Genomic DNA, 53,177 nt, shown 5'->3' on the forward strand with positions numbered 1-53,177 from the left:
GCGCCGCCCTCCCGGCCCTGCCGCACCGCCCGGCCGGGGCCCGCCCCGGCGCGCGGGAGCGGGGCGCCCCGCGGCTATGCTCGACCCGCTCACCGCCGCCCGTCACAGGAGCCCGCATGGCGCCCAAGATCACTGTTATCGGTACCGGCTACCTCGGAGCCACCCACGCCGCCGCCATGGCGGAGCTGGGGTTCGAGGTGCTCGGACTGGACGTGGTCCCCGAGAAGGTGGAACTGCTCGGGCGGGGCGAGATCCCGATGTACGAGCCCGGCCTCGCGGAGCTGCTGCGCCGGCACGTCGCCGGACTCCCCGGCTCCACCGGGCGGCTGCGCTTCACCCTGGACTGGGCGGAGGTGGCGGCTTTCGGCGACGTCCACTTCGTCTGCGTGAACACCCCGCAGAAGCACGGCGAGTACGCCTGCGACATGTCGTACGTCGATGCCGCCGTGGAGAGCCTCGCTGTCCATCTCGACCGCCCCTGCCTGGTGGTGGGCAAGTCCACCGTCCCGGTGGGCAGCGCGGACCGGCTCGCGGCACGGATCGCCGAACTCGCCCCCGCCGGTGAGGAGGCGGCGCTGGCGTGGAACCCGGAGTTCCTCCGCGAGGGGTTCGCCGTCGACGACACCCTCCACCCCGACCGCATCGTCGTCGGCGTGCGCGACCAGCGCCACGAGGCCGTGCTGCGCGAGGTGTACGCCACCCCGATCGCGGAGGGTTCGCCCTTCGTCGTCACCGACTTCGCCACCGCCGAACTGGTGAAGACCTCGGCCAACTCGTTCCTCGCCACCAAGATCTCCTTCATCAACGCCATGGCGGAGGTCTGCGAGGCCGCCGGCGGCGACGTGGTGAAGCTGGCCGAGGCGATCGGCCACGACGACCGCATCGGGAAGAAGTTCCTGCGCGCCGGGATCGGCTTCGGGGGCGGCTGCCTGCCCAAGGACATCCGCGCCTTCATGGCCCGCGCCGGTGAGCTGGGCGCCGACCAGGCGCTCACCTTCCTGCGCGAGGTCGACTCCATCAACATGCGCCGCCGCGGGCACATGGTGGAGCTCACCAAGGACGCGCTGGGCGGTGTCCTGCTCGGGCGCCGGGTCGCCGTGCTGGGGGCGAGCTTCAAGCCCGACTCCGACGACGTGCGCGACTCCCCGGCGCTCAACGTCGCCGGGCAACTGCATCTCCAGGGCGCGCAGGTCACCGTCTACGACCCCAAGGGCAACGAGAACGCCCGCCGGATCTTCCCCACCCTGGGGTACGCCGCCTCGGCCGCGGAGGCCGTCCGCGGCGCCGACGTGGTGCTGCACCTCACGGAATGGGCCGAGTTCCGGGAGCTGGACCCGGCGGTCCTCGGCGAGCAGGTCGGGCGGCGGCACATCCTGGACGGGCGCAACGCGCTCGACCCGGTGGCGTGGCGCAACGCCGGCTGGACCTACCGCGCGCTGGGCCGCCCCACGCTCTGACCCGGGCCGCCGCCGTCCGTGGCCCCGGGCCACCGGAACGGCGCGCGCCCGTCGCCCGTGGTGGCCGGCGGGCGGCGCCCGCCCTCACCCCGCCGCCGACCGCCGCCGGTCGCGGTAGCTGCGCATCTTGGCGCGGCTGCCGCAGACGCTCATCGAGCACCAGCGGCGACGACCCGCCGGGCTGCGGTCGTAGTAGGCCCAGGCGCAGTCCGCGGCGTGGCACGCCTTGAGGCGGCGCCACTCGCCGGAGACCTCGCCCACCGCGACCGCCGCCGCCACCCGCGCCGTGAGCGCGGCGATGCCGCGCGCGCCCGGCGCCGCGGCCAACACGGCCTGTCCGCCCGGCTCCAGCCGCACCACCAGCGGAGCCCGGCCGAGCAGCGTGCCGAGCGTCGCGAGCCCACCGGTCGGCGCCTCCGCCCCGGCGTGGCCGAGCAGCGCTGCGCGCAGCCCTTCGCGCAACTCGACGAGCTCCGCCGTGGCGACCCCGGAGAGGTCCAGTCCGTGGGTGGCGGCGAAGGCGGCCGGCCCTCCGGTCGCGGCCAGCTCGTCCCTGCCGGTCTCCACGTCGAGGGTGTTCACCAGCCGTTGGACCAGCCCCAGCTCCCCGGGGGCGTCGCTCTCACTCACGCCGTTACCGTAACCCGCGTCAGGTGTTACCGCTCAACGGCTTTCAGCGGTAACGTCTGGGTTACCTGCTCCACTCGAAAGGCGGTAACGGCGCGGCGCCGTCCTGCCCGCGGCCACGCCGGAACCCGCCCCCGACCGAACGGAGATCCCCATGGCGGTAGCCACCCTCGGCCCCGTTGTCCTGGACTGCCCCGACCCCCGCGCGCTGGCTGCGTTCTACACCGCCCTCCTCGGCTGGCCGGTCGACCCGGGCAGTGACGACGACTGGGTCGAGATCGTCGGCCCCCACGACCGCCGGCTCGGTTTCCAGCGCGCCGCGGACCACCGGCCGCCCCGCTGGCCCGACCCGGCCCACCCGCAGCAGCTCCACCTGGACCTGGAGATCCCGAAGGGGACGGAGGACGACGCGGAGCGTCAGGTGCTGGAGCTGGGCGCCGTCCTGCTCGCCGGCAACGCCACCCCCACCAGCAACTTCCGGGTCTACGCCGACCCCGCCGGCCATCCCTTCTGCCTCTGCGCCTGCTGACGACCGCCCGACCGGGGCGCCCTCCCGCCGCGGTTCCGGCGTGCGTCCGCCCCGGTGCCCGAGTGGGCACGTCCGCGCCGTCCCGGCCGCGCCGCCGCTGACCTGCGACCGTCACCGCCCGACTGCCCGAAGTCCGGCCGGACCCGGACCCGTCGGGCCCGGCCGGTGCCCACTCGGTCACTTCGGCAACGAATCGGTCTCGGGGTGCAACCGCCGCGGCCCCAGTCGTGTCTTAGGCCGTGAGTGGGGGAACGCAGGAGGGGATCGAAGGGCCCGTGAACCGGGCCCTTCGGTGTTTCCCGGGGTCGCAGCCGCCCGGTCTGCGCCGAGCCGTCGGGCCCCGGCCGCCTCGGCCGGGACGGCCGCCCCTCCCGCCCTGTCGGTCACCCCCGCTACCGTCGTCACATGTCACGCGCGGTCGTCGAAGCGGTCCTGGAGCGGATCACCTACGCCAACGAGGAGAACGGCTGGACGGTCGCCCGGGTCGACACCGGCCGGGGCGGCGACCTCCTGACGGTCGTGGGTGCCCTCCTCGGGGCCCAGGTGGGGGAGTCCCTCCGCATGGAGGGCAGTTGGGGATCACACCCCACCTACGGCAGGCAGTTCGTCGTCGAGAACTACACCACCGTGCTCCCCGCCACCGTGCAGGGCATCCGGCGCTACCTCGGCTCCGGCCTCATCAAGGGCATCGGCCCGAAGACCGCCGAGCGCATCGTGGACCACTTCGGGACCGACACCCTCGACGTCATCGAGCAGGACGCGAAGCAGCTGATCGCCGTCCCCGGGCTCGGCCCCAAGCGCACCGCCCGCATCGCCGAGGCATGGGTGGAGCAGAAGGCGATCAAGGAGGTGATGGTCTTCCTCCAGAGCGTCGAGGTCTCCACCTCCATCGCGGTGCGCATCTACAAGAAGTACGGCGACGACTCGATCTCGGTGGTGCGCGAGCGCCCCTACCAGCTGGCGGCCGACGTCTGGGGCATCGGCTTCCTCACCGCCGACCGCATCGCCCGCGCCGTCGGCATCCCGCACGACAGCCCCGAACGGGTCAAGGCCGGGCTGAGCCACGCCCTGTCGCAATCCACGGACCAGGGCCACTGCTTCCTCCCCGAGGAGCGGCTGATCGCCGACGCGGTCAAGCTGCTCCAGGTCGACACGGGCCTGGTCATCGAGTGTCTCGGCGAACTGGCGGCCGAGGGCGAGGCCGTGGTCCGTGAGAAGGTGCCGCACCCCGAGGACCCGGCCGACGAGCTGACGGTGGTGTACCTGACGCCGTTCCACCGCGCCGAGGTCTCCCTCGCCGCGCAGCTGACCCGGCTCCTCCGCGCCTCCGACGACCGGCTCGCGGCGTTCGGGGAGATCGACTGGGACAAGGCGCTGGGGTGGCTCGCCGGTCGTACCGGCGCCGAGCTGGCGACCGAGCAGCGGGACGCCGTCCGGCTCGCCCTCACCCGGAAGGTCGCCGTGCTGACCGGCGGCCCGGGGTGCGGCAAGTCCTTCACCGTCCGCTCGGTGGTCGAACTGGCCCGCGCCAAGCGCGCCAAGGTGGTGCTCGCCGCCCCCACCGGCCGGGCCGCCAAGCGCCTCGCGGAGCTGACGGGCGCGGAGGCGTCCACCGTGCACCGGCTGCTGGAGCTGAAGCCGGGGGGTGACGCGGCGTACGACCGGGACCGTCCGCTGGAGGCGGACCTGGTCGTGGTCGACGAGGCGTCCATGCTGGACCTGCTGCTGGCCAACAAGCTCGTGAAGGCCGTGGCGCCCGGTGCCCACCTGCTGCTGGTGGGCGACGTCGACCAGCTGCCGTCCGTCGGCGCGGGGGAGGTGCTGCGCGACCTGCTCGCCGAGCCCGGCCCGGTGCCGGCGGTGCGGCTGACCCGCATCTTCCGGCAGGCGCAGCAATCCGGGGTCGTCACCAACGCCCACCGCATCAACGCCGGCGAGCACCCCCTCACCCGGGGGCTGGACGACTTCTTCCTCTTCGCGGAGGACGACACCGAGGCGGCCGGGGCGCTCACGGTGGACGTGGTCGCCCGGCGCATCCCCCGCCGCTTCGGGCTCGACCCCCGCCGCGACATCCAGGTGCTGACCCCGATGCACCGCGGACCGGCCGGCGCCGGCGCCCTCAACGGCCTCCTCCAGGAGGCGATCTCCCCGGCCCGCCCCGGCCTGCCGGAGAAGCGCGTCGGCGGGCGGATCTTCCGCGTCGGCGACAAGGTCACCCAGATCCGCAACAACTACGACAAGGGCGCCAACGGCGTCTTCAACGGCACCGGCGGCCGGGTCACCGGCCTCGACCTCGACGAGCAGCGGCTGACGGTGCTCACCGAGGAGGACGAGGAGATCGGGTACGACTTCACCGAGCTCGACGAGCTGTCGCACGCCTACGCCGTGACCATCCACCGCTCACAGGGGAGCGAGTACCCCTGCGTGGTGGTGCCGGTGACCACGAGCGCCTGGATGATGCTGCAGCGGAACCTGCTGTACACCGCGGTGACCAGGGCGAAGAAGCTGGTGGTCCTCGTCGGTTCGCGGCGCGCGCTCGGCCAGGCGGTCCGCACGGCCTCCGCCGGCCGCCGGTTCACCGCGCTGGACGCGCGGCTGGACGGCCGGCTGGTGACCCGTCCGGGTGACCGCCCGTCCGCGGGAGGCGAGCCGCCGCCGGGCGGGCCGATCGGCTGAATGTCGCCGCCTGCGCCCGGCACCGGGTGGCGGACGTGACGGTACTCACGGCAGGGCGAGTGAGCGCTATGCCCGTGCTTGTGTACTACTGTCCGGCACGGCGTGCCAGATTTTTTGGGTTCGGCCGACCCCGAGTGCACTAAGTGGCCTCTGATGGGGGACAGTGGAAGCAGTCAGGGCACCTCGAAGAAGAGGCACGACGTCGGTGAGGGATAGACGTGAGCGAACACCGCGCAAGTGATGACGCAGTAGTGGTCAAGTACTCCGGCAGCGAGTACCGCTACCCGCTGGTGGACTCGACGGTCGGTGACCGTGGTTTCGACATCGGCAAGCTGCGTGCCGAGACCGGTCTGGTGACCCTGGACTCCGGTTACGGCAACACCGCCGCGTACAAGTCGGGGGTCACCTATCTCGACGGTGAGCAGGGCATCCTGCGCTACCGCGGGTACCCGATCGAGCAGCTGGCCGAGCACGGCACCTTCCTGGAGACGGCGTACCTGCTGATCAACGGTGAGCTGCCCTCCGCGGACGAGCTCTCCGGCTTCCGCAGCGAGATCACGCAGCACACCCTCCTCCACGAGGACGTGAAGCGCTTCTACGACGGGTTCCCCCGGGACGCCCACCCGATGGCCATGCTGTCGTCGGTGGTGAGCGCGCTGTCCACCTTCTACCAGGACAGCCACAACCCGTTCGACGAGCGGCAGCGCCACATCTCGACGATCCGGCTGCTGGCCAAGCTGCCGACGATCGCCGCGTACGCGTACAAGAAGTCGGTCGGCCACCCCGTGGTCTACCCCAGCAACGAGCTCGGTTACGTGGAGAACTTCCTCCGCATGACCTTCTCCGTCCCGGCGGAGGAGTACGTACCGGACCCGGTCGTCGTGGCCGCGCTGGACAAGCTGCTCATCCTGCACGCGGACCACGAGCAGAACTGCTCGACCTCCACCGTGCGGCTGGTGGGCTCCTCGCAGGCGAACCTGTTCGCCTCGATCTCCGCCGGCATCAACGCGCTCTGGGGCCCGCTCCACGGCGGCGCCAACCAGGCCGTGCCGGAGATGCTGGAGCAGATCCAGCAGTCCGGCGGCGACGTGGACACCTTCATCCGCAAGGTGAAGGATAAGGAGGACGGCGTCCGCCTGATGGGCTTCGGCCACCGGGTGTACAAGAGCTTCGACCCGCGCGCCAAGATCATCAAGGAGGCGGCGCACGACGTGCTGTCGGCGCTCGGCAAGTCCGACGAGCTGCTCGACATCGCGCTGGCGCTGGAGGAGCGCGCGCTCAACGACGACTACTTCGTCTCGCGCAACCTCTACCCGAACGTGGACTTCTACACCGGGCTGATCTACCGGGCGATGGGCTTCCCGAACTCCATGTTCACCGTGCTCTTCGCCCTCGGTCGCCTGCCCGGCTGGATCGCCCAGTGGCACGAGATGATCAAGGAGCCCGGCTCCCGGATCGGTCGCCCCCGCCAGGTGTACACCGGCGTGGTCGAGCGGGACTACATCCCCGTCGAGCAGCGCTGATCACCCCGCCGGCACCCTTCGGGGTGCCGGCCGGGTGAAGGATCTTCACCGCTCCCCCGTAAATGTGACGCAGGTCACACGTGCGGGGGAGCAACTTTTTGCTCGCGGGGAGGTCTTATGGAGTGACATCGTCGCGGTTTCGGCTGGATCCGTGACGGTGGCCGTCGTGGCCGGGGTCCCGTGGGGGGACACTCTGCGCAGACGGCACAGAAGCGCCTCGCGTCGGGCCCTGTGGGGGGACCCGGCACGGGGCGCTTCGCTTTGCCCGGGGAGGGGTCCGGGAAACCGAGGCACCGCCGTGCCGCGCGCGGGAGGCTTCCCGCCGTCTCGGTGGAGGTGAGTCGGATCCAGTGCCGCTTCCGCGGCGCAAGGGGCCGATCGCCTCCAATGGTCCGTCTGCCCGATGTCCGGCTGTGGAAACGCTCGTTCACCGAATGTGTCCATCTTCGCCGGACAGTTCACCCACTCGTGTACAGCGACGGCCCGCTCCCGGGGTGTCCGGGGCGGGCCGTGGGGTGCGCGTGGCGGTGGGTGCGCGCGGCGGTGGGTGCCCGTGGCGCGGGGGTCGGCGGGCGCCCTGCGCTCCGGGGGCGTCCCGCCGTCCGCCGCCCGCGTCTCAGGCGCGGCCGGCGACCTCGTACCCGGCCTCGTCCACCGCTGCCCGGACCGCCTCGTCGGTGAGCGGCTCGGTCGACTCCACGGTCACCAGGCCGGTGTCGGCCTTCGCCGTCACCGAGGAGACGCCCGGCAGCGCCGACAGCTCCTCGGAGACGGCCTTCTCGCAGTGGCCGCAGCTCATCCCGGTGACCTGGTAGGTGACGGTGCTCATGGGCTCTCCTTCTCGGTCTCCGACTCGCGCCCGGCCCGCCGCCCGCGCCCGCGGCGGGGTGCGGTCCGGAGGAGAGTCGCTCCAGTGGCGGGTCGGGGTGCCCCGCCACTGGCCGATAATACCCCCAAGGGGTATTCCGGTCGGCGGGGTGCCGCTGCTCGGGAGGTCGATGCGGGGCACCACGGCTCCGTGGCGGGGTGGTGGACGCGCGGGGCGCGGACCCGGGGCACCGGCCGGGGGTGCGGGGTGGCGCCCCGGGGCCCGGGAGGGCATGGCCGCCGCGCGCGGTCAGCCCCGCCGCCAGCCGTGCCCCGGGCGGCGGCTCACCCACTCCCGGATCGTCTCCGGGTACCAGAGGGGCCGCCCGCGCTCCACCACATCGGGCTCCGGCAGCAGCGCGTGCTTGCGGTAGGAGCGGACGGTGTCCGGTCGGACGCCGATGTGTGCGGCGATCTCGCGGTAGGACCAGAGTTCGCGGCGGTCCGTCACGTCATTCCACCTCCCGCCCCGCGCCGCGTCGGGGGGTGGGGGCCGCCCGGTGGCCGCGGGCGGCGGCTGGTCCGAGAGCCTCGCCCGCTGCCCGCGGTCGGGCCCGCACGGGACCCGGCCGTGTCGGCGCCCTGTGACGCGCGACCGGCCGTCCGGTGACATTTGTGACCGCCCCGTCACACGCGGTGGCGGGACGGTTGTGCGGGTGCTCACCGCTGCGGGTGAGCGCCCGCGGCGGCAGCAGGTCAGCGGTTGGCGGTCAGAGGTCGGCGGTCAGCGGTTGGCGGGGAACCCCAGGTCGACCCCGGCGTCTGCCGGGTCCGGCCAACGGGTCGTCACCACCTTGCCGCGGGTGTAGAACCGCACGCCGTCCTCGCCGTAGACGTGGTGGTCGCCGAAGAGCGAGTCCTTCCAGCCGCCGAAGGAGTGGTGGCCCACCGGCACCGGCACCGGCACGTTCACCCCGACCATCCCGGCCTCCACCTCCAGCTGGAACCGGCGCGCCGCGCCGCCGTCCCGGGTGAAGACCGCAGCGCCGTTGCCCCACGGCGAGGCGTTGACCAGCGTCACCGCCTCCTCGTAGGAGTCGGCCCGCACCACGCACAGCACCGGCCCGAAGATCTCGTCCCGGTAGGCGTCGCACGCCGTCGGCACCCGGTCCAGCAGCGAGACGCCGAGGAAGAAGCCGTCCTCGTGGCCCGGCACCCGCAGCCCCGTGCCGTCGACGACCACCTCGGCGCCCTGGGCCGCCGCCCGCTGCACGTACCCGGCCACCCGGTCGCGGTGCTCCGCGGTGATCAGCGGGCCCATCTCCGACGCCGGATCGTCGCCGGGCCCCACCCGCACCGCCCGGGCGCGTTCCGCGATCCGCGCCACCAGCTCGTCACCGATCGCGCCCACGGCCACGACCACCGAGACCGCCATGCACCGCTCGCCCGCCGAGCCGTACGCGGCGTTGACCGCGCCGTCGGCCGCCAGGTCCAGATCGGCGTCGGGCAGCACCACCATGTGGTTCTTGGCGCCGCCGAGCGCCTGCACCCGCTTGCCCGCGGCGACGGCCCGCCGCTGCACCTCCCGCGCCACGGGGGTGGAGCCCACGAAGGAGACGGCGGCCACCTCCGGGTGGTCCAGCAGCCGCTCCACCGCCGCGCGGTCGCCGTTGACGACGTTCAGCACCCCGGCCGGCAACCCGGCCTCGGCGGCCAGCGACGCCAGCAGCATCGCCGCCGAGGGGTCCTTCTCGCTCGGCTTCAGCACGAAGGTGTTGCCGCAGGCCACGGCCAGCGGGAACATCCACAGCGGCACCATCGCCGGGAAGTTGAACGGCGTCACCCCGGCGACGACGCCGACCGGCTGCCGCAACGAGGCGACGTCGACCCGCGCCGAGACCTCCGTGGACAGCTCGCCCTTCAGCAGCTGCGGCACCCCGCAGGCCAGGTCCACGACCTCCAACCCCCGCGCCACCTCGCCGAGCGCGTCGGAGAACACCTTGCCGTGCTCGGCCGAGATCAGCCGGGCCAGCTCCTCGCGCCGCGCGTCGAGCAGCGTCCGGTAGGCGAACAGCACCGCGGTACGCCGTGCCAGCGAGCTGCCCGCCCACGCGGGCAGCGCCTCGCGCGCGGCCGCCACGGCGCGGTCGACCTCCTCGGGGGAGGCGACGGCCAGCCGTGCTCTCTCCTCGCCCGTCGCCGGGTCGTGGACCGCCAGGGTCCGGCCGGAGTCTCCGGGCACGGCGGCTCCGGCGATCCAGTGGCCGATGGTGTGCGTCATCCTCGGTTGGCCTCTCTCTCGGGGTCGGGCCCGATCACAGGTGGTGGCGGCGCGTCTCCCGCAGCCGTCCGTACTCCTCCGCCGCCGCACGGGCGGCCGGTCGGCGCGACACCTCCGCGACCGGTACGTCCCACCACGCCTGGGCGGCGGGGACGGTGGGCTCCGGGTCGGTCTCCACGTACACGCAGGTCGGCCCGGAGGCCGCCCGCGCCCACGCCAGCGCCGCCCGCAACTCGCCGACGGTGGAGGCTCGCTCGACGGCGAGCCCGAGGGAGGCGGCGTTGGCCGCCAGGTCGACCGGGAGCGGGTCGCCGGTGAACGTGCCGTCGGCCGCCAGGTACCGGAACGCGGTGCCCAGCCGTTCGCCGCCGGTGGCCTCCGACAGCCCGCCGATCGACGCGTAGCCGTGGTTCTGCACCAGCACCACGGTGACCGGCAGCCGCTCCTGGACGGCCGTCACCAGCTCGGTCGGCATCATCAGATAGGTGCCGTCGCCGACCAGCGCCCAGACCGGGGTGTCGGGCGCCGCCAGCCGCACCCCGATCGCGGCGGGGATCTCGTACCCCATGCAGGAGTAGCCGTACTCCAGGTGGTACTGGCGCGGCGACCGGGGCCGCCACAGCTTGTGGAGGTCCCCGGGCAGCGAACCCGCGGCGTTGACCACGACGTCCTCGTCGCCCACCGTCTCGGCCAGCAAGCCGATGACCTGCGCCTGGGTGGGGCGGGAGGCGTCCTCGGGGGTGGCGAGCGCCGCGCCGGCGACCGTCTCCCAGTCCGCGCGGCCCGCCGCGTACTCCGCCTCGTACGCCGGCTCCACGTGGTGGCCCTCCAACGCGGCGCGCAGCGCGACCAGCCCGGTGCGCGCGTCGGCGACCAGCGGCAGCCCCGCCAGCTTGTGGGCGTCGTGGGAGGCGATGTTGAGGTTGAGGAACCGCACGTCCTCGGCGGCGAACAGCGTGCGGGAGGCGGTGGTGAAGTCGGTGTACCGGGTGCCGACCCCGATGACGAGGTCCGCGTGGCGCGCCAGCGAGTTGGCGACGGCGGTGCCGGTGTGCCCGATGCCCCCGGTCTCCGATGCGTGGTCGTGCCGCAGCGCGCCGGTCCCGGCCTGGGTGACGGCCACGGGGATACCGGTGGCGTCCACCAGCTCCCGCAGCGCCTCGTGCGCCTCGCTGTGGTGGACGCCGCCGCCCGCCACGATCAGCGGCCGCCGTGCCGCCCGCACCGCCGCGGCGGCCGCCGCGAGCGCGTCGGGGTCCGGCGCCGGCCGGGCGATCCGCCAGACCCGCTCGGCGAAGAACCCGGCCGGCCAGTCGTACGCCTCGGCCTGCACGTCCTGCGGCAGTGCCAGCGTGACCGCGCCGGTCTCCACCGGGTCGGTCAGGACGCGCATCGCCTGGAGCGCGGCGGGCACCAGCTGCTCGGGCCGGGTGATCCGGTCGAACCAGCGGCTGACCGGGCGCAGCGCGTCGTTGACGGTGACGTCGCCGGCCGACGGGTGCTCCAGCTGCTGGAGCACCGGCTCGGCGGGCCGGGTGGCGAAGCTGTCGCCCGGCAGCAGCAGCACCGGGATGCGGTTGATCGTCGCCAGCGCCGCGCCGGTCACCAGGTTGGTGGCGCCCGGCCCGATCGAGGTGGTGACCGCCTGGGCCCGCAGCCGCCCCGAGTGGCGGGCGAAGCCGACGGCGGCGTGCACCATGGCCTGCTCGTTCCGGCCCTGGAGGTACCGCATCCGGTCCCGGTACTCCACCAGCGCCTGCCCCACGCCGGCCACGTTGCCGTGTCCGAAGACCCCCCACATCGACTCGACGAACCGCCGGCGGACGCCGTCCCGTTCGGTGTACTGCGCGGCGAGGAAGCGCACCAGCGCCTGGGCGACCGTCAGTCGCTCCACGGCCGGACCGGTACCGGGTGACAGCTCACTCATGGCTCACGCGTCCCTTCCCCGGCGGGCCCGCTGCCCGCCGCGTCACCGCTCTCGTACCCGCCCTCCCCGTCCTCACCGGCCGCCTCCGCCCCGTTCCCGCCGGCGCGGCCGCCGGGGGCGGCGGGCAGTGGCAGCCGGGGGTCGACCGGCGTCGCCGGCCAGGTCGCGCGGACCCAGGTGTGGTCCGGGTGGTCGCTGATCAGCCAGGCCCGCTCCGGGTTCGGCCCGGCCATCACGTTGAGGTAGTACATGTGGTGCCCGGGCGCCGCCACGGACGGGCCGTGCCAGCCGTCGGGGATGACGACGGCGTCGCCGTCCCGGACCTCCGCCAGCACCTCCGTGCCCCGCCCGCGCCCCGAGGACGAGACCCGCTGGTAGCCGAAACCGGGGGTGCCCGGCGGGGTGCCGGCGGTGTCGTCGGCGGCGAACTCGTAGTAGTAGATCTCCTCCAGCACCGACTCCTCACCCGGCCGGTCCTCGTCGTGCTTGTGCGGCGGGTAGGACGACCAGTTGCCGCCCGGGGTGAAGACCTCGACGGCGATCAGCCGGTCCGCCTCGAAGACCCCGGCGGCGGCGAAGTTGTGCACCTGCCGGGAGCAGACGCCGCTGCCGCGCAGCTCCACCGGGACGTCCTCCGCCCGGCCCAGCCGCACCGGCAGCCGCCGCTCGCAGCGGGCGCCGGTCAGCGCGAGGCGGGCGCCGCCGGCCGAGGCGACGGTGACCTCGGTGTCGCGCGGCACGTAGGCGAAGTCCGAGGGACCGGCGAAGACGGACGCCCGGCCGCGGAGCTCCAGGTGCTCGCCCTCGGCGGTGACGGTCGCCCCGCCGGCGAGCGGCAGCACGATCCACTCGCTGTCGGCGGTGCGGAAGGTGTGGGAGCCGCCCGCGTCCAGGTGGAGCACGCGCAGCGCGCTGTGCGCCCAGCCGGCCCGCTCGGGGCTGATGTCCAGGTGGTACGGCCCGGTGGCGGTGGTGCCCGCCGGAAGGTGGTAGGTCATGGCCCGCTCTCCTTGTTGGCGTGCTCCCGGCGGGCGGCCGGCTGTGCCGGTGCCGCGCCGGCGCCCGCCGGTACCCGGGCCGGTCCCGGTGCGGTGACCGGCCCACTCCACTGTCTCCGCGGCGGGGCCGCCGCGCGAGGCCTCGAAGAGCGCGCTGCCCCGCCCGGGCCGTCGAACAGCTCCGGCGGGACAGCGCGCTCTCTCACAGCAGTCCGACCGCCGTGTCCACGGCCCGGGCCACGTCGTCGTCGGCCGGATAGAGCAGGGACCGCCCGGCGACCAGGCCCTGGACCGTCGGCAGCCGCAGCGCGTGCCGCCACCGGTGGAACACCTCGCCGGGGTCGGGTCCCAGGTCGCCGCCGAGCAGCACGGCCGGCAGGGTCGACGTCTCCAGCACCGGCCCCATCTCGTCGGGGTCGGCGGTGACGGGCACCTTCAGCCAGGTGTAGGCGGAGGTGCCGCCCAGCCCGGAGGCGATCGCGACGGAGGTCGTCACCGCCTCCGGGGAGACGTCGTTGACCAGCCGCCCCCGGTCGTCCCGGCGGGAGAGGAACGGCTCGACGAACAGCGGCAGCCGCCGCTCGGCCATGGCGTCCACCGCCCGCGCGGTGGCGTGCAGGGTGCTCAGCGAGCCGGGGTCGTCGCGGTCGATCCGCAGCAGCAGCTTCCCGCCGTCGAACCGCATCCGCTCCAGGTCCTCGGCGCGGTGCCCGGTGAACCGGTCGTCCGCCTCGAAGGCGGAGCCCGCGAGGCCGCCGCGGTTCATCGACCCCAGCGCCACCTTGCCCTCCAGCGCGCCGAGCAGCAGCAGGTCCTCCAGGATGTCCGCGGTGGCCAGCACGCCGTCGACGCCGGGGCGTGAGAGGGCCAGCACCAGGCGCCGCAGCAGCTCGCCCCGGTTGGCCATGGCCAGCGGGCGGCCGCCGGCGGCGAGGGCTCCGCGCGCCGGGTGGTCCGCGGCGACGATCATCAGCCGCCCGCTCTCCCCGAGCAGGGGGCGGCGCACGCGGCGCCGTGCCGCCTCCCCGATGGCCTCCGGGGTGCGGCTGCGTACCGTCGGCAGGTCGGCGATGGTGATGGTCACGGGGATTCCCCCTTCGGGTCGTGCGGGTCGGGGGAGCCGGGGTCCGCGCCGTCCTCGCCGCGTCCCGGCACCCCCTCCCCGCCGAGCAGGGCGGTGACCTCCTCGGCGGTGGGCATCGCCGCGGAGCAGGACAGCCGGGAGGCGACCAGGGCGCCCGCCGCGTTGGCGTGGCGGATCGTGCGCTCCACCTCCCAGCCGGCCAGCAGTCCGTGGCAGAGGGCGCCGCCGAAGGCGTCACCCGCGCCGAGGCCGTTGACCACCTCCACCGGATGCGGCGGCACCTCGGCGATGGTGCCGTCGCGGTGCACGGCCAGCACCCCGCGCGGGCCCTGCTTGACCACCGCGAGCTCGACGCCGCGTTCCAGCAACGCCTGCGCGCAGGCCTCCGGTTCGCTCTCGCCGGTGGCGACCTCGCACTCCTGGAGGTTGCCCACGGCGACGGTGGCGTGGGCGAGCGCCTGCTCGTAGTGGGTGCGGGCGCCGTCGGGACCCGCCTCCCAGAACATCGGCCGCCAGTCCAGGTCGAAGACGGTGGCGACCTGCCCCGAACGGTCGGCGCGCCGGGTCTCCAGCGCGGCGAGGGTGGCGGCCCGGCTGGGCTCCGCGCAGAGGCCGGTGCCGGTCATCCAGAAGACCGCCGCCTCCCGGATCGCCCGCCGGTCCAGCTCCGCCGCGTGGATCTCCAGGTCCGGTGCCTTCGGCTCCCGGTAGAAGTACAGCGGGAAGTGGTCGGGCGGGAAGATCTCGCAGAAGGTGACCGGCGTGGGGTACTCGGGCACCTCGGTCACCCAGCGGCCGTCCACCCCGAACTCGGCCAGCGCCTGGCGGCAGTAGGCCCCGAACGGGTCGCGGCCGGTGCGGCTCACCACCGCGGTGCGGCGGCCCAACCGGGCGGCGGCCACCGCCACGTTGGTGGGGGAGCCGCCGAGGTACTTGGCGAAGGTCTCCACCCGGGCGAGCGACACCCCGGTCTGCAGCGGGTAGATGTCCACCCCGATGCGTCCCATGGTGATCAGGTCGTACCGGGTGGTGTCCGCCGGCCGGGGGCCGGCGCCGTCGGTCCGTGGTGCTCCCACCGCTTCTCCTTCCGACGCCGGCACCGGCCCGCTCACCGGGCCAGCTGCACGGTCGCGATCTCCCACGCGCCGACCGGGACGGTCAGCACCCCGTCGGTGACGGGCAGTTCCTCTCCCGGACGTCCCAGCAGGTCCGCGCGGCGGGCGCGGGTGAAGTCGCCGGCGAGGCGGGCCCGGGTCGCGGAGCCGCCCTCGGCGACGAACCGCACCTCGGTCCACCCCTCGTCGCGGGCCCGGACGGCGGTCAGCGCCACGCCCGGCCCGGTGACCGACAGGCCGGTGACGGGCTCGGGCAGCCGACCGCCCCGCGGCGCGCGGCCCGGGACGCCGTACAGCGCGTGGCGGAACTCCTCGGCGGACCGCAGCACGTCGCCGTCCTGCCAGTCGCCCGCGTACGGCGCCAGCGCGAGGGTGACGGTCCGCTCGCCGCGCGCCTGGGCGCCGGGCGTCGGCACCTGCGGTCCGGCCGGCTCGTCGCGGTACACATGGCGGTTGCGGGAGATGCTCCCCACTGCCCGCAGCAAGGTCAGCGCCAACTCGTCGCCGCCGTGCGTGAGTTCGTACTCGCTGTACTCCTCCAGCAGCACGGCGAGCCCGCCCGCGGCGACGAAGCCCGCGGCGGGGAACGTCGCCACCGGCTCCTCCCCGCCGCCGCCCTCGGCGGTGAGCCCCCGCTCGACGACGGCGAACTGGCCCTCCGCGAAGGAGGACGCCGCCCGGTGGGGAAGCGGCAGCCGCAGCCGCAGCCGGTGGTCCTCGCAGCGGTTGTCGAACCGCACGGTCAGCCGCACGAACCGCTCACCGGCCCGCAGCTCCACCTCGGTGGTCACCGTCACCGGCTCGGTCCGCGCGGAGCGGCCCCCGGTGGCGAAGTCACCCGCGGCCGGCCAGCGGTAGTCCCGCTCGATCCGGAGCGCCGAGGTCAGCGGCGAGCGGCGTACCACGCCGACCCGCACCTCGTCCGGGTCGCCCACCAGCACGTCCGCCTGCGGCGGCGCGTAGTTGTAGGTGTCGCCCAGGTCACCGCCGTCCTCCAGCGCGCCGACGCCCGTGGTGCGCACCCCGTCGGCCTCCAGCGTCAGGGTGCCGTCGGCCGCCACCTCGACCCGCAGCAGTCCGTTGGTGAGCGCGCGGCCGTCGGCCCGGACGTCGTGCGGCGGCAGCGAGGGGACCGTGCCGGCGGCCGGCGCCCGCACCGCCGCGTGGCCCAGCGGCGGCACCTCCACCCACACCGGCACCTCCTCCTCGGGCAGCGCCAGGATGCGCACCCGGACCTCGTCCCGCCGCCAGTCGCCGCCCGGCCGTGCCAGCGCCTCGCGGACCTCGGAGACGTCGAACGGCAGCGAGGTGTGGCGCGCGACGCGGAAGGTCAGCGTGTCGCCGGTGAGGTCCCAGGCCGTGATGTGCCGCCCGTACAGCTCGGTGCCGTGCACCCGCGCCAGCGCCACCGCCCCCGGGAGCCGGTCGTCGGCCAGGACCTCGCCGCCGTCCCGCTCGGCCGTCACCATCACCACGCCGGAGCGCGGGTGCGGGGAGGGGTTCACCACCAGCACCGCGTCCTGCGGCACCTCGGCGGCCAGCCGCCGCCCGATCATGTCGCAGACGGCCTGGCCCAGTTGCTCGGCCTCCGCCATCCGCGCGCCGACCTGGACCGCCGTCTCGTCGCAGCCGCACCCGGTGACGGAGTCGTGGCCCGAGACCGCGATCAGCCGCTGCCACGCCATGTCGAGGAACCGCTGCTCGCCGCCGTCGCCGTACAGCGCGGCCAGCGGCTCCGCGTACCGCTCCACGGCGCGCTCGGCGAGGCTCATCGCCCGCTTCAGCTGCGGCCGGACCGAGTTGACCCCCGGCAGGATGTTGGCGCGCGCGTGCGAGCGCAGCTCGCCGTGGACCACCGGCAGGCCGTCCACCGACTCCGGCAGCTCCGCGAAGAACGCGGCCAGCGTCTCCAGCCGCGTCGGGACGCCGGTGACGGCGGTCGCCGCGGCCAGCTGGTCCGGCGCCTGCGGGGCGGGCGCGGTGTGGTCCGAGCCGAGCATCCCCAGCAGCGGGGTGGTGGTGCCCGGCAGCGCCCAGGGCGTCATCCGCTGCGACAGCTCCGCGACACGGTCCGCCACGGAGTCGGCGTCGGCCAGCAGGCCGGCCGCGTTGCCGTAGCCGCCGGCCGCGAGGTACCGGGTCCGCACCGCGGTGCCGTCCGGCGCCGTCCAGGCGAAGGAGTCGGTGGTGACCGCGGTCGGCACCCCGCGGTGGACGCAGGCGTGGTGCAGCCCGGCGCGCCGCAGGATCTGCGGCATCTGCGCGATGTGGCCGAACATGTCCGGCAGGTAGCCGACCGGCATGACGCCGCCCAGCTCCGTGGAGCGCCGTATGCCGCGCTCCAGGTTGCGGACGATCTGCTCGCCCGAGCAGAGGAACTCGTCCATGAGGATGTCCCACGGGCCGATCGCCAGCCGGCCGGCCTCCACCAGGGCGACGACGCGCTCCCGGGCCTCCGGGCGCACCTCCAGGTAGTCGTCGACGGCGGCGAGTTGCCCGTCCAGGGTGAACCGGTGCCGGTCGTCCTGCTCCATCGTCTCCAGCAACTCGTCCAGCAAGCCGACCAGTTGGAGGCGGAATCGCTGGAACGGCAGGTACCACTCCCGGTCCCAGTGGGTGTGCGGAACGATGACGAGATCACGCATGGGCTGCTTCCCCGGTCAGTGCGTAGCCGTGCGCGGCGGCGAGCCGCGCGACGGCCTGTTGGGCGAAGGTGATGTCGGCGGCGGCCTCGTCGACGCCGGACAGTGGGGGCGTGCCCCGGGTGGCCAGCTCGTGGAACGCCACGAGTTCGGCCTCGAAACCCCCGGTGGGGGCGGTGTGGACGGTGCGGTGCTCCAGCTCGTCGCGACCACCGCTCACCGTGAGCGTGGTGGGGACGTTCAGTCGGTACGGCGAGGGGAACACCAGCTCCAGCGAGCCGCCGGCGTGGTGCACGGCCACCGTCTCCCGGTAGGCCGGGTAGCCGGGCTGGTACAGCCAGCGGATGCCGAACCGGCCGCCGTGGGCGAGGCTGCCCGACAGCTCCGCGGACGGCGGGTCGCCCTCCCCGGCGGAGGGGGCGCGCCACAGCGCCGCGTGGTCGACCCCGGCAGGGGCGCCCGCCAGCAGCCGGATCAGCGACAGCTCGTGGCAGACGCTGTTCATCGTGATGCCGTAGAGGGTCCGCACCTCCGGTGCCGCGTCGGCACCGAGCGCCGCGGTCAGCGGCAGCTGCTGCGCGGTGGCCAGCGCCGCGAGGACCGCCGGGTCCACGTCGCCGGGCGGAGCGGGGAGCCGGGCGAAGGCCAACTGCGCCTCGGCGGAGGGGTGCAGCACCGTGACCTCGATGCTGTGCACGGCCTCGGGGCCGCCGGCCTCCGCCAGCAGCGCCGCGAGCCGCCGCGTCGCCGGGTCGTACTGCTTCATGTAGCCGACCATCAGCCGGTCGGCGAGCCCCGCGTCGGGGCCGTCGGCGGCGAGCAGCCCGGCCAGCTCGCCGTGGGCGTAGCCGAGCGGCTTCTCGGCGAGGACCGTGTGGCCGCGGCGCAGCGCGTCCAGCGCGTCCGGGACGTGCGAACCGGAGGTCAGCAGCATCACGGCGTCGAAGCCGCCGTGGTCCAGCATCGCGCCGACCTCGGTGAACCGCCGCTCCTCGGGCACGCCGAACCGGTCGCCGGTCCGCCGCAGCACGCCGGGGGAGAGGTCGGCGAGCGCGGCGACGGCGAAGCGGTCGCCGAGGCGCTCCAGCAGCGGCAGGTGGACGGTCTGTGCGACCGTGCCCAGGCCGGCGACCGCGACCCGCACCCGTTCGGGCCGGTCCCCGCCGGGGCCGTCGCCCCCGGCGGTCGAGCCCGTCACAGGTCGGCCTTCCGGAGCACCTCGCGGTTGGTGCGCTGGTCGGCGAGGAGCGAGGCCGGGGCGCGGCCGGTGGCCGGCGCGTCCTGCTCGACGACGACCCAGCCGGTGTAGCCGATCTCGCGCAGCACGGCCACGGTGTCGGCCGGCGCGAGGTCGCCCTCGCCCAGCACGGTGAAGCCGCCCTCGGCGACGAGCTGGTCGAAGTCCAGCCCCGCCTCGCGGGAGCGCTCGGTCAGCGCGCGGGAGCCGTCCTTGACGTGCACCTGCTTGACCCGCGGCGCCCAGCGGCGCAGCGCGGCCGTCGGCTCCCCGCCGGCGAGGTAGAGGTGCCCGGTGTCCAGGCAGAGCGAGACGTCGGTGGAGTCCAGCACCCGGTCCACCTCGGCCTCGCTCTCCACGAGCGTGCCCAGGTGGTGGTGGTAGACGGCCTCCAGCCCGCGCTCCCGGCAGCGGTCCGCGGTCTCCTGGAGGCGGCGGGCGAAGCCCGGCCAGTCCTCGATGCCGCCCAGCGCCAGCCCCGGGCGGGCGAACCGCACCGGGTCCGCGGGCAGCGACAGGGTGGGGCGGGGCGCGAACCGGGGGTCGTCCACCTCGGCGGCGGTGAAGACGTCGAGGGCGGCGTCGAGGCCGGCGAGGTCCTCCCGCCAGCCGTCCTCGTCGGTGAACCGCAGGTCCACCCAGCCGCCGGCCAGGTGCAGCCCGGTCTCCGCGAGCCGCGCGCGCAGCGTGTCGCCGGTGCCGAGGTAGCCGATCGGGCCGGAGTCGACGCCCGCGTACCCGGCGTCGGCGAGTGCCGCGAGGAGCTCCGGGGCGGTGAACGGCGCGCTGTCCGGCTGGTAGATGCCGAAGTTGACGGGGGCGTTGGCCACCCGGATGGTCACTGACACAGTGCGATCACCTCGTTCTCGTAGGTCTCCAGACGGTGGGGACCGGCGTCGGCCGCCGCGGTGGCGCGGTCGCCGCGCACCACGGTGCGGGTCCCGTCGGGGCGGACGAGGACGAGGCCGTCCGCGTCGCGCGCGAGCAGTTCGTCGCCGTGGCGCAGCAGCAGCGGGGCGCCCGGCCCGGCGCAGACCGCGGTGCGGCCGGCGGCCAGCGCCGCCACCACGGCGGTGGGCGAGGGGTCCTCGGCGAGCACCCAGGTGGTGGGGGTGCCGGGGGTCTTCCCCTCCCCGGGGCGGTGGAAGTCGCTGCCGCCGACGGCGACCGTGTCCGGGCGCCAGGCGCGGGACCACGCCAGGGGCGCGCCCCAGCGTCGGTCCGCCCAGCTGGAATGCCACAGCTCGACGTGGCGGGGCCTCTCCGCCAGGGGAAGGCGCCACGCGCAGTCGCCGCTGAGCGGGTGGTTGAGCGACATCACCCCTCCGCCTTCCCGCGCGGCGCGGTACCAGTCGTCGGCCGGTCGGCGGAAGTCGACGAAGCCGGTGTCGCCGAAGACGTTGGCGTGGCCGTCGTCCCGGGTCACCTCCTGGCCGGGGACCAGCGTGATGCCGTGCCGGGCGCCGGCGGCGGGCAGGTGGGGGTGGTGGCTGGTGGTGTTGTGGTCGGTGACGGCGAGGAAGTCCAGCCCCTGCCCGGCGGCGAGCGACGCCAGCTCGTCGATGGTGAGGGCGCCGTCGCTGTGGACGGTGTGCGCGTGGAAGTCGCCCGCGTACCACCGGAGTTCGCCGCCGGCGCTCCGCAGCACCGGCAGCTCGCGGCGGGGCGGCCGCTCACGCGGTGGCGGCACGGGCGGGGGCGTGGGCTCCGGCGGCGCCGCACCGTGCGCGGTCACGCGCACGGTGTACTCCAGCCCCGCCGGCGGTACCCGGTGCAGCCGCAGCAGGACGCGCCAGGGGCCGGGTTCGGGGGCGCCCGGCAGGTAGCCGGGGGTGGCCCACCGCTCGGCGATCGTGAAACGGTCGCGCGCGCCGCCGGACCAGCCCCGGTAGCCGCCGGCGCCCTCGCACCCGAGGTCGAGCACCCCGCACCGCCGGTCGTACTCCAACTCGACGGTGACGCCCGCGGCCCCGGGAGCCACCTCGAAGGGCAGCTCCCGGAGGATCGCGTCCAGCCGGTCCGTCAGGGACCAGCGACCGCGGTGGACGGCGACCTCGCGGTTCACGCCGTCCCCGAGGCGCCCGCCGCGGCCAGCCCGGTCGGGTCGCCGCTGGTGACCAGCTCCCCGTCGCGGTAGACCAGCGCCCGGTCCTGCCGCGGCACGGCGAAGCCGCGGTCCCCGAGGGCGACCGGCGTGTCCTCGTCCACCACCAGTTGGACGAAACCGGCCGGGCCCTCCAGCGTCACCAACTGGGCGTGGCCCAGGTTCTCCACCACCCGCACCTCGCCCGCCAGCGAGCCGGGGACGGCGGTGGGGGAGTGGACCAGGTACTCGGGGCGGATGCCGTAGACGACCTTCTCCCCGTCGACCAGCCGGCCCGCGGGCTCCGGCGGCGTGGGCAGCAGCTCGCCGGCGACCTCGATGCCGCGCGGCCGGACGACCCCGTCGAGGAGGTTCATCGGCGTCGAACCGATGAACGACGCCACGAAGGTGTTGGCGGGCCGGCGGAACACCTCGCTGGGCGTGCCGAGCTGCCGGATGCGGCCGCTCTCCATCACCGCGATGCGGTCCGCCAGCGCGAGCGCCTCGGCCTGGTCGTGGGTGACGAAGACCGTGGTGACGCCCAGCTCCCGCTGGAGCCGCTTGAGGAAGGTGCGCGCCTCCAGCCGCATCCGCGCGTCCAGGTTGGACAGCGGCTCGTCGAAGAGGAAGACGCTCGGGTGGCACGCCATGGCGCGCGCCAGCGCCACCCGCTGCTGCTGCCCGCCGGAGAGCTGCCCGGGGCGCCGCTCCAGGTAGTCGCTCAGCCCCAGCTCCCCGGCGGTCGCCGCCGCCTTCTCGGTGCGCTTGGCGCGCGCGACCTTCTTGATGCGCAGCGGGTAGGCGACGTTCTCGGCGACCGTCATGTGGGGGAAGAGGGCGTAGTCCTGGAAGACCATCGCCACGTCGCGGCTGCCCGGCGGGGTGCGGGTGACGTCCACGTCGCCGATGTGCAGCGAGCCGCCGGAGGACTCCTCCAGACCGGCGACGGTGCGGAGCAGGGTGGTCTTGCCGCAGCCGGAGGGGCCGAGCAGCGCGAAGAACTCACCGTCCTCGACGGTGAGGTCGATCTCGTCCAGGGCGCGGACCCCGCCCGGGTAGACCTTGGTGAGCCGGTCCGTCGTGATGGCTGCCATCAGCGCTTGATACCTCCGTGGAAACGGAATCCGTAACGGGAACTGACGAACAGGAACATCAGGATCACCGGGACGGAGTAGAGCAGGGAGAAGGTCGAGATCAGCGCCAGGTTGGCCTGCCCGCCCTCCGTGTAGAACGTGTACATCACGACGGCGGCCGGGTACTGGTCCGGCGAGCGGAGCAGCAGGAACGGGATGAGGAAGTTGCCCCACACCTGCGCCACGGACCACACGCCGATCGTCGCCAGCCCCGGGCGGACCACGGGCACGACGATGTCCCGCATGATCTGGAACGGTGAGGCGCCGAAGACCCGCGCGGACTCCTCGTAGGACCGCGGCGTGCCGTCCATGAAGTCCTTGAGGATGAAGATGGCGCTGGGCAGCAGCCCGCCGCTGAGGACCAGGATGACGCCGAGCTGGGAGTCGATCAGCCGCAGCTCCGTCGCCAGGTTGAACAGCGGGACCATGGCGGCGGTGCCGGTGACGATCGACGACAGCAGCAGCAGGACGTACAGCAGCATGTCGCGGCCGGGGAGCCGGACCCGGCTGAGGGCGTAGGCGGCGAGCGCGGCGAACGCCACCACCAGCAGCCCGGTGCCGCCGGCGAGGATCACCGAGTTGCCCAGCGACCGCATCGCGTACGGGTTGTCCCACAGCACGCGGAAGTTCTGGAGGGTGAACTCCGGCAGCGACGCCGACAGCCCGGGGTTGGCGTCGAACGGCGCGACGGCCAGCCACAGCAGCGGCAGCGAGAAGAAGGCCAGCACCAGGCTGACGAAGGTGTAGAAGCCGATCCCGGCGACCGCCTTGCGGGCGCCCGCGCGGCCGGCAGCACGCTGCGCCTCCCGGCGGCGGTGCTCCGCATCGGGCGGCGGCGGACCGGACGGCGTGGTCGCGACGGCGACCGGGGCGGCGTCCGAGGCGCTGGGGACGGCGGCGTGGTCGGGGTGAGAAGTCATGTGCTCGCGTCCTTCCGCTGCCTGAGCAGTCGCATGTAGACCAGTGCGATCACCAGGTTGATCAGCAGCATCAGGACCGAGATCGCCGCGCCGAAGCCGAGCTCACCGCTCTCCAGGGCGATCCGGTAGATGAAGACCGGCATGATCTCGGTGCGGTTCTCGGGCCCGCCCGCCGTCAGCAGGAACGGCGTGAAGTCGTTGAACGTCCACAGGCTGATCAGCAGCAGGTTGGTCAGCACATGGCCCTTGATCCGCGGGAAGACCACGTCGCGCAGCTGCTGGAACGTTCCGGCTCCCGCCAGCCGTGCCGTCTCCAGGTGCGAGGGCGGCACGTTACCGAGCGCCGCCGCGTACAGCATCATGGAGAAGGCGGCGCCCTTCCAGATGTTGAAGACGATGATCGAGACCATCGGGTACTCGAGCAGCCACGCCGTTCCCGGCGTGTTCAGCAGCGCGTTCAGCGTCCCGCCGTCCCGGTCCAGCAGCGCGATCCACAGGAAGGTGATCACGGAGCTGGGCAGAATCCACGCCAGCAGGACGAGCGCCTCGACCGTGCGGCGCAGCGCGCCCACCCGGTTGCGCATCAGCCAGGCGATGGCGAACCCCAGCACGGCCTGGCCGAGCACCGCCGAACCCAGCACGAACTGCAGCGTCAGGACGAGAGAGTTGGAGAACCGGTCGTCACTGAGCGCCCGGTCGTAGTTCTCCAGGCCGACCACCTGCGGGTTCGCCGCGGCGAACCCCGTCAACTGGTAGTCGGTCAGGCCCAGGTAGACCGTCCACAGCGCGGGGAAGAGCAGGAAGGCGACGATCAGCAGCATCGCGGGGGCGACGAACCCCGCCGCCCTGCCGCGGCCCAGCCCCGCGGCGTCCGAGCGGTCCGTGCGCCCGGCGGGGGCGCCCGCGAGCGGGCGCCCCTTCGATCCGTTCACCGACGTGCCGGAGTCGGAGTCAGTTGGTGATGTTGCCGGCACCGCCGACGACCCCTTCCAGCTTGTCACGGTAGGAGGCCGCGACGTCCTGTGCGCTGTTGCCCGACACCACGGAGGCGGTCGCCTCCTGGAGCAGGGTGGAGACGCGGGTGTACTCCGCCAGACCGGGCCGGTACGCGGTGATCGGCAGCACCTCGTCGGCGACGAAGGTCAGCATCGGGTCGTCCGCCAGCACGTCGGCGTTGGTGTCGGTGCGGGCCGTGATGCGGGCCTCGCCCTCCAGCAGCGCCTTCAGCGCCTCGTCGGAGTTCATGAAGGTGAGCAGCTCGAACGCCAGCTCCGGGCTGTCGGTCTCCGGGTTGACGACGCGCGCCGAGCCGCCCGACATCGATGCGTAGTCCTGGCCGTGGATGCCCTTGCCCGGGGCGATCGCCGGGATCTTGGCGTAGCCGACGACCTCGTCGCGGTCCTCCATCGGCGCGATACCCAGCTCCGGGTGGACCACGGAACGCCAGAAGTAGTCGCCCTCCAGCAGGATGCCGATGCGGCCCTCGGCGAACTGCTCGAAGGACTTGTCCCGGCCCTGCGCCTCCTGCTGGAGCAGCGGGTCGCCGAGGCCGTCGCTGAAGATCGTCTCGTACAGGCCGAGGGTGTCGGTCACGGCGTCGGACTCGCCGCGCCACTTGCCCTTGTCCCAGATGTGCTCGCCGGCCCCGGCCAGCAGCGGCAGGAAACCCTGCATCGTGGTGGCCTCGCCCATCGCCGTGCCGGCGTTGAGCTGCACGGGCGTCACGCCGTCGATGCCGGCGAGGGCCTCGGCCGCCTCGATCAGCTCGTCCCAGCTCTCGGGCTGCCACTCGCGGTCCAGCCCGGCCTGCTCGAAGAGGTCCTTGTTGTAGAACAGCACCCGGCCGTCGGTGCCCGCCGGGATGCCGTACCGCTCGTTCTCGAAGCTGCCGAGCTTCTGCACGGCCTCCGGGATCTGGTCCCAGCCCTCCCAGAAGTCGGCCTGGGTGACCACCTCGGTCAGCGGCTTGATGTAGCCCGCCTGCGCGAACTCACCGATCCAGATCCCGTCGAGGTTCATGATGTCGGGGCCGGAACCGCCCTGGAGGTCGAGCGCGAGCTTGGTCTTGTACTGCTCGTCGTCCACACCGCTGGCGTCGAAGGAGACGTCGACGTCGACGTCGTCCTTCTCCTTCTTGTGCTCGACGAAGTTGGGTATGACCCACTCCTCGATCCACTTCGCCTCTTGCTCGTTCTTTCCGCCTGCGATGGCGTTGGCAGAGATGACCAGGCTGTCGGTGTCGGGGCCGGAGCCGCCACCGGAGCCGCATGCGGTGAGGGTGAGCGAGACGGCCGCGGCTGCGCCCGTCATCGCCACAGCACGTCTGGTGAACACAGTCATGTGGGGGTTCTCCTTGGTGAAGCGTTTCGCGAGAGTTTCACAGCGACGCGGCGACGTAAAGACCTGATGTCCTAACATCTGGACAACGCGGTTCCGACGAACGGGAGTCACCGCTATGACGAGACACGACGCGGCCGCGCTCGGACTCAGCGTGGACCGAGCGAGCCCGGTCCCCCTCTACTTCCAGCTCTCCCAGAAACTGGAAGAGGCAATCGAACAGGGCAGGCTGCCCCCCGGCTCGTTGCTGGGCAACGAGATCGAACTGGCAGCCCGGCTGGGCCTGTCGCGGCCTACGGTACGCCAGGCGATACAACTACTTGTCGAGAAGGGGGTGTTGTTGCGGCGACGCGGAGTAGGCACGCAGGTCGTCCACAGCCGTATACGGCGTGCCCTCGAACTCAGCAGCCTGTACGAGGACTTGGAAGCCGCAGGTCAGAGCCCGACCACCCGGGTGCTGTCCCTGGAGGAGGTCGCCGCCCCGCCGGAGGTCGCCGCGGCGCTCAACCTCGCCGCGGGCGAGCGCGTGCACCACGTGGAGCGGCTGCGGCTCACCCACGGGGAGCCGATAGCCCGGCTCTGCAACTACCTGCCGCAGGGTGTGCTCCGGCCCCGGGAGGCCGACCTCGCGGCCACCGGCCTCTACCGGTTGCTGCGCGACACCGGGGTGGTGCTCCACAGCGCAGGCCAGCGCATCGGCGCCCGCGCGGCCACCGCCGAGGAGGCCGAACTGCTCCACGAGGACGACGGCGCACCGCTGCTGACGATGGAGCGGACCGCCTACGACGAGACCGGGCGGGCCGTGGAGTACGGCTCCCACCTCTACCGGGCCTCGCGCCACAGCTTCGAACTCCGGCTGCTGGCGCGGCGCTGAGCCCCTCACCACCACGGCGCGCGGTCGAACCCCGCGGGCCCTGGAACCGGTGCCGCGACCAGCCCGCGGCACCGACCCGAGCAGACCGGCCCCCGGGCTCTTCGGCCGCCGGTGCCCCGGCCCGTCCGGCCGCCTTCTCCGGGCCGCCACGCGAGCGGCGAACGAACCGCCACGCCCATGGCCCCGGTGCGCCGCCCCCTCAGTCGCCGGACCGCTCCGGCTGGTCGAGCGCGGACGTGTCCGTCCCGTCCGCGAAGTCGTGCCCCGAGAGCACCGCTGCCCGGGCCAGCGTCATCCCCCCGACGGCCGACGTCGCCAGCTGCAGCACGACGGCGACGGCGAGCTTCACCAGGTCGGAGTCGGCCGGTGAGGTCAGCACCGACCCTCCGACCACCAGCACCACCCCGACACCGGCGGCCGTGGCCACCGCCGAGGTCCGCATGTAGGGGTCGCGCAGCCGCAGCAGCCCCACGCCGGCCGCCACGAAGACGAGACCGCCGAGCACCGCCATCGCCTGCCCCAGCGGGTCGAGGAACCCGGTCATCGTGCCCCCCGGGTGAGCGCGCGGGCGAGCGAGACGGCAGCGAGGAAGGCGACCAGCGTGGCGACGAGCACCAGGTCCATGGTGGCGCCGCTGCCGAGCCGCGTCCCCACCGTGGCGATCAACCCGATCACGGCGAAGGAGAGCAGGTCGGCAGCGACCGCGCGGTCCGCCGGGGTGGGGCCGCGCACGATGCGGTACGCGGCGATCAGTGCCGCCACTCCGCAGCAGGCGGCGGCGACGTCGATACCGGTCATGACCGTCCCTTCCAGGTGAAGGCGTGCAGCATCCGCTCCTCCATGTCACGGAGGTCGGCCAGGGCCGAGGCCGCGTCCGGGTGGTACATCGAATGGACCGCCAGGTGTCTCGCGCCGCTCGGTCCGCGGGTGACGCCGAGCGTCAGCGTGCCGGGGGTCAGGGTGATCAGCGACGCGATCAGCGTGACGTGCCCGTCGTGCTCCGACTCCAGCGGCATGTCGACCACCCGCGGCCGGGAGCGGTGCCCGGTCGTCAGGATGTCGCGCAGGACCGCGGCGGACGACTTCACGACCTCGACGGCGAACCACAGGCCGAACGCCGCCAGCCGGAAGGGGAAGGTGACCAGGGGGGTCATCCGAGCACCGCCTGAACGTAGGGGGCCGTGTCGATCAGGCCGGCGGCGGCCGTCGACGCCAGCGAGAGCAGGAGCTCGGCGCCCAGCCCGAGCGACAGGGTGATTCCGGCCAGGACCAGGGCGGGAAGGGAGCCGAGCACCCCCACCCGCGGCACGTCGGTGCGCTCACGCAGCGAGACCGCGACGCCGCCGCCGGAGCCGCCCGACCCGGCCGGGTCCGCGTCGGGCTCCTCACGCGAGACGAAGACGGCGTTCCAGATCTTCAGCATCGACAGCAGGGTCACCAGGCTCACCACGATCGCGACCACGGCGGCGACGACCTGACCGGCGTCCAGTGCCGCCAGGATCAGTGTCAGCTTCGCGACGAACCCGGAGAACGGCGGTAGTCCGGCGAGGGAGAGCGCTGCCATCAGGAAGGCCGCCGCGAGCAGCGGTTCCCGCCGCGCGAAGCCCTTCAGCCGATCCAGCCGCCCCTCCCCGGTACGCACCTCGATGGCGCCGGTGGACAGGAACAGCGAGGCCTTCACGATCATGTGGTGCAGCAGGTAGAAGATGCCCGCGGCCAGGCCGGCGGGGGTGAACAGCGCCACGCCCAGCAGGATGTACCCGATCTGGCTGACCATGTGGAAGGCGAGGATGGAACGCATCGTGTCCTCGCCCACGGCCCCGAGCACGCCGATCGCCATGGTCGCGCTGAAGACCACCACACCGATCCACAGGTACCGCTGGTCGCCCTCGAACACGACGGCGTACACGCGGTAGATGGCGTAGATGGCGACCTTGGTGTGCAGACCGGAGAACAGCGCCGTCACGGCCGGGGAGGTCGAGGGGTAGGCCCGCGCGAGCCAGCCGTGGGTCGGCACCACCGCGGCCTTCATCCCGAGGGCGAAGAGGCAGACGGCCGTGGCGGCCGCCACCAGGGGGGAGGAGCGCGCCGCACCGGCGAGTTCGGCGAGGTTCACCGTTCCGGCGGTGCCGTAGACGAAGGCGACGCCTGCGAGGAAGACCGTCGAGACGAAGAGGTTGAAGGTGACGTACAGCCGGGAGCCGAGAACGGAACCCAGGGTCCCCTCGCCCCGCCGCGCCAGGATCAGCAGGCCGTAGGACGGCAGCAGCATGACCTCGATGAAGACGAACAGGTTGAAGATGTCCGCCGTCAGCAGCGCGCCGTTCACCCCCGCGGTCAGCGTCAGGACCAGCGGGGCGAACAGCCGTACCGCGCCCAGACCGGTGTTGAGGGCGAACGCCGAGCAGACCAGGGTCAGCAGGCAGGTCACCAGCAGCATCAGCGCGGAGAGGGTGTCGCCGACGAAGGGGATGGAGATGCCGCCGGGCCAGCCGCCCACGCCGTGAGCGAGGACGTCGCCGGAGCGGGTCGTCGTGAGGAGCCACAGCGCCGCCGCCAGGTTGAGCGAGAGCGTCGCCATCAGCACCACGGACGGCCAGCGCGCGCCCCGGCGACCGAGCGCCGTGAGGCCCGCCGCGGCCAGCGGGAGCCCCACCAGCAGGGGGAGCAGGGTCGGGCTCATGCGCGGCTCTCCTCGTCGGTGGTCCGGCGCGCCGCGCCGCTGCGGTCGTCCGTGCCGGCGCGGTCGTCCATGCCGGCGCGGTCGTCCGTGCCGCTCGGCGCGTCCTCGTCGGCCGCGTCCGGGGCAGCGTCCTCGTCGGAACCCGCGGCCGGTGCGTCCTCGTCGGCCCGGCCGGTCACGGCCAGCACCAGCATGTAGACGGTGATCGCGAAGGCGATGACGATGGCGGTCAGGACGAACGCCTGCGGCAGCGCGTCGGCCGTCACCGCCGGGTCCGGCCCGCTCCCCAGGGGCTCCGTGCGGCGCAGGATGCCGCCGGAGCTGAACAGCAGCAGGTTCACGGCGTGGCCGAAGAGGACGAAGCCGATGATCACCCGCAGGAACGTGCGGTCGAGCATCAGGTAGGCGGCCCCGGCGACCAGGGCCCCCACGGACAGGGCGAGCATCATCGCGGTGCCTCCTCGGTGGCGCTGTGGTCGTCCTCCGCCGGGACGGAAGCGGACGCGGCGGTGGTCGGCCGCGGCGCGGTCGGTGCCCCGGCGCGGTCCCGGGAACGGGGCGGGTCGTCGAGGGGCGGCATCCCCAGGAGGTTGACGGCGGCCAGGATCACGCCGAACACCGCCAGGTAGACGCCCAGGTCGAAGACGAGGGCGGTGGTGAGGTGCACGCCCAGCAGATCCGCGTGGAGCGGTCGCAGGAACGATCCGTCCGCCAGGCCCAGGACGCCGCTGCCGACGGCGACGAGGATGCCGACGCCGGTGATCGCCAGATAGGGCAGGCGGAGCGGCGCCGCGCGGTCGGAGACGGCGGCCAGGTAGAGCAGGGCGAGGGCGGACGCTCCCAGCAGCGCGGCGATGAACCCGCCGCCCGGCGCGTTGTGGCCCCGCAGCAGGGCGTACAGCGAACCCAGGAGCATCAGCGGGACCAGCGGGCGGGCCAGCGACCTGAGGAAGACCGTGTTCAGCGCGGGGTCCGACAACGGGCCGGGTGGCGCCGCGTCCGGTGTGCCGCCCACCGGGGTCCGCGCGGTCAGCAGCGCGGTCATCGCCAACGCGGCGATCCCCAGGACGACCAGTTCTCCCAGGGTGTCCAGCGCCCGGAAGTCCACCAGGATCGTGTTGACCACGTTGGTGCCGCCGGTCTCGTCCTCGGCCAGGCGCAGGAAGAACTCCCCGGCGGACGACAGCGCCCGGTCCCCGGTGAGCGCCAGGGTGCCGACGGTCGCGACGGCACCGGCCGCGACGGCGACGATCCCGCCGCGCAGCCGCCCTCCGGCGCCGCGTCGGCGGAACGTGGCGGGGAGCCGCCGCAGCACCAGCACCATGACGACGACGGTCAGGATCTCCACCAGCAGCTGCGTCAGCGCCACGTCCGCCGCGCCGAGCGAGTAGAACCACAGCGCCACGGTGAACCCGACGATCCCCGCGGCGATCACGGCGCCGAGCCGGGTCCGGGAGGCGACAGCCGCCACGACGCCCACCACGATCAGCACGGTGAGACCGACGTCGGCGACGGGGGCGCCACCGCCGAGCCCCCACTCGCCGGTGGTCAGGGCGGCGGCCAGCAGGCCCCCTCCCGCGATCACGACCAGGGGGACGGCGAGGTGGGAGGAGGGGTGGTCCGTCCGGGTGAGGTCGCCCACCCGGCGCCCCGCGGCGATCGTCGCCGACTGCGCGCGCGTGACCGCGGCGACACCCGTGAAGGGGAACAACCGGCGGTCCAGCGCCGCGTCGACCCGCACACGCTGCCACACCGCGATCGCGCCGCCCCCGACGGCGACCGCGGAGAGCAGCAGGGCGAGATTGACACCGTGCCACAGCGACAGCGGGTACAGCTCGCCCACCGCGGTTCCCGTGGCGTCCGCCGCAGCGGGCAGCACCACCGGGTCCAGCAGGCCGACGAGCAGGCCGCCGACCGCGCCGGCGACCGCGGTGGCGCCCACCGCCACCGCCATCGAGACCGTACCGCGGGCGGGCTTCAGCTCCATCGGCTGTCCCGGCAGCGTCCGGACGACGACGCGGGCGCTGTAGGCGACCGTCCCGACGCTCGCCGCCGTCGCCGCCAGTGCGATCCCCAGCCCCACCGCCGTCCCGGCCGGCGAGTGGGCCATGGCGTCGAGCACCAGCTCCTTGCTGGCGAAGCCGAGCAGCGGCGGGAGCCCCGCCATGCCCGCCACGCCCAGGACCGCCATCGCGGAGGTCCACGGCATGGCTCGTGCCAGGCCGTGCAGCTCACGGATGTCCCGGGTGCCGGCGCGCTTCTCGACGAGGCCGACGTACATGAAGCCGGACGACTTGAACAGGGCGTGCGCCACCACGTGCAGCGCGGCGGCGGTGAGCGCCTCGGGGGTGCCTACACCGATCACCGCGACCAGCAGGCCCAGTTGGCTGACGGTCGAGTAGGCGAACAGCTCCTTGAGGTCGGTCCGCTGCAGCGCGAAGACGGCGCCCATGATCGCGGTCCCGAGACCGACGGTCACCAGGATCGTCGGCCACACCCAGGTGGCGGACGCGGCCTCGGAGAACCGCATCAGCAGGTAGATCCCGGCCTTCACCATGGCCGCCGCGTGCAGATAGGCGCTGACCGGCGCCGGGGCGACCATCGCGTCCGGGAGCCACGCGTGGAAGGGGAACTGCGCGGACTTCGTCATCGCCGCGAGTGCCACCAGCGCCGCGACGATCCCCGCGAAGAGCGGGTCCTCGCGCCACACCGGGTCGTTCAGCACGGCGGTCAACTCGGTGGTGCCGGTGCGGACCACGAGAGCGGTCACCGCGCCGAGCAGCGCGAGGCCGCCGCCGGCGGTCACCAGCAGGGTGCGGCCCGCCGGGGCCGCAGCGTCGGGGGAGGACCGCAGGATCAGCAGGTAGGAGCAGAGGGTGGTGAGCTCCCACGCCACGAACATCACCACGATGTCGTCGGCGAGGACCAGGGCGAGCATCGCGAAGGCGAAGAACGCCATGAGCAGGTAGAAGCCCGGCGCCTTCTCCTTCACGTACGCGGCCGAGTACAGCATCACCAGGGCCCCGACGCCGAGCACCACCAGGGCGAAGAGGAAGGACAGCCCGTCGAGTTGCAGCCGCAGGGAGATGTCCGCCGCGGGAATCCAGGCGACGGACTCGGTCAGCGCGCCGCCGGTCGGGCGGAGCGTCACCAGTACCGCGGTGAGCAGGGTGAGCGCCGCGGCGACGAACCAGCCGGCCCGTCCTCCCCAGGAGCGCGCCACGGCCGGGGCGAGGGCCGCCAGCGTCGCGGCCGCGGCGAGCAGCATCATGAGCGTCATGCCGGGCACCGTCCCCGGTCGGGCGCGGCTCCCGCGGCATCAGCCGCCGCGGCGGCGGAGCGGCACGGCGGAGGGAGGTCGGAGACCACCCGTGCCTGAGCCGCACCTGTGGGAGGCGCACAGCGGAGAAGGAAGGGGAGAGGCACGGAAAGCCCTTTCGCGGTCGACAGAAGACGTCGCCGACCAGGCTTCCCGGCACACCATTTCGGACACCCTAGCCCACCAGGACCGGAGGTTCCGGGTGAGCTATCTCATGGTGTGCCGGTGGCTTCGGCGGGAACGCGACGAGGTTTCCCGCAGGTTAGCGCCCCCGGCGGCGGCGCCCGCGAACCCGGGCCGGACCCCGCCGCGTGGCCGGTGCGCGGAGGGGGCGGAAAAACGGCTGACGATCGCCTTGTGCGGTCATGGTCCGGACCGGACGTCACAGCCCTGTCACCAACGGGTCCCGTTCCTGCCCGGCCGCTGGTGGTACGGATGCCCCTTGGCATATAAACGGACGGAGGGCATGACAGGGGGATGGGACACATGGGGGAGTTCTTCACGGCCGCGCTCACGTATCCGGCCGTCATCTTCACCTTCCCCCTCCTCGTCGTCGTCGCGTACTGGCTGATCGCCGCGGTCACCGGCCTCGCCGGCGACCTCCTCGACGGCGGCGACACCGCGGAGGGGGGCTCGGCGGACACCGGAGGCTTCACCGGCGCACTCAGCGCGCTCGGCCTCGGGGGCGTTCCCGTCACCGTCGTGCTCTCCCTCGTCGTGGCCGTCTCCTGGTTCACCGCCCTGGTCGGCACCGTGCTCCTCGACGGCGTGCTGCTCCGCACCGTCGCCCTGGCGGTGGCGCTGTACACCGGCTGGCAGGCCACCTGGCTGCTGGCCCGCCCGCTGCGCCGCGCGCTCCGCACCACCTCGGCGTCCCGCAACGCCGACCTCGTCGGCCAGGTCTGCGAGGTGCGCGTGGGCTGCGCCCCGGGCCGCTTCGGGCAGGGGCTCGTCGCCCTGCCCGACGGCGGCACCGCCCTGATCGACATCCGCAGCGAGGAACCCGAACCGGTCCCGGCCGGGAGCCACGCCCTGATCTACGACTACGACGCGGCGGAGGACTTCTACCGCGTCGCCCCGGCCGGTGCCGCCGCCGACCCGCTCGGCTGAGCGCACCGCCACCCACCGGTCCCGGCCCCGCGAGCCGGCCCGCACCCGACACCACTGCAGGACCTGACCCACGAAGGACGTACCAGGATGGACACCTCCATCGGCCAGGGACTCGGCGTCCTCATCGCCGTCTCGCTGCTCATACTTTTCGTGCTGCTCTTCGCCGTCACCCGCCTCTTCCGCAAGGTCGAGCAGGGCAAGGCGCTGATCGTCTCCAAGATGCGCAAGGTCGACGTGACCTTCACCGGCACCGTCGTGCTCCCGGTGCTCCACAAGGCCGAGATCATGGACATCTCCCTCAAGGCCCTGGACATCAGCCGGGAGGGCAAGGACGGGCTGATCTGCGCGGACAACATCCGCGCCGACATCCGCATCTCGTTCTACGTCCGCGTCAACAACACCGTCGAGGACGTCATCAAGGTCGCGCAGTCCATCGGCACCGAGCGCGCCAGCAACCAGGTCACCCTCCAGGAGCTGTTCAACTCCAAGTTCTCCGAGGCGCTGAAGACCGTCGGCAAGCAGCTGGAGTTCGAGGCGCTCTACGACCGCCGCGACGAGCTGAAGCAGCGGATCATCAACGAGATCGGCCGCGACCTCAACGGGTACCGCCTGGAGGACGTCGCCGTCGACTACCTGGAGCAGACCCCGCTCGGGCACCTCGACCGCCACAACATCCTCGACGCCCAGGGCATCCGCAAGATCACCGAGCTGACCGCCGCGCAGAACATCCTCACCAACGACTTCCGTCGCAACGAGGAGAAGGAGATCACGCGGCAGAACGTCGACGCCCGCGAGGCCGTGCTGGAGCTGGAGCGCCGCCAGGCCGACGCCGAGATCAAGCAGACCCGTGAGATCGAGTCGGTCCGCGCCCGCGAGGAGGCCGAGGTCGCCCGCGTCCAGGCCGAGGAGCGGCTGCGCTCCCAGACCGCCGCGATCAAGACCGAGGAGCAGATCGGGGTCCAGAACGAGAACCGGGCCCGCGAGGTCGCCGTCGCACAGCTGAACCGCGAGCGGGTCGTCGCCGTCGAGAACGAGCGCATCGAGAAGGACCGCCAGCTGGAGGTCATCGCCCGCGAGCGCGAGACCGAGCTGCACCGCATCTCCAAGGACAAGGAGCTGGAGGGCGAGCGCCGCGAGATCGCCGACGTCATCCGCGAGCGCATCGCGGTCGAGAAGACCGTGGCGCAGCAGGAGGAGGAGATCAAGAAGCTGCGCGCCGTCGAGGAGGCCGAGCGCAACCGCCAGGCGGTCGTGATCGCCGCCGAGGCCGAGGCGCAGGAGCAGCTGGTCAAGGACATCAAGGCCGCCGAGGCCGCCGAGCAGTCCGCCGGCCACCGCGCCGCCGAGGAACTCACCATGGCCGAGGCGCGCCGCAAGGCCGCCGAGCTCGACGCGCAGGCCGCCATCCGGCTCGCCGAGGGCAAGCAGGCCGAGGCCGCGGCCGAGGGCCTCGCCGAGGCGCAGGTCCGCGAGCGGAACGCCGAGGCCATCGCCAAGGTCGGCGCCGCCGAGGCCGACGTCGACCGCCAGAAGCGCCTCGCCGAGGCCGAGGGCGTCCGCGAGCAGCTCACCGCCGAGGCCGAGGGGCTGAAGGTCAAGCTCCAGGCCGAGGCCGAGGGCATGAAGGACAAGATGCAGGCGGAGGCCGAGGGTCTCACCGAGAAGGCCGCCGCCATGGCCGCCCTCGACGCCGCCAGCCGCGAGCACGAGGAGTACCGACTGCGGCTGGAGGCGGAGAAGGAGATCCGCATCGCCGGCATCGACGTCCACCACAAGATCGCCGAGTCGCAGGCCACCCTCATCGCCACCGGCCTGGAGAACGCCAAGATCGACATCGTCGGCGGCGACTCGGTCTTCTTCGACCGGCTCGTCGGCGCCATCTCCGCCGGCCGCAGCGTCGACGCCTTCGTCGACAACTCCGAGCACACCCGGACGCTGGCCGGCAAGTGGCTCGATCCCGAGAACTCGACGTTCACCGACGACATCACCGGCATGGTCGCCGGGCTCGGTGCCGGCGGCATGCGCGACCTCACCCTCGCCGGCCTGCTCTCCGGGCTCATCTCCGGCGGCGGCGGCCACAGCGCCCAGCTCCGGGGCCTCCTCGACGCCGTCCGCGAACAGGGCCTCGCCGACACCCCGCTGTCGCAGCTGGCCACCCAGAAGCAGCTCAGCGACAGCTGACCGCCCCGAGCCGTGCCGCCCCGCCCGCACCTGGGCGCGGCGGCACGGCCCCGCGCCGCCCGGACACCCCGGCGCACCGCCCGGAGCCGAACCGGCCGTGCGCCCTGCCCCAGGAGACCCATGACCCAGGAGATGGACGCGGGCACCTACGAGGTGCTCCGGGACCGCATGAAGTCCGCCGCGGCCGACCTCGCCGGCCGCGCCCGCAGCCTCAACGACGACCGGGTCGAGACGTTCGGCGGCAGCGAACTCGCCCTGCGCACCACCGACCGCATCCGCACCGAGCACAACTGCGTCCCCCGGGACATCGTGCAGGTCCGCGGCCACCTGCTCGCCGGCTACACCGTCCGGTTCGGCCTCAAGCAGTCCACCGCCGTCAGCGACGTCTTCGGCCTGCACCGTTACCAGCCCGACGCCGAGGGCGCGCACTTCACCGCCGCTCCCGAGAGCGCGGTGCCCGGACTCCTCGACGACCCCGGTTTCGTCCGCGACTTCGAGAGCCTGTTCCGGTACTACCGCCAGGCGCAGCTGCTCCAGCTGCGGACCGTCGGCCAGCTGCTGCTCGCCGTCTTCCAGACCGGCGACCGCGTCAGCGACATCCGCGTCCTGCGCTGGCAGCTCGCCGCCGACGGCACCCCCACCTACCTCGACGCCAAGGGCGAACGCGACCACGTCTTCCCGCCCTCGCACGACTTCGAGTGGACTCTCACCGGGCGTGAGCACCACACCTCCGGCCAGCACCCCACCGTCGCCATCGACGGCGAACTCTTCGTCGACGCGGTCGGCGGCCACCTCACCGTCCGGGTCGAGGACTCCACCGACACCGGCGAGGCGATCCACAGCGAGCCGGTCGAGGCGCCGCTGCAGTCCCTCGCCGACGCGGAGATCTCCTACGCCCGCCGCGGCCCGCTCATCCTCCTGAAGGTCCTGCCCTACGGCGAGAGCGACCACCGCTACCTGGTGCACAACACCCGCACCAAGGAGGTCGTGCGGCTCGACGGCATCGGGCAGGCCTGCCACACCCTGCCCGAGGACCAGGGACTGATCTTCCCCGGCGGCTACTACATCAGCGGAGCGCCGACCGGCGCCGCCGCCCGCACCTTCGACACCGACACCACCGACCTGGAGTACAAGTCGGCCGTCCGCTCGCCCAACGGCGAGGACGTGCTGTACGTCTTCCACGCGCGGGCCGAGGGCCGCACCCTGCTGCTGCCCTACAACCTCATCCGGAAGGAGGTCGCCAACCCGATCGCCTCCCACGGCTACACGCTGTTCGAGGACGGCACCATGGTCGTCTTCCGCGCCGCCGGCGAGGAGGCGACCCGCGTCCACCCGATGCAGGTCTGGCACACCCCCTTCGTCTCCGACGCCCACGCGGCGGCCCAGCCGCAGGGCGACGGCCCGCTCGCCCGCATCGGCAACGCCGAACTGGTCCGAGGCGTCTCCGATGCGCTGACCGTCGCCCGCATGGCCGACGAACTCGCCCCCGGCACCGCCGTCTTCGAAGCCGTCGTCGCCGCCTGCACCCGGCTCGCCGAGCAGTACCACTGGCTCGGCGTCGACGGCCTCCACGGCCTCGACCAGCCGCTCGCCACCCTCCGTACCGCCGCCGAGCAGGTCATCGACGAGTACGAGCGCGTCCTCGAACTGCGCCGGCAGGCCCGCGAGGCCACCACCACCAACGACGCCGAGGTCACCGCCCTCATCCGCCGGTCCCGCGGCGAGGCGCCGAAGTCCGCCCCCCAGTGGGTCGCGCTCCTCACCGAACTCCGCCGCGCACAGGGCCGCACCGAGTCGCTCCGCGACATGCGCCACGTCGACCTCGACGCGCTCACCGCCACCGCCGAGCAGCTCTCCGACGCTCTCGCCGCCACCGGCCGCCGCGCCGTGGCCTTCCTCTCCCGCGCCGACGCCTTCGACGACGCCCACGCCGCCGTCGCCGAACTCGCCGACCGCGCAGCCGCCGCCGAGACCGTCGCGGACGCCGACCCCGTCGCCGAGGAGATCGCCGAACAGGCCGACTCGCTGCGGACCGTCACCGACGTCATCGGCGGCCTGGAGATCTCCGACGCCACCGTCCGCACCGGACTGCTGGAACGCATCGGCGAGGTCATGGGAGCGGTCAACCGCGCCCACGCCGTGCTCGACCGCCGCCGCCGGGAACTGCTGGAGACCGAGGGCCGCGCCGAGTTCGCCGCCGAGTACGCCCTCCTCGGCCAGGCCGTCTCCGGCGCCCTCGCCGCCGCCACCACCCCCGAGGAGTGCGACGAGCAGCTCGGCCGGCTGCTGCTCCAGCTGGAGAACCTCGAATCCCGCTTCGGCGCCTTCGACGACTACCTCGCCCAACTCACCGAGCAGCGCGAGGAGATCTACGAGACCTTCTCCGCCCGCAAGCAGGCGCAGCTCGACGAGCGGGCCCGCCACGCGGAACGCCTCACCGAGTCCGCCAACCGCATCCTCTCCACCGTCGAGCGCCGCACCGCCTCCCTCGGCAGCCTCGACGAGATCAACGCCTACTTCGCCACCGACCCGCTGGTCGAGCGGGTGCGCGGCGCGGCCGCCGAGCTCCGCTCCACCGGGGAGACGGTCCGCGCGGAGGAGCTGGAGGGCCGCGTCAAGGCACTCCGCCAGGAGGCGGGCCGCGCCCTGCGCGACCGCGCCGACCTCTACGGCGCCGACGGCAGCGTCCGGCTCGGCCGCCACCGCTTCGGCGTCAACACCCAGCCCATCGACCTCACCCTCGTCCCGCAGGACGGCGCCCTGGCCTTCGCCGTCACCGGCACCGACTACCGGGCCCGGGTCACCGACCCGGCGTTCGCCGCCACCGCGGAGTTCTGGGACCAGCCGCTGGCATCGGAGTCGCCGGAGGTCTACCGTGCGGAGCACCTCGCCGCGACCGTCCTCGCCGAGACCGACCCGGCACGGCTCGCCACCGCCGCGGCCGACGACCAGCTGATCGCCCTGGTACGGGAGTTCGCCGGCGCCGCCTACGACGAGGGCTACGACCGCGGCGTCCACGACCACGACGCCGCCGCCATCCTGGCGACCCTGCTGCGGCTGCGCGACGGTGCCGGCCTCCTGCGCTACACCCCCGAGGCCCGCGCCGCCGCCCAACTCACCTGGGCCTTCGGCACGGACACCGAGCGGGCCACCGCCTACCGCACCCGCGCCCGCTCCCTCGCCCGGGCACGCGCCGCGTTCGGGACCACCGCCGCCGTGACCGACCTGGCCAACGAACTCGCCCGACACATCACGGACTTCCTCACCGAGGCAGGGCTCCCCGCCGCGCTCACCCCCGGCACCACGGCAGCCGCCGGCGACTACCTCTTCGAGGAACTCGCCCTCGGCGGGGAAGAGTTCATAGCCGGGAGCCTGGCGCGCGAACTGCTCGGCGACTTCCGCAGCACCCTGGGACGCGACGGCAGCGAAGAGCTGGCCGCCGACGCCGCAGCCCTCGGCAACGACCTCACCGCCCGCCACCAGCTGGTGGCCGCCTGGCTCGCCGCCTACGCAGAGTCCGCGGGGCGCCCCGTCGACGACCTCGCCGAAGCCGTCGCCCTCCAGCTCTGCGACGGCACCCTCGCCCACCGCCACAACGACGCGCCGCTGCACACCGCAACCACCGGGCTGCTCGGCACCCACCCCCGCGTCCTGGGCGGCGAACTCACCCTGCGCGTCGACGAGTTCCTCGCCCGAACCACCGCCTTCCGCACGGTCCGCGTCCCCGCGCACCGCGCCTACACCCGGCAGCGCAACGCGCTGCTGGAGGCGGAACGCGGCCGGCTGCGCCTGGAGGCCTACCGGCCCCAGGTCATGTCCACCTTCGTCCGCAACCGGCTCATCGACGAGGTCTACCTGCCGCTCATCGGCGACAACCTCGCCAAACAACTCGGCACCACCGGCGAGGACCGCCGCACCGACAGCCAGGGGCTGCTCCTGCTGCTCTCCCCGCCCGGCTACGGCAAGACGACGCTCATGGAGTACGTCGCCGCCCGCCTCGGACTCGTCCTCGTCAAGGTCGACGGCCCGGCGCTGGGGTACGGCACCACCTCCCTCGACCCGGCCGCCGCCCCCGACGCGGCGGCCCGCCGGGAGGTCGAGAAGATCAACTTCGGCCTGGAGATGGGCAACAACGTCTTCCTCTACCTGGACGACATCCAGCACTGCTCACCGGAACTGCTCCAGCGCTTCATCCCGCTGTGCGACGCCCAGCGCCGCATCGACGGTGTCCGCGCCGACGGCACCGCCACCACCTTCGACCTGCGCGGCAAGCGGTTCGCGATCTGCATGGCCGGCAACCCCTTCACCGGGGGCGGCACCCGGTTCCGCGTCCCCGACATGCTCGCCAACCGCGCCGACGTCTGGAACCTGGGCGACGTGCTCTCCGGTCGCGAGGAGCAGTTCGCCCTCAGCCACATCGAGAACGCGCTCACCTCCAACCCGGTGCTCGCGCCCCTGGCCGCCCGGGAACGCGGCGACGTGGACCTCCTGGTCCGCATGGCCCGCGGCGACGACTCGGTCTCCGCCGACCGCCTCTCGCACCCCTACAGCGCCGCCGACCTGGAACAGATCACCTCGGTGCTCGCCAAGCTGCTCCACATCCAGCGCACCACCCTCAAGGTCAACGCCGCCTACATCCACTCGGCGACCCAGGACGACGCGCACCGGACCGAACCGCCGTTCCTGCTCCAGGGCTCCTACCGGAACACCAACCGGCTCGCCGAGCGCGTCGTCCCGGTGATGACGGAGGAGGAGGTGGAGTCCGCCATCGACGACCACTACCTCGCGGAGGCCCAGACCCTCACCCGGGGGGCGGAGGCCAACCTGCTGAAACTCGCGGAGCTGCGCGGCCGGATGACCGAGGAGCAGCGGCAGCGCTGGTCCGACATCCGGCAGGCGTTCCGGCCCTCCTGAGCGGCCGTTCGCGCCGACGCGGAGGCGGCGCGGGCCGCTGCCGCTTGCCGCTGCCGTGGCGCTGCGCCGCGGTGGGGCGGGCGGGGCCGCGCTCGGCCGTGCGGCAACGGGAAGGCCCCGGCGGACGGGGGCTCACGGCCCGTCGTCCGCCGGGGCCCGCCCGGCCGGCACCGGCTCAGTTCACCAGCCGCAGACTGTTGGTGATCTTGTCGAGGGTCTCCTCGTCCAACGCGTCCTCCACGTCGGCGTCCAGGATCGCCAGCCACACCTGCACGTCGTGCGCGCTGTCGAGGTACGCGATCGAGACGACCGTGGCGTTGGTGGCGTAGCACTCCGGGTCCTGCTCGTCCGTGAGCTCGAAACCGGTCAGCTCCCCGACCGCGATGTGCCCCTCGAACCCCTGGTCGTTGCTGAACGGCTCGGCGTCGCTGATCTCCAGCTCGCCGGTGAAGGTCGGGTCGTAGACCGCGCGGGCGTACTCCAGCGCCTGGCTCTCCGCGGCCTCCGCTGTGCCGCTGGCCCCCCGGGCACCGGTGGCCGCCAGGACGCCGCGGCTGGAGCTGCCGCCGCAGATCCCCTCGTGGAGGACGGCCGCGCCGCGGGCCACGTACAGCAGCTCCTCCTCCTCGCCGTCCTCGTTGACGACGACGGGCCGCCACTGGACGTAGCTCTCTGGATCGGCCACCAGCCACTCGTCACCGCTCGGCACGTCGTAGGCCAGGTCGCGGTCGAGGAGTGCCTGCACCTGCCAGTCGTCGTCCACGACGGGGTCGGTCACCGGCCCGGTCCCGCCGCGGGGGTCGTCGCCGCCGTCCTCCTCGCCGTCCGGCTCCTCCTCGGGCTCGTCCTCCGCCGGCTCCTCGCCGTCGCCGGCCCCCGCCGCGCCCTCGTCGCCGGAGTCGCCGTCGCCCGGTCCGGCGACCGTGGTCCCGCCACCGTCGGAGTCCCCGGTCAGCAGCACCCCGGCGACGGTCGTACCCGCCACCATCGCCACCGCGGCGACGACCGCCAGCGCCATCTTGGCGCCGTGCGACAGGCCCCGACCGCTCTTCGCGTTCTCCGCGGCGGGCACCAGCGTGGCGTCGGGCCCCGGGTGCCCGGAGTACTCCGGCCTGCCGTACGGGCCGCCGGAAGGCGGCGTGTGGTTCGGGCCCTCGGTCATGTCCTGCTCCCCCTGGGGATGTTGCCGGCCCGGCATCGTACCGGGCCCGTCGGTGGTCAGCTCGTACGGAAGTGGCGGAGGCTGTCGGTGATGGTGGCGAGGGTGTCGTCGTCGAGGGCGTCGTCCACCTCCCGCTCCAGCACCGCGAACCACACCTGCACGTCGGCCGATCCATCCAGGTAGGCCACCGCGACCACGGCGGCGCTGGTCGCGGCGCACTCCGGGTCGGCGTCCTCGGCCGGCTCGAAGCCCGTGACCAGACCCGTGGCGATGTGCCCCTCGAACCCCTGCGCGTTGCTGAAGGGCTCCGCGTCGACGAGCGTGTACTCACCCGTGGTGTCGGGGTCGAAGATGCCGTTGACGTAGACGTGGGCGACGCCCTCCGCCGCGTCCGCGGTGCCGGTGGCCCCCCGGGCCCCCGTGACCGCGGTCACCGCGCGGCTGTTGTAGCGCCCGCAGGCCGCGTCGTTGAACAGCGCCGTGCCGCGTCCCACGAACTCCGGGGTCGTGAAGCCGTCCTCGTCCTCGGGCTCCTTCGAGCCCCAGCCCAGAATCGTGTCGGGGGAGCGGACGTCCCACTCGTCGGTGTCGGGCACGTCGTAGACCACGTCCCGGTCGGCCAGGTACTGCACCTGCCAGCCGTCGCCCGAGACGGGCTCCTGGCGGTTGCCCGTGGGGCCGCGCGGGTCGGCGGGCTTCTCCTCGTCCTCCCCGTCGGGGTCGTCCTCCCCGGCGCCGTCCTCGCCGCCCGCGCCCGGCTCGTCGCCGTCCGCCTCGTCCTCGGCGTCGGTGCCCTCGCTGCCTTCGTCGCTGCCTTCGTCGCTGCCCGGGCCCGCGGCGACGGGCGGTGGCGTGTTCTCGCCCCCGTCGCGGCTGAGGAGCACGCCGCCGACGGTCGTGCCGGCGACCATCAGCGTCGCGGCGGCTATCGCCAGCGACATCTTCGTGCGGTGCGACCGGCCGCCGCCGTCGCTCGCCGCGCTCAACTGCGCGGTGTGCTCGCCCGGGCCGCCCCAGTGACCGGCGCCCGTTGCGCCGTAAGGGCCTGCGGTCGGCGACGCGGGCGTCGCCGGCCCCTCGTCACGGGGCGGGTCGTCCCCCGCGGGTGGCTGCGGTCCGTGGCTCACGAGCGTTCCTCTCGCCGGCTGGCTGTGTGGTCGACGGCCGGCGGCAGGCTCACCGTCGTCCCTCGGGACGCCCCCCGGCGCGTGGCTGGATTCAGACTGCCACGAGACCGGCCGTTCACCCCCGGCAGCCCCCAGGCTGTTCCGCAGCCGTTACTGATCCACGACCTCGGCGCAGCGCGCCGCTGTGCGGGGCGGCCTCGGCGCGGCCGCCCCGCTGCGGTGCCTCACCGGCAGACGTTCTCACCGGCAGACGTTCTCACCGGCCGACCTTCTCACCGACCGCCGGCGCCCGTCGGCGCGACGACCGCCGGCGACCACCCGCCCGCGGCTACCGGTGACGCAGGGACCGGCCCTCGGCGATCACGGCGAGCATCGCGAGCCGCCGATCGAGCACGTCCGCCCCGCGTTCCGTGAGATACGCCAGGTCGGCGCTGGTGGACGACATCAGCAGCGTGTCGGCCTGCCTGCCGGTGTCCTCGGGGGCGGCGATGGTCCAGTCGAGGCTGCGACCTCTGGTCCAGTTGTCCCGGCCCGGATTGGAGGCGCCGACAAGATGCCCGAGGGGGAGGCGGTCGCCCAGGCCCCGGGTGAGCAGACCGCGGGCGGCCCACACGTTCCTGCCCTCCACGACCGCACCGTCCGGTGCGTCGATGCGCCAGGTGTGCTTCAGCCGCCGGTGCGACGCCGGGACCCTGGTGACGGTGCCGAGGGTGCTGCCGCGGTCGTCGACCGCGGTGTACGTCAGGCTGCCGTCGTCGGCCGCTTCGGGTTCGAGGGCACGGCAGATCGGACGTAGATGGTCGGGATCGGTGAACAGGCCGAAGGCGCCCTCCGCGGGCTCCCCGTCGACCTGCTGATCGACGAACGCGGTGACTTCCCACTTCGGCAGGGTCCCCCGGTCGGTTGTCGCGAAGACCACGGTTGACCCCGGACAGGTCCGAGGCACCCCCGGCTCCACCATGAACCCGCCACGGTCCCCGGCTGCACAGAACTTCCTGATCTCCCGCCAGTCCAGGGTGGCCGGGGCCGGTCCCTTCGAAGGCCTTCTCTTCTTGCCGAACACCCTGGTTTCCCTCCGGTGGTGTGCCTCTCAGGGCCGGGACAGAGCGCCGCCCGCGCCCTTCCGGCTCCGGTGCGCCGTGTCGTGCGGTACCCGCCGAGTGAAGATCCCGGCGTCCGCGTCAGCTCGAGCCCAGGTGCAGTGACCGTCCCTCCGCGATGACAGCCAGTAGCGCGAGGCGCCGGTCGAGTGTCGCCGGACCCTGGTCCGTGACGCTGGCGAAGTCCGCGCTGCACGATTGCATGACGAACGTCTTGTGGGCGCGCTTGCTGTTGTCCGCCGGATCGATCCAGAACAGCCTTCGGCCTCGTGGCCCGCCGTCGGTGCCAGTGCCCTCTTCCAGGGCGCCGAAGAGCTGGTTGAGTGGGTTCAAGATCTCGCGAGCCGCCAGATGGTGCGCCTGCTTGGTGGCGCGGGAGTTCCTGCCGTGAATGACCTGGCCCGCCGGGGTGTCGATACGCCACGTGTGCTTGAAGAGTCGGTGACTTGGCGGCACCTTGGTCAGGGTGCCTATGGTCCTGCCCTGGTCGTCCGTGGCGGTGTAGACAAGGCTGCCGTCCTTACCGGCGTCGGGCTCGAGGAGCCGGCAGATCGGCCGGAGGTGCTCCGGGTCGGTGAACAGCCCGAATGCTCCGTCCACCTTGTCGCCTTCCACAGGCTGGTCCACAAAACCCACCAGCCCCCACTTCTGGAGATATCCTTTCGGAAGAATTGCCCAGATCGGTGTGAGCCCCGCGCATCGCTGACGCATATCGGGGCTGATCGCCGTCGAGCCCGCGTACGGAGCCGCTGAGAACCTCCGGATATCACGCCAGTCCAGAGTGGCCGTCAGTGGCCCCTCGTCCTGCTTCTTCTTCTTGCCGAACACCCTGATCTCCTCCCGGTGGTGTGCTTCTGGCGGCCGGGGCAGGAGCGGCGCCCGCGCCCTTCCGGCTCCGGTGCGCCGTGTCGTGCGGTACCCGCCGAGTGAAGATCCCGGCGTCCGCGTCACCTCGAGGCCAGGTGCAGTGACCGTCCCTCCGCGATGACAGCCAGCAGCGCGAGGCGCCGGTCGAGTGTCGCCGGACCCTGGTCCGTGACGCTGGCGAAGTCCGCGCTGCACGATTGCATGACGAACGTCTTGTGGGCGCGCTTGCTGTTGTCCGCCGGATCGATCCAGAACAGCCTTCGGCCTCGTGGCCCGCCGTCGGTGCCAGTGCCCTCTTCCAGGGCGCCGAAGAGCTGGTTGAGTGGGTTCAAGATCTCGCGAGCCGCCAGATGGTGCGCCTGCTTGGTGGCGCGGGAGTTCCTGCCGTGAATGACCTGGCCCGCCGGGGTGTCGATACGCCACGTGTGCTTGAAGAGTCGGTGACTTGGCGGCACCTTGGTCAGGGTGCCTATGGTCCTGCCCTGGTCGTCCGTGGCGGTGTAGACAAGGCTGCCGTCCTTACCGGCGTCGGGCTCGAGGAGCCGGCAGATCGGCCGGAGGTGCTCCGGGTCGGTGAACAGCCCGAATGCTCCGTCAGCCTTCTCCCCCTCGACCTCCTGGTCGACGAAAGCCACCAACGCCCATTTCAGCGTGTGACCCTTGGGGGTCTTCGCCCAGACGGAGTTCAGGCCCGCGCAGCGATGGTACATATCCGGGCTGATGCCGTACGAGGCACCGAAAGGCGCCGCGGTGAACCTGCGGATGTCTCGCCAGTCCAGAGTGGCCGTCAGCGGTCCCTCGTCCTGCTTCTTCTTGCCGAACACAGCATTCCCTCCCCACAGGGACTCCCAGTGGAGCCCTGCCTCTCGCCGCCCCCTCCGGAGAGACGGCGGATCGGCTCGGCGAACATACCCCGCGCCGCGCCACCACTCGGTGGTGCCGCCGAGTGAGGTGCTCACACCGGTGGCCTCGGTGGCTTGAGGTCGAGGGAACGGGCCTCGCCGATGACGGCGAGTAGCGCGAGTCGGCGGTCGAGCAGCCCGGCCCCCTGGTCTGTGAGACGGGCGAAGTCAGCGCTGGTCGAGGACATCAGGTACGTGGTGTTCGCGCGTCTGCTGTCGTCGGCCGGATCGACCCAGCAGAGCTCACGGCCCCGGTTGCCCGTGGCCCAACTGCTGTCGTCGGCCCCACCGACCACGTAGTTGAGGGGATTCAGGTAGCCACGCGCTTCGCGGACGTGCCGTTGCTTCGTCGCCCACGCGTTTCTGCCCTGGACACTGAGTCCGTCCCGGGTGGTGATCCGCCACGTGTGCTTGAAGGGCCGCCGGGCGGGCGCCACCTTGGTGATGGTGCCGATGGTCTCGCCGCGCTCGTCGGTGGCGGTGTACCGAAGGCCGCCGTCGCCGTCACTGTCGGGTTCGAGCAGCCGGCAGATCGGTCGTTGGTACTCCGGGTCGCTGAACAGGCCGAACGCCCCGTCGACCTTGGCCCCCACCACGGGCGCATCCACGAAGGCCGCCAAACCCCATCGGGGGACCAAGCCTTTCGCGGTGGTGGCCCAGACCGGCGTGAGGCCGGCGCATCGTCGGCGCAGCACATCGGTGATGCCGACATCACCACCACCAGGTGCTGCCGAGAACATCCGTATGTCACGCCAGTCGAGCGTCGCTACCAGCGGCCGGTGCTCGTGCCGCTTCTTACCGAACAATGAGAGCTCCGCTGCCGGCTCGGTCGGGCCGGCGTTCGGACCCCGTCGACACCCTAGTCCGGCAGGCTCCTCCCGCATTCCCGGCGTATCCGCCTGTGCGGCGGCAAAGGAGGGGCTACACGGACGTCGCCGGGGGCATGGGCGGTCGAGGTGCTCAGGGCCGAGCGGCAGCCCCGGGGCCGTCGCCCAGGGCGCCGGAGGGGCCGCGGAACACAACGCCGGACGGCCCGAGCCGCTCGCGCTGAGGAGCTCTCGGGAGCGGCGAGCTCCAGGAAGGGTGTGCCCGGCTACGGCGAGAGACCTCTTCGACTCGCCGGCTGTTCTGCTTCCTCCCCGCGAGTTGCCGAGGTATCCGACGAGAGAGTTGCACCGCGCGTGCAAACGGTGCTCGCGGGTTCATCTCCATGCCGACTCGGAATGCGCGGGTGTCGGGCGTGTGGGGAAGCGGGCCCGTCGTTTCGAAGTCCACACCTGTCCGGTCGTGGCATCGAACTCCAACTTCTGCGTAGAGGGGGTTGCTCGGGGTGCGGCCGCGTCGAACAGGCAGCCGGAAGGGGGCGGTGGGTGTCCGCCGCGCGACAACCCAGAGCTGGAGCTCGCGCTCGCGCGTCGGCGGGCGAACACCCCCAACTCGCGCGGTCGTTCATTTGCGAGTAATACGTCTCAAGAGCTGTTCAAGGCCGCTGCTCCGCACCGACGGGAGTCGCGTCTCGGCCTCGGCGTATCCAGCCGCAGGCAGGGGTCCGCGGCCTGGTGTCGAAGGCGTCACGGGGCCACTCCCGTGGATCCGTGACCCCGGAGGTCGACGCATCAACCGTGTTGCAGGGGAACGTCCCCGCGAGGTTCTCCCACGAGAGCGGCAAGCCTGCGGAGTCGGCCCGGCCACCCTCGCCGATCGTCCGAAGTCTGCTACCGGAATGTTCCGTGATCTCGTTCCGGGTGTCCCGTGAGAACGGCCGACAAGCGTCACCACAGTGTCGGGGCGCCCCTACAATGGCCGCGTCGCCCGGGGGAGGGGCGGGGGAGAAGCGACGGGTGCTTGCGCGGCTGAGGGGGGGAGTCCGGTAGGGGTGCTCGGGTGCAGCTGCCGAACTCCGCCTGGCCGTTGTTCCTCCGTTTCGCCGCCTGGTAGCGTCATGGCGACTTGCGAGTAATTCTGTTCAGCACACGGTCGGCGGCTCGCGAGCTCGGATATGCCGGTTGACCGTCAAGTGCTGTGAATACCACGGGGGTGGTGGCGTGAAGACCCAGGACCGTTCGTCTGCGATCGCCAAGAAGTCGGTCGCGGCCGGACCGGCGATGGGTGATCGGCTGCCGGTGCCGCCGCGGGAGCGGAAACCCGCGCTCGCCGCGCTCGCCGTGCTGTTGATCCTCGTCGGGGCCCTCGGTGCCACCACGCTCGTGATCCAGGCCGGCGACCGGGTCGAGGCGGTGAAGATCACCGAGCGCGTCCCCGCGGGCCAGCCGGTGCCCGAGAGCGCCATCGCCGCGGTGCTCGTGGCGGAGGACCCTGCCGTCAACTACGTCCCGTGGAGCTCCCGTTCGCAGTTGGAGCAGGACTACATCCCCAGCGTCGACCTCGTTCCGGGGACGGTCCTGGTGGGCGAGATGCTGACCAACGAGGAGACGCTCGGCAGCGATCAGGTGCTGGTCGGCCTCAGCCTCTCCGCGGGCCGCTACCCCTCCGGGCTGAGCACCGGGGAGACGGTGGCCGCCTACCACGTCGGCCGCGACAGCGGCGAGGGCGAGACCGTCACCGGCCCGACCGGCACGCTGGTCGACCGGGCACGGGTCCACACCGTGGAAGGCGCCGCGAGCGGCGGGGACCGGCTCGTCACGCTCCGGGTCTCGGCCTCCGACGCGGCGGACCTCGCGCGGGCGGGCGCAACCGGCGACGTCACCCTCGTCGTCGTCCCCGGCAGCGCCGACTGAACCACGCCGGCTGAACCACGCCGACGGAACCACGCCGGCTGAACCACGGCCGGTCCACGACCGGCCGGAACGCGACCCGGCAACGGGACGGCGGGCACCGGCCGGTGCCCGGTCCCACCGCGCACCACACCACCGACGACAGGCCGGGGCGAGCACCCGACCGAGGGGCTGAAGCAGAGACATGGCGCTCATCGCAGTGGCGGCCGACAAGGGGTCGCCGGGAGCCACCACCACCGCCGTGGCCCTCGCCGCGCTGTGGCCGCGGCGCGCGCTGCTGGCCGAGGTGGACCCCGCCGGCGGCGACCTCGTCTACCGCTCCGCCCGGGAGGACGGCCGCCCGCTCGACCCCGGGACGGGCCTGCTGTCGCTGGCCGCCACGGCCCGCCGCGGCATCGCCGCCGAGCAGCTGTGGGACCACTCGCAGCGCGTCTCCGGTGGGCTCGACGTCATCGTCGGCCTGACCTCCTCCGACCAGGGCACCGGCGTCTCCGGCCAGTTCGGGGCGCTCGGCAAGGCGTTCGCCGAACTGGCCCGCTCCCCGCACGAGGAGGCCGCGGCCGATGTCGTCGCCGACTGCGGGCGACTCGGCCCGGACTCGCCCGCGCTGGCGCTGCTGCCCCACGCGGCCGTGGTGCTGCTCGTCACCCGCACCCAGCCCGAGAACCTCGCGCACACCCGGGAACGCGCCCTCGCCCTCAGCGCCCGACTCCACGGGCAGCACCGCGGCGCCGCGCAGCACGGCCGGCCGCCGATCGGGCTGCTGCTGGTCACCGACCCCTCCCAGGGCGGCCGGATCGCCGGTCAGGTCAACGAGATGCTGACCGCCGCCGGCAGCGGCACGCGTGTCGCGGGCCTGGTCGCCGAGGACGCAGCGGGCGCTGACCAGTTGGCGGGCCGCCGCCGCGGCCGGGTCGACAAGTCCCTGCTGGTGCGGTCGGCCCGCAAGGTCGTCGCCGACCTCCACCAGACCTACCGTGAACTCGCCCCCGCCGTCACCGGTGCCCACGGAACGCTGCCCCCGCCGCAGCCCGCCGGCGGTGCCGCCGCGCCGCCGTCCCACGGCCACGCGCCGGTGCCGCCGCAGTACGGCGCGCAGGGCCCCCACGCGCCCGCGCCCGCGCCGCCCGGCGGTCCCTGGCCCCCGCCGACCATGCCCCCCGCGGGCGGCGGCTACGGCTACCCGTCGAGCGGCGGGTACGGCTACCCCGCCCCGGGTGACGACCCGCACGGAGGCCGTCGATGACCGACGTCAACCACCAGCTGGTCAAGCGGTTCCGGCAGGACGCCGGCGACCGCATCGCCGAGCAGCGCCGCATCGACCAGGCCGGCGGCCTCCGGGCCATGACCCCCGAGGACGAGCGCCACTACGCGCGCGCCGTCATCGCCCAGGTCCTGGAGGATTACGTCCGCGAGGAGATCTCCCAGGGCCGGGCGCCGCTGGACGCGCAGGCCGAGGAGGACTACGCCGCGGCGGTGCACGCCGCGCTCTTCGGCGTCGGCAGGCTGCAACCGCTCCTCGACAACCCCGAGGTCGAGAACATCGACATCAACGGGTGCGACCAGGTCTTCGTCGGCTACGCCGACGGCCGGGAGGAACGCAGCGAGCCCGTCGCGGAGACCGACGAGGAACTCATCGAACTCATCCAGGTCCTGGGCGCCTACTCCGGTCTGTCCTCGCGCCCGTTCGACGCCGCCAACCCGCAGCTGGACCTGCGGCTCCCCGACGGCTCGCGGCTCTCCGCCGTCATGGACGTCACCCGGCGGCCCGCGCTGTCCATCCGGCGCGCCCGCCTCGGGAAGGTCTTCCTCGCGGACCTCGTCGGCAACGGCACCGTCACCCCCGAGATGGGCCGCTTTCTGGTCGCGGCGGTCCGCGCCCGCAAGAACATCATGATCGCGGGCTCCACCAACGCGGGGAAGACCACACTGCTGCGGGCGCTGGCCAACGAGATCCCCGCCGACGAGCGACTCATCACCGTCGAGCGCGCCCTGGAGCTCGGACTGGACCAGTTCCCCGAACTCCACCCCAACGTGGTGGCGTTCGAGGAGCGGCTGCCCAACTCCGAGGGCCAGGGCTACATCTCCATGGCGGAACTCGTCCGCCGCTCGCTGCGCATGAACCCCTCCCGGGTCATCGTCGGCGAGGTGCTCGGCGACGAGATCGTCACCATGCTCAACGCCATGTCGCAGGGGAACGACGGCTCGCTCTCCACCATCCACGCCAACAGCTCGGCGGAGGTCTTCAACCGGATCTCCACCTACGCGCTCCAGGCCAACGAGCGGCTCCCCATCGAGGCGAGCCAGATGCTGATCGCCGGCGCCGTCAACTTCGTCGTCTTCATCCACCGCCGCAACAACTACGCCACCGGCGGGCGGCTGCAGCGGCTCGTCACCTCCGTGCGCGAGGTCAACGGCGTCGACGGCCGGGTGTTGTCCAGCGAGGTCTTCGCCGAGGGGGCCGACGGCGTGCCGCGCGCGCACGCCGCCATCTCCTGCGCCGACGAACTCGCCGCCTTCGGCTACCAGCCAGGGTGGGGGTGAGCCGGCCGTGCCCACCACCGGGATTCTCGCGCCGCAGACCCTGCTCGCGCTCGCCTGCGGCGTCGCCGCGGGCGGCGGTGTCGCCCTGCTGATCGTCGCCCTCCGCGGGCTGCCGCCGCGCACCGCCGACGAGATCGCCCGCGACGAACGCCGCCGCGCCGAGATCGCCCGGTTCCTCGGGCAGCGCTCCATGGTCGCCGTCCTGCTCGCGGTGGCGGTGCTCGTCGTCACCGGCTGGCCGGTCGCAGCGCTGGCGGCGGCGCTGCTGACGTTCGTGTGGGACAAGCTCTTCGGCGGCGCGGCGGAGGAACGCGCCGCCATGGCACGCGTCGAGGCGCTCGCCTCCTGGACGGAGTCGCTCCGCGACACCATCGCCGGCGCGGTCGGGCTGGAGCAGGCCATCCCCGCCTCCGCACGCGCGGCTGCCCCCGCGCTCCGGGAGCCCCTGAACAACCTCGTGGACCGCCTGCGGTCGCGGACCACCCTCCCCGACGCGCTCCAGGAGTTCGCCGAGGAACTCGACGACTCCTCCGCCGACATCATCATCGCCTCGCTCATCCTCAACGCGCGGCTGCGCGGCCCCGGGCTGCGCGAGGTGCTGGGGGCGCTCGCCAAGTCCGCACGCGAGGAGGTGGAGATGAGGCAGCGGGTCTCCGCGCAGCGCGCCTCGACCCGTCGCAGCGTGCAGATCGTCGTCGCCGTCAGCCTCGCCTTCCCCGTCGGCCTCTCGCTCTTCAACTCCGCCTACGTCGAGCCCTACGGCGACGCGGTCGGGCAGCTCGTACTCGGCCTGGTGTGCCTCCTGTTCGGCCTCGGCTTCTGGTGGATGCGCAGCCTCTCCCGCATCGAGGTGCCCGACCGCTTCATGGTGCGGCCCGCGCCCGCCGGCCGCGCCCGTGAGGCGCAGGACGCCGGCGCCACCGCGCCCGCCCGCGGCCAGGGCCCGGTGATGCGGCGATGAACTCCACGGTCACCTCCGCGGTCGTCGTCGGCGCCGTCCTCGGCCTCGGCCTGTACACGCTGATCCGGGCGCTGATGCCCACCCGCCGCGGTGCGGTCCTCACCATCCACCGGGTGGACGCGGTCCGGGCGCGCGGCGGCCACGCCTCCTTCACCGTCCCCGCCCCCCGTCCCGCCGGCGGTGACCAGCGCCGCTCCCGCCTCGACGTGCTGCGCGACCGCGCCGGCGAGTGGCTGGCCGAGGCGTACCTGCGGCGCGGCTGGGTGCAGCGGTCGCTCCGTGCCGACCTGGCGCTGCTGGGGCGCAGCTGGGAGAACTTCCTCGCGACCAAGCTCGGGCTGGCCGCCGTCGGCCTGGTCTTCGGCCCGGCCGTCTTCACCGGGGTCCACCTCCTCGGCATCGGTGAGAGCCCCTTCATCCCGGTGTGGCTCTCGCTCGCCTTCGCCGGCCTGTTCTTCTTCCTCCCCGACCTGGAGGTGCGGCGGGACGCCGCCGCCAAGCGCAGGGACTTCCGGCGGGTGGTCGCCGCCTACCTCGACCTGGTCGCCATGAGCCTGGCCGGCGGCCGGGGACTGCCGGAGGCGCTGAAGGCCGCCTCCGAGGTCAGCGACGGGTGGGCGCTGGTCAGAATCCGCACCGCCCTCGCCGACGCCCGGATCACCGGCATCACCCAGTGGCAGGCCCTCGGTAAGCTCGGGGACGAGGTGGGGGTCGAGGAACTGCGCGACCTCTCCAACTCCCTCGCCCTGGTCGCCGACGACGGCGCCAAGGTCCGCGACAGCCTCGGGGCACGCGCCGAGACCATGCGCGGCAGGGAGATGGCGGAGATCGAGGGCGGCGCGGGCGAGAAGTCCCAGTCCATGCTCATCGCCCAGCTGCTGCTCTGCGCGGGGTTCCTGGTTTTTCTCATCTATCCGGCAGGCATGCGGGTCTTCGGCGGATTCTGACGCCGGCCCGGAACGGGAAAGGAAACGACATGCGTCACTCCACGGGGTTCTCGCACCCCGCGATCGGGTACCTACAGGCCGCGCTGCGCACCCGACTCCAGCGCGCCCGTGCGGAGGAGGACCGCGGTGCGTCGGCCATCGAATGGGTCGTCATCGCCGCCGTGGTCGTCGGCATCGTGCTCGCCGTCGGCTTCGTGATCTCCAGCGCGCTCACCTCCAAGGCCACCGACGTGCAGAACTGCATCGCCGGCGCCACCGACCAGAGCGGCTCCTGCTAGTGCCGCCACCGGTCACCGCCCCGCGCCGAAGATCAGGAAGAACATGATCGGCGTCAGCATCACGAACTCGACGGCGGAGGCCCCCGAGTCGTCGCGC

At 73.3% G+C, this 53,177-nt stretch carries 43 protein-coding genes; 14 read left to right on the forward strand and 29 right to left on the reverse strand.

The features are described 5' to 3' along the window. The first annotated feature begins 116 nt into the window (after positions 1-116). Entirely contained in the window at positions 117-1,457 is a 1,341-nt protein-coding gene (locus HCN56_RS03190) for a UDP-glucose dehydrogenase family protein (protein ID WP_167967913.1), read from the forward strand. A gap of 84 nt (positions 1,458-1,541) precedes the next feature. On the opposite strand, the gene HCN56_RS03195 is transcribed toward HCN56_RS03190, so the two are convergent. Beyond that, positions 1,542-2,087, reverse strand: coding sequence for a CGNR zinc finger domain-containing protein (locus HCN56_RS03195; RefSeq protein ID WP_167967914.1), 546 nt, complete (start codon positions 2,085-2,087; stop codon positions 1,542-1,544). Between the two features lie 151 nt (positions 2,088-2,238). On the opposite strand from HCN56_RS03195, the gene HCN56_RS03200 reads away from it, so the two are divergent. The 3 genes from HCN56_RS03200 to HCN56_RS03210 all read left to right on the forward strand — a co-directional run bounded on the left by HCN56_RS03200 (position 2,239) and on the right by HCN56_RS03210 (position 6,812). Further along, positions 2,239-2,613, forward strand: coding sequence for a VOC family protein (locus HCN56_RS03200; protein WP_167967915.1), 375 nt, complete (start codon positions 2,239-2,241; stop codon positions 2,611-2,613). A 405-nt stretch (positions 2,614-3,018) separates the two neighbouring features. After that, on the forward strand, positions 3,019-5,289 hold the full coding sequence (recD2, locus tag HCN56_RS03205) for an SF1B family DNA helicase RecD2 (RefSeq protein WP_167967916.1): 2,271 nt from the start codon (positions 3,019-3,021) through the stop codon (positions 5,287-5,289). Positions 5,290-5,507: 218 nt separating this feature from the next. Beyond that, positions 5,508-6,812, forward strand: a complete 1,305-nt coding sequence (locus tag HCN56_RS03210; RefSeq protein ID WP_167967917.1) for a citrate synthase — start codon at positions 5,508-5,510, stop codon at positions 6,810-6,812. A 616-nt stretch (positions 6,813-7,428) separates the two neighbouring features. On the opposite strand, the gene HCN56_RS03215 is transcribed toward HCN56_RS03210, so the two are convergent. The 15 genes from HCN56_RS03215 to HCN56_RS03285 form a co-directional block, all read right to left on the reverse strand. Beyond that, positions 7,429-7,641, reverse strand: coding sequence for a heavy-metal-associated domain-containing protein (locus tag HCN56_RS03215; RefSeq protein ID WP_167967918.1), 213 nt, complete (start codon positions 7,639-7,641; stop codon positions 7,429-7,431). A 288-nt stretch (positions 7,642-7,929) separates the two neighbouring features. Then, positions 7,930-8,130, reverse strand: coding sequence for a MerR family transcriptional regulator (locus tag HCN56_RS03220; RefSeq protein ID WP_167967919.1), 201 nt, complete (start codon positions 8,128-8,130; stop codon positions 7,930-7,932). Positions 8,131-8,403: 273 nt separating this feature from the next. Then, positions 8,404-9,900, reverse strand: a complete 1,497-nt coding sequence (locus tag HCN56_RS03225) for a CoA-acylating methylmalonate-semialdehyde dehydrogenase (RefSeq protein ID WP_167967920.1) — start codon at positions 9,898-9,900, stop codon at positions 8,404-8,406. 34 nt (positions 9,901-9,934) lie between these two features. Continuing rightward, the gene (iolD, locus tag HCN56_RS03230; RefSeq protein ID WP_167967921.1) at positions 9,935-11,827 is read right to left on the reverse strand and encodes a 3D-(3,5/4)-trihydroxycyclohexane-1,2-dione acylhydrolase (decyclizing); all 1,893 of its coding nucleotides are present in this window, start codon (positions 11,825-11,827) and stop codon (positions 9,935-9,937) included. Then, the gene (gene iolB / locus HCN56_RS03235) at positions 11,824-12,825 is read right to left on the reverse strand and encodes a 5-deoxy-glucuronate isomerase (protein ID WP_167967922.1); all 1,002 of its coding nucleotides are present in this window, start codon (positions 12,823-12,825) and stop codon (positions 11,824-11,826) included. Before iolB ends, iolD begins: the two co-directional genes overlap by 4 nt. A 202-nt stretch (positions 12,826-13,027) precedes the next feature. Continuing rightward, the gene (locus HCN56_RS03240; RefSeq protein ID WP_167967923.1) at positions 13,028-13,909 is read right to left on the reverse strand and encodes a Cgl0159 family (beta/alpha)8-fold protein; all 882 of its coding nucleotides are present in this window, start codon (positions 13,907-13,909) and stop codon (positions 13,028-13,030) included. Further along, on the reverse strand, positions 13,906-14,916 hold the full coding sequence (iolC, locus tag HCN56_RS03245) for a 5-dehydro-2-deoxygluconokinase (RefSeq protein ID WP_167967950.1): 1,011 nt from the start codon (positions 14,914-14,916) through the stop codon (positions 13,906-13,908). The genes HCN56_RS03240 and iolC overlap by 4 nt, the downstream gene beginning before the upstream one ends. 101 nt (positions 14,917-15,017) lie before the next feature. Beyond that, positions 15,018-17,669 carry a glycoside hydrolase family 38 N-terminal domain-containing protein gene (locus HCN56_RS03250; RefSeq protein ID WP_167967924.1) on the reverse strand — a complete coding sequence of 884 codons (2,652 nt, stop codon included), beginning with the start codon at positions 17,667-17,669 and terminating at the stop codon, positions 15,018-15,020. Then, a complete protein-coding gene (locus HCN56_RS03255; protein ID WP_167967925.1) occupies positions 17,662-18,864 on the reverse strand; it encodes a Gfo/Idh/MocA family protein in 1,203 nt (400 codons plus the stop codon). Before HCN56_RS03255 ends, HCN56_RS03250 begins: the two co-directional genes overlap by 8 nt. Further along, complete coding sequence (locus HCN56_RS03260) at positions 18,861-19,751, reverse strand: TIM barrel protein (RefSeq protein ID WP_312871022.1); 891 nt, start codon at positions 19,749-19,751, stop codon at positions 18,861-18,863. Before HCN56_RS03260 ends, HCN56_RS03255 begins: the two co-directional genes overlap by 4 nt. Then, positions 19,742-20,968 carry a CehA/McbA family metallohydrolase gene (locus HCN56_RS03265; protein ID WP_167967926.1) on the reverse strand — a complete coding sequence of 409 codons (1,227 nt, stop codon included), beginning with the start codon at positions 20,966-20,968 and terminating at the stop codon, positions 19,742-19,744. The genes HCN56_RS03260 and HCN56_RS03265 overlap by 10 nt, the downstream gene beginning before the upstream one ends. Further along, positions 20,965-22,080 carry an ABC transporter ATP-binding protein gene (locus HCN56_RS03270; protein ID WP_167967927.1) on the reverse strand — a complete coding sequence of 372 codons (1,116 nt, stop codon included), beginning with the start codon at positions 22,078-22,080 and terminating at the stop codon, positions 20,965-20,967. Before HCN56_RS03270 ends, HCN56_RS03265 begins: the two co-directional genes overlap by 4 nt. After that, positions 22,080-23,039 (reverse strand): carbohydrate ABC transporter permease, encoded by a 960-nt coding sequence (locus HCN56_RS03275; protein WP_167967928.1) that lies wholly within the window; start codon positions 23,037-23,039, stop codon positions 22,080-22,082. The genes HCN56_RS03270 and HCN56_RS03275 overlap by 1 nt, the downstream gene beginning before the upstream one ends. Next, positions 23,036-23,971: a carbohydrate ABC transporter permease gene (locus HCN56_RS03280; protein ID WP_312871023.1), complete on the reverse strand. Its 936-nt coding sequence runs from the start codon at positions 23,969-23,971 to the stop codon at positions 23,036-23,038. The genes HCN56_RS03275 and HCN56_RS03280 overlap by 4 nt, the downstream gene beginning before the upstream one ends. Positions 23,972-23,990: 19 nt before the next feature. Further along, positions 23,991-25,379, reverse strand: a complete 1,389-nt coding sequence (locus HCN56_RS03285) for an extracellular solute-binding protein (RefSeq protein ID WP_245245865.1) — start codon at positions 25,377-25,379, stop codon at positions 23,991-23,993. Between the two features lie 115 nt (positions 25,380-25,494). Here HCN56_RS03285 and HCN56_RS03290 point away from each other — a divergent pair, with 115 nt between their 5' ends. Next, complete coding sequence (locus HCN56_RS03290) at positions 25,495-26,250, forward strand: GntR family transcriptional regulator (protein ID WP_167967929.1); 756 nt, start codon at positions 25,495-25,497, stop codon at positions 26,248-26,250. 199 nt (positions 26,251-26,449) lie between these two features. Here HCN56_RS03290 and HCN56_RS03295 read toward each other — a convergent pair whose 3' ends face one another. From HCN56_RS03295 to HCN56_RS03320, 6 genes are read right to left on the reverse strand one after another with little or no spacing between them, the layout of a single operon-like run. After that, positions 26,450-26,794 (reverse strand): cation:proton antiporter, encoded by a 345-nt coding sequence (locus HCN56_RS03295; RefSeq protein WP_167967930.1) that lies wholly within the window; start codon positions 26,792-26,794, stop codon positions 26,450-26,452. Then, a complete protein-coding gene (locus HCN56_RS03300) occupies positions 26,791-27,048 on the reverse strand; it encodes an MrpF/PhaF family protein (protein WP_167967931.1) in 258 nt (85 codons plus the stop codon). Before HCN56_RS03300 ends, HCN56_RS03295 begins: the two co-directional genes overlap by 4 nt. Further along, a complete protein-coding gene (locus HCN56_RS03305) occupies positions 27,045-27,404 on the reverse strand; it encodes a Na+/H+ antiporter subunit E (RefSeq protein WP_167967932.1) in 360 nt (119 codons plus the stop codon). The genes HCN56_RS03300 and HCN56_RS03305 overlap by 4 nt, the downstream gene beginning before the upstream one ends. After that, positions 27,401-28,933, reverse strand: a complete 1,533-nt coding sequence (locus tag HCN56_RS03310) for a monovalent cation/H+ antiporter subunit D family protein (protein WP_167967933.1) — start codon at positions 28,931-28,933, stop codon at positions 27,401-27,403. Before HCN56_RS03310 ends, HCN56_RS03305 begins: the two co-directional genes overlap by 4 nt. Beyond that, complete coding sequence (locus HCN56_RS03315) at positions 28,930-29,382, reverse strand: sodium:proton antiporter (RefSeq protein WP_167967934.1); 453 nt, start codon at positions 29,380-29,382, stop codon at positions 28,930-28,932. Before HCN56_RS03315 ends, HCN56_RS03310 begins: the two co-directional genes overlap by 4 nt. Beyond that, entirely contained in the window at positions 29,379-32,213 is a 2,835-nt protein-coding gene (locus HCN56_RS03320; protein WP_167967935.1) for a DUF4040 family protein, read from the reverse strand. The genes HCN56_RS03315 and HCN56_RS03320 overlap by 4 nt, the downstream gene beginning before the upstream one ends. A 516-nt stretch (positions 32,214-32,729) precedes the next feature. On the opposite strand from HCN56_RS03320, the gene HCN56_RS03325 reads away from it, so the two are divergent. From HCN56_RS03325 to HCN56_RS03335, 3 genes are all read left to right on the forward strand, one after another. After that, complete coding sequence (locus tag HCN56_RS03325; RefSeq protein ID WP_245245866.1) at positions 32,730-33,362, forward strand: hypothetical protein; 633 nt, start codon at positions 32,730-32,732, stop codon at positions 33,360-33,362. Between the two features lie 87 nt (positions 33,363-33,449). Then, a complete protein-coding gene (locus HCN56_RS03330) occupies positions 33,450-35,543 on the forward strand; it encodes a flotillin family protein (RefSeq protein WP_167967936.1) in 2,094 nt (697 codons plus the stop codon). 120 nt (positions 35,544-35,663) lie between these two features. Beyond that, the gene (locus HCN56_RS03335) at positions 35,664-40,457 is read left to right on the forward strand and encodes a DNA repair ATPase (protein WP_167967937.1); all 4,794 of its coding nucleotides are present in this window, start codon (positions 35,664-35,666) and stop codon (positions 40,455-40,457) included. Between the two features lie 175 nt (positions 40,458-40,632). On the opposite strand, the gene HCN56_RS03340 is transcribed toward HCN56_RS03335, so the two are convergent. The 6 genes from HCN56_RS03340 to HCN56_RS03365 all read right to left on the reverse strand — a co-directional run bounded on the left by HCN56_RS03340 (position 40,633) and on the right by HCN56_RS03365 (position 46,421). After that, positions 40,633-41,619 carry a DUF8017 domain-containing protein gene (locus tag HCN56_RS03340; protein WP_167967938.1) on the reverse strand — a complete coding sequence of 329 codons (987 nt, stop codon included), beginning with the start codon at positions 41,617-41,619 and terminating at the stop codon, positions 40,633-40,635. Positions 41,620-41,675: 56 nt separating this feature from the next. Then, the gene (locus HCN56_RS03345; RefSeq protein WP_167967939.1) at positions 41,676-42,746 is read right to left on the reverse strand and encodes a DUF8017 domain-containing protein; all 1,071 of its coding nucleotides are present in this window, start codon (positions 42,744-42,746) and stop codon (positions 41,676-41,678) included. 328 nt (positions 42,747-43,074) lie between these two features. After that, positions 43,075-43,665, reverse strand: a complete 591-nt coding sequence (locus HCN56_RS03350) for a hypothetical protein (protein ID WP_167967940.1) — start codon at positions 43,663-43,665, stop codon at positions 43,075-43,077. 262 nt (positions 43,666-43,927) lie between these two features. Beyond that, on the reverse strand, positions 43,928-44,674 hold the full coding sequence (locus HCN56_RS03355; protein ID WP_167967941.1) for a hypothetical protein: 747 nt from the start codon (positions 44,672-44,674) through the stop codon (positions 43,928-43,930). A 119-nt stretch (positions 44,675-44,793) separates the two neighbouring features. Then, a complete protein-coding gene (locus HCN56_RS03360) occupies positions 44,794-45,537 on the reverse strand; it encodes a hypothetical protein (protein WP_167967942.1) in 744 nt (247 codons plus the stop codon). A 131-nt stretch (positions 45,538-45,668) separates the two neighbouring features. Continuing rightward, positions 45,669-46,421, reverse strand: a complete 753-nt coding sequence (locus tag HCN56_RS03365) for a hypothetical protein (RefSeq protein ID WP_167967943.1) — start codon at positions 46,419-46,421, stop codon at positions 45,669-45,671. A 1,239-nt stretch (positions 46,422-47,660) separates the two neighbouring features. On the opposite strand from HCN56_RS03365, the gene HCN56_RS03370 reads away from it, so the two are divergent. The 6 genes from HCN56_RS03370 (at position 47,661) to HCN56_RS03395 (ending at position 53,080) form a co-directional block, all read left to right on the forward strand. Then, positions 47,661-48,353 carry a hypothetical protein gene (locus HCN56_RS03370; RefSeq protein WP_167967944.1) on the forward strand — a complete coding sequence of 231 codons (693 nt, stop codon included), beginning with the start codon at positions 47,661-47,663 and terminating at the stop codon, positions 48,351-48,353. Between the two features lie 181 nt (positions 48,354-48,534). Next, positions 48,535-49,596: a hypothetical protein gene (locus HCN56_RS03375; RefSeq protein ID WP_167967945.1), complete on the forward strand. Its 1,062-nt coding sequence runs from the start codon at positions 48,535-48,537 to the stop codon at positions 49,594-49,596. Next, positions 49,593-50,894, forward strand: coding sequence for a TadA family conjugal transfer-associated ATPase (locus HCN56_RS03380; RefSeq protein WP_167967946.1), 1,302 nt, complete (start codon positions 49,593-49,595; stop codon positions 50,892-50,894). The genes HCN56_RS03375 and HCN56_RS03380 overlap by 4 nt, the downstream gene beginning before the upstream one ends. A gap of 7 nt (positions 50,895-50,901) precedes the next feature. Then, the gene (locus tag HCN56_RS03385) at positions 50,902-51,855 is read left to right on the forward strand and encodes a type II secretion system F family protein (RefSeq protein WP_167967947.1); all 954 of its coding nucleotides are present in this window, start codon (positions 50,902-50,904) and stop codon (positions 51,853-51,855) included. Further along, positions 51,852-52,802 carry a type II secretion system F family protein gene (locus HCN56_RS03390; protein ID WP_167967948.1) on the forward strand — a complete coding sequence of 317 codons (951 nt, stop codon included), beginning with the start codon at positions 51,852-51,854 and terminating at the stop codon, positions 52,800-52,802. The genes HCN56_RS03385 and HCN56_RS03390 overlap by 4 nt, the downstream gene beginning before the upstream one ends. A gap of 29 nt (positions 52,803-52,831) precedes the next feature. Then, positions 52,832-53,080, forward strand: a complete 249-nt coding sequence (locus tag HCN56_RS03395; RefSeq protein WP_167967949.1) for a hypothetical protein — start codon at positions 52,832-52,834, stop codon at positions 53,078-53,080. A gap of 12 nt (positions 53,081-53,092) precedes the next feature. On the opposite strand, the gene HCN56_RS27380 is transcribed toward HCN56_RS03395, so the two are convergent. After that, on the reverse strand, positions 53,093-53,177 hold an 85-nt coding region (locus HCN56_RS27380), incomplete at its 5' end, for a TadE/TadG family type IV pilus assembly protein (protein WP_209312301.1).

The organism is Streptomyces lonarensis, from assembly GCF_012033735.1.
In the GTDB taxonomy this organism is placed as follows: domain Bacteria; phylum Actinomycetota; class Actinomycetes; order Streptomycetales; family Streptomycetaceae; genus Streptomyces; species Streptomyces lonarensis.

Coding starts and splice junctions, on each gene's coding strand:
- HCN56_RS03290 (WP_167967929.1), top strand. CDS start 25,495: ATGACGAGACACGACGCGGCCGCGCTCGGACTCAGCGTGGACCGAGCG.
- HCN56_RS03305 (WP_167967932.1), bottom strand. CDS start 27,404: ATGACCCCCCTGGTCACCTTCCCCTTCCGGCTGGCGGCGTTCGGCCTG.
- HCN56_RS03275 (WP_167967928.1), bottom strand. CDS start 23,039: ATGACTTCTCACCCCGACCACGCCGCCGTCCCCAGCGCCTCGGACGCC.
- HCN56_RS03200 (WP_167967915.1), top strand. CDS start 2,239: ATGGCGGTAGCCACCCTCGGCCCCGTTGTCCTGGACTGCCCCGACCCC.
- HCN56_RS03375 (WP_167967945.1), top strand. CDS start 48,535: ATGGCGCTCATCGCAGTGGCGGCCGACAAGGGGTCGCCGGGAGCCACC.
- HCN56_RS03310 (WP_167967933.1), bottom strand. CDS start 28,933: ATGAGCCCGACCCTGCTCCCCCTGCTGGTGGGGCTCCCGCTGGCCGCG.
- HCN56_RS03225 (WP_167967920.1), bottom strand. CDS start 9,900: ATGACGCACACCATCGGCCACTGGATCGCCGGAGCCGCCGTGCCCGGA.
- iolD (WP_167967921.1), bottom strand. CDS start 11,827: ATGAGTGAGCTGTCACCCGGTACCGGTCCGGCCGTGGAGCGACTGACG.
- HCN56_RS03320 (WP_167967935.1), bottom strand. CDS start 32,213: ATGACGCTCATGATGCTGCTCGCCGCGGCCGCGACGCTGGCGGCCCTC.
- recD2 (WP_167967916.1), top strand. CDS start 3,019: ATGTCACGCGCGGTCGTCGAAGCGGTCCTGGAGCGGATCACCTACGCC.
- HCN56_RS03215 (WP_167967918.1), bottom strand. CDS start 7,641: ATGAGCACCGTCACCTACCAGGTCACCGGGATGAGCTGCGGCCACTGC.
- HCN56_RS03340 (WP_167967938.1), bottom strand. CDS start 41,619: ATGACCGAGGGCCCGAACCACACGCCGCCTTCCGGCGGCCCGTACGGC.
- HCN56_RS03190 (WP_167967913.1), top strand. CDS start 117: ATGGCGCCCAAGATCACTGTTATCGGTACCGGCTACCTCGGAGCCACC.
- HCN56_RS03335 (WP_167967937.1), top strand. CDS start 35,664: ATGACCCAGGAGATGGACGCGGGCACCTACGAGGTGCTCCGGGACCGC.
- iolB (WP_167967922.1), bottom strand. CDS start 12,825: ATGACCTACCACCTTCCGGCGGGCACCACCGCCACCGGGCCGTACCAC.
- HCN56_RS03295 (WP_167967930.1), bottom strand. CDS start 26,794: ATGACCGGGTTCCTCGACCCGCTGGGGCAGGCGATGGCGGTGCTCGGC.
- HCN56_RS03270 (WP_167967927.1), bottom strand. CDS start 22,080: ATGGCAGCCATCACGACGGACCGGCTCACCAAGGTCTACCCGGGCGGG.
- HCN56_RS03285 (WP_245245865.1), bottom strand. CDS start 25,379: ATGACTGTGTTCACCAGACGTGCTGTGGCGATGACGGGCGCAGCCGCG.
- HCN56_RS03300 (WP_167967931.1), bottom strand. CDS start 27,048: ATGACCGGTATCGACGTCGCCGCCGCCTGCTGCGGAGTGGCGGCACTG.
- HCN56_RS03325 (WP_245245866.1), top strand. CDS start 32,730: ATGGGACACATGGGGGAGTTCTTCACGGCCGCGCTCACGTATCCGGCC.
- HCN56_RS03250 (WP_167967924.1), bottom strand. CDS start 17,669: ATGCGTGATCTCGTCATCGTTCCGCACACCCACTGGGACCGGGAGTGG.
- HCN56_RS03390 (WP_167967948.1), top strand. CDS start 51,852: ATGAACTCCACGGTCACCTCCGCGGTCGTCGTCGGCGCCGTCCTCGGC.
- iolC (WP_167967950.1), bottom strand. CDS start 14,916: ATGGGACGCATCGGGGTGGACATCTACCCGCTGCAGACCGGGGTGTCG.
- HCN56_RS03395 (WP_167967949.1), top strand. CDS start 52,832: ATGCGTCACTCCACGGGGTTCTCGCACCCCGCGATCGGGTACCTACAG.
- HCN56_RS03330 (WP_167967936.1), top strand. CDS start 33,450: ATGGACACCTCCATCGGCCAGGGACTCGGCGTCCTCATCGCCGTCTCG.
- HCN56_RS03315 (WP_167967934.1), bottom strand. CDS start 29,382: ATGATGCTCGCCCTGTCCGTGGGGGCCCTGGTCGCCGGGGCCGCCTAC.
- HCN56_RS03380 (WP_167967946.1), top strand. CDS start 49,593: ATGACCGACGTCAACCACCAGCTGGTCAAGCGGTTCCGGCAGGACGCC.